This is a genomic window from uncultured Pseudoflavonifractor sp. (assembly GCF_944387805.1).
In the GTDB taxonomy this organism is placed as follows: domain Bacteria; phylum Bacillota; class Clostridia; order Oscillospirales; family Oscillospiraceae; genus Pseudoflavonifractor.
Genome location: NZ_CALXGI010000018.1, coordinates 1 through 44,047, shown reverse-complemented (window position 1 = coordinate 44,047; position 44,047 = coordinate 1). Strand labels below are relative to the sequence as shown.

Here is a 44,047-nt window from a genome sequence, read left to right as displayed (position 1 = left end):
CGGCTGGGCACCAGGTAGTCCCGGGCGCCCTCGGGGGAGGAGGCGGTCAGGATGGGGGTGGTGATCTCCATGAAGCCGTGGGCGGTCATGGCCTGCCGCAGGGCGGCCACCACGTTGCAGCGGAGGACGATGTTGTTCTTCACCTCCGGGTTGCGCAGGTCCAGATAGCGGTACTTGAGACGGGCGGACTCGTCGGCCTCACGGCTGCGGTTGATGGGGAAGGGCAGCTCGTTGTGGCGGCAGCGGCCCAGCACCTCGATCTTCCCGGGCACCACCTCGATGTCGCCGGTGGGCAGCTTGGGGTTCTTGCTGTCCCGCTCCCGCACCACGCCGGTGACCTGGATGGTGGACTCCTTGTTCAGGGCCTTGATGGTCTTGACCATCTCCTCGGTCTCGGCCACCACCTGGGTGGTGCCGTAGAAGTCCCGCAGCACTGCGAAGCCCAGGCTGGCGCCCACCTCACGGAAGTTCTCCAGGAAGCCCGCCAGGGTGACGGTCTGTCCCACGTGCTCCATGCGGAGCTCCCCGCAGGAGTGGCTGCGGTAGCAGGTACGCGCGTTATCCATGTAAAATCAACTCCAAATTGTAATATACAATGCTATAAATAACAAAAAGTATTCAAATTACCCCATCAGACGCTCCAGAAGGCTGTGGGAGTAGGGCTGGTCAATGGGCAGGGTGACGTTCAGATTGTCCAGCTTGAGGGCGCTGCCGCCGGCGGCGCAGAACCACACATCCAGCCCATCCGGGTTGGCGGGGGAGAAGGCGCACTGGATGGTGCGCTGCACGCTGTCCAGCAGGGTGAAGGCCAGCTGGTCGGCGCCGTACATATGGAAGGCCTCAACCTGGGGATCGGGGGGCCCCACAAACAGGGCACAGGTGTCCGCCCAGGCCACGGTCACGCCCCCCTTGCCCACGGTGATGTCGGCGGCGTCCAGGTTCCAGCCGGTGAGGGCGCTCATCTCAGAGAGCAGATGGCGCACCACCCCGGCGCTGTCGGCGGCCGGGTCCAGAGCGGTGGGGGCGGCGGCGTAGGAGGTGAAGGTGCCGTCGGCAGTGCCCACGTAGAGGGTGTAGTCCTGCGCCTGGGAGGCGGTCCCGCCCAGGTCCAGATAGCGGCTGTAAAACACCTGAATGTCCAGGTCCTTGTACTGCTCGGTGGCCATGTCCTTGGTGACGCCGAAGTAGGCCATGGCGCTGTTGGTCACATAGTCCTTGTAGGTCTCGCCGCTGCTCAGAGTGTTGGACCAGTTGAAGGCAACGCCGCCCTCGGCGCTGGCGTCCTCCAGCCCGGAAATCAGGCTCAGGGCGTGGGTCAGGTACATCCGGGCGGTGACGGTCCTGCCGCTGCCCTGGAAGTACACCGTGTCGGGCACGTCCAGGGAGGCCCACACCACGGCGTCAAAGGTGGGGGTGAAGGCGGTGCGCAGCTCCTCCCGGGCCACACGGGCCACCATGGCGGCGGCCTCGCTGCGGGTCAGGGTGTTGGCCCCGGCGAACATGCCGTACTCGTTGACGCCGGTGAGGATGCCCGCGTTGTAGAAGCGGAGCACGTCGGCGTCGCCGGTGTCGGGCAGGGCGGTGATGCTGTTGACGGCGGGGAGCTGCTCCGCGGGCAGGGCGGCGGCAAGCAGCTTGAGGAAGCCCAGGCGGGTGACGGTCTTATCGGGCTGGGACAGCAGGGAGAGCACCATGGCGTTATCCTTGGCCAGCGCCTTCAGGTAGTCCACCGCGCCGGTGTACCAGGGGGAACCGGCGGGATTGTCGAACAGGCCGTCGCCGCCGTCCAGGATTTCGGCCATGCGGGCGGCGATGGCCGCCGCCTCGGACACGGCCATGGTGCGGTAGGGCTCAAAGCCCTTGTCCGAGCCGGTGATGAGGCCGGTCTCGTAGCAGATTTGGGCGCTGGACGCAAACCAGCTGCCGGCGGGCACATCGGCGTAGCCGGGGTAGGTGTTGAGGGAGGGAAAGGCGCCGTCCGCGGACGCGGCCAGGGCGGGGGCGCCGGTGAGGGTGAGGGCCAGGGACAGGCCAAGGGCAATCAGCTTACGGTTCATATTGAAATCCTCCAGCAGATAGTCGTAGTGTCGCGGAAATCCGCGCTCTTTTCAGACGGAAACCGGGGGGTGAAAGTTCCCTTTTCGGGCGGGTTCCGGCCGCTGTCAGGCCTGAGTCAGCCCCAGTCCGCCCTTGTCCAGGATGGGCCGGTCATCCTTGGGACCGCTGAGGCAGTTTTTCACATAGGACACCGCGTCGGCCATAGGCAGGGTCACCTGCTTGTAGAAGCCCTGACTCTCCATATTGGCCTTCTCCTCCTCGGTGAAGCCGTCGCCCATGAGCAGGTTCTTCACCGTGACGGCGCCGGCCTTCACCTCGTCCTCGCCCAGGAAGGCGGCGAAGGGGATGGAGAGCTTGTTGGCGTAGCTGAGCTTCTGCTTGAATTTCTTCTGCTCGCAGTGGAGCTGGGCCCGGACGCCCTGAGCCCGCAGGGCGGTGGCAAAGGAGATGGCTGCGGACAGGTCCTCAGTCATGGGCAGGATGAGCACGTCGGCAGGGGCGGAATTGGCGGCGGGGTTGAGCATCTTCTGCTCCTGGAGCACGTAGAACAGCCGGGTCAGGCCGATGGAAATTCCCACTCCGGGGAGTTGTTTTTCGGTGTAATATTCCGCCAGGTTATCATAACGGCCGCCGGAGCAGATGGAACCCACCTCGGGGTGGTCCAGCATGACGGTCTCGTAGACGGTGCCGGTGTAGTAGTCCAGACCCCGGGCGATGGTCAGATCCACCATGAAGTGGTCGGCGGGCACGCCGAAGGCGGCCATGTACTTCACCACGGTGTTCAGCTCCTCCACGCCCAGGTCGAACAGCTCGTTCTTGCCCTTGAAGGGCTCCAGGGCGGCCATGGGGGCGGCGGCGGAGAGCAGGCTGAGCAGGGTGTCGGCGGTGTCGGCGGGTACGGCAAAGTCGTCCACCAGAATGGCCTTCACCTTGTCTGGACCAATTTTTTCCAGCTTATCGATGGTGCGCATTACGTCGCCGGAGTGCTGCTCCAGCCCCAGCAGGGCGAAGAGGCCGCCCAGCACCTTCCGGTTGTTCACCCGGATTTTGAACCGGTTCAGGCCCAGGGCGGTAAAGGCCCGGTAGATGATGGAGGGGATTTCCGCCTCATTGATGATGTCCAGCTTGCCGTCGCCGATGACGTCGATATCGGCCTGGTAGAACTCCCGGAACCGGCCCCGCTGGGCCCGCTCACCCCGGTAGACCTTGCCAATCTGGAAGCGGCGGAAGGGGAAGGACAGCTCATTGTAGTGGAGGGCCACATACTTGGCCAGGGGGACGGTCAGGTCGAAGCGGAGGGAGAGGTCGCTGTCCCCCTTCTGGAAGCGGTAGATCTGCTTCTCGGTCTCGCCGCCGCCTTTGGCCAGCAGGACCTCGCTGGCCTCAATGGCGGGGGTGTCCAGGGGGGTGAAGCCGTAGAGGGAATAGCTCTCCCGGAGGATGGCCACCATGCGGTCAAAGAGGACCTGATCCGCCGGCAGCAGCTCCATAAAGCCGGACAGGGTGCGGGGCTTGATACGATCCATCATAAAAACTCCTTTTGTATAGGGATAGGCCGCTGCTGCCGGGCCGCCGCAAGTGCGGCGACAAGCGTTTTGCGCAGCAAAACCTTGAAATTGACCGGATTCACTCCGGGCAATTTGAGTCAAATCAGGGGTCCCCGGCGAATCAGGGATTCGCTGGGGCATGCAGCTCCATAAAGCCGGACAGGGTGCGGGGCTTGATACGATCCATCATAAAAACGCCTTCTCTTTTATGGTGTGGGCACAGAAAGGACAAAAAAGCGCCTCCGTCCCTTGTTAATGGGACGAAAGCGCCTGCCTCCGTGGTGCCACCCATGTTCGGCGGGACGTCTCGTCCTGCCCTCTGTGCTCCTGTTACGGGGAGCGGGCCGTGGATGTCTCCATCCCCGCTGGTAGAGCCGTCTTTCCCAGGGTCCGGTCCGTGGGGCGCTTTCAGCCGGGGGCGTCCTTCTCTGTCCGGCGGATGGCCTGGTACTCATGCTCCGTCATAGCGGTGCTTTATCGCTGCATACAGCACAATAGTATCCCAAATCGGCCCCAATGTCAACTGTTAGCGGGCCAAAACCGGGAATTTCAGGGGCGGTGGAACCGGTATTCAATGCTGTACTGCAAGGTTGTTCGAGCAGAATCCGAAATACGGAGCAGAGACTTTGTAAAGCATTGCGATCGCCAATGAATTGCAGGGACTTGCAAGTCTGGGCGGGTAACGCCGCTCGTCCTCTCCCCACGAAAGGCGTACCGCCTTCCGCGGGGACCCCGTTTTCGCTGCGCTGGGCTTGTGCGGGGACCCCGAGGCTAAGGGGGCTTTTATCTGGCTGTCCACCGGACAGCCAGATCCCCGGGGGAAAGGCAAAAAAAGAACGCGCCGCCCGATGGTGCGGGGCGGCGCGGCGGAAGCATTACACAGTAAAGGGCTTGCTCTTGGGATTGATAATCTCCCGCCAATCCAGATCGCCCCGCTCCAGGCCGTGAATGAGCATCTCAGCGGTGCCCACGTTGGTGGCGTAGGGGATGTTGTACTGGTCGCACAGCCGGGTGATATAGTTCAGGTCGGCGTCCATATCGCTGGACTGAGGGTCGCAGAAGAAAAGAACCATGTCGATTTCGTTGTAGGCGATGCGGGCGCCAATCTGCTGGCTTCCGCCGTGCTGGCAGGAAAGGAAGAGGTATACCGGCAGCCCGGTGGCCTCAGCGACCAGCTTCCCCGTAGTATTGGTGGCACAGACGGTGTGCTTGGAGAGAATGCCGCAGTAGGCAATGCAGAATTGGACCATCAGTTCCTTCTTGCGGTCGTGGGCCATTAGGGCAATGTTCATCGGAATTCATCCTTTCTCAGATTATGGGGCCCAGCCCGGATATGATATGCCAGCCGCCGCCGTCATATTCCAAGGCTGCGTCCGGGAGCAGGGCGGTGGTCTGGGTTCCGTCGGCCCAGGTGAGCCGGACCAGGGCCGACCCCTGGCAGGCGGTGCCCGCAGGGTTGGTGTAGGACACAGTGGCGGTGATAAGCCGGGCGGACTGGAGGCGCCGGCCAACGTCCGTATCCTGGGGCAGCTGGAGGGCGGAGAGCAGGGCGGACTGCCCCTGGGCCGCGGTCATGGACTTCATGCCCGTCAGCTGGCTCAGGGTCAGGTCCATGGCCTGAGCGGCCCGCAGCCCGTCGCCGTCGGCCAGGCTCTCCACCAGCAGGGCCAGAGACCCCTCCGGGGTACTGGTCCTGGGCGCCGCGGCCCAGAGGAACACCCCCAGGGCGGCGGCCAGCGTGACTGCGGTCAGGGCCGCCGAGGCCGCTGCCGCCCTCCACCTGCCCTTGACCCGTGTTCCGGTCCGGGGCGGGGGAGGGGACCCGGCCTGAGCCGCCGGATTTTCCACCTTTGCGCCGCAGGATGTGCAAAACTTTAGACCGTCCTTCAGCGGCGCGCCGCATTTGGTACAGAACATAGCGCCTCCCGGGGCCGCATGGCCCATGATTCCGGGCCTGAGCTCGGAGGAGTTTCCACCCGCGGGACCTGCCCTGTGGGAAAACCGGGGCCGGTCAGCGGATGCGCATGAGGGGAACCCGCTCACCCAGCAGGCGGCGGGCGATGTTGAGATAGGCCACGGCGGCGCCCTTCCGGCTGGCCAGGATGATGGGCTTGCCCTGGTTGGCGGAGAGCATGACCTGTTCATCCTCGGGCACCACCCCCAGCAGGGGCAGGCCGGCGGCGTCCATGGCGTCGTCAATGGTGGTGTGGAGCCGGCGGAGCAGCTTGGGCTGCACCCGGTTGACCACCAGATGGATGGCGGGCAGCTGGCGGGAGAGGAGAGAGACCACACGCTGGGCGTCCCGGAGGGCGGAGGCGTCGGTGGTGGAGACCACAATGCCCCGGTCCGCCCCGCACACCGCCAGCCGGAAACCCTCGCCCATGCCGGCGGGGGAGTCCATGAGAATGTAGTCGTACTGCTCCCTGGCCCTGCGGATGAAGGCCTTCATCCGCTCCTCGCTGATGCCGGGGGGCAGGGTGAGAGGGGCGGTGAGGAGGTAGAGATTTTTGATGACCGGGTGGGGCACCGCCGCCCGCTTCAGGGAGCAGCGGCCCTCCAGCACGTCGGTGAAGTCCATGAGGGCCCGGTCGGTGAGCCCCAGGGAGATGTCCAGATTCCGCAGGCCGATGTCCATGTCGATGCACAGCACACGCTGGCCCAGGGCGGCCAGACAGGAGGAGACGCCCCCGGTCAGGGAGGTCTTTCCCGTCCCACCCTTACCGGACGTGACCACAACGGCGGTACTCATAGCGTCCCTCCAGTTCATACGGTGTTAGTATATCATAACGGGATTCAATTTCCAATGTTTTTTGTGCAAATATAACACAATAGTAACAATTGGCCCCATTTAGAGGGGGGCCTTTTGGAGCTTGGCCCACCGGCGGGGGTAGCCCTTGGGGGTGGAACCGGTTTTACGGATGAGCACCACCCGGTGGGTGACCCCTGCGCCGGGGATTTCATAGTCCCGCAGGGCCTCCACCCTGCCGCCCAGGCGGGCGATGGCGTTGGCCGCGCCGGAGAGCTCCTGGGTGCAGTCCACCGCCTTCATGGACAGGAACAGGCCGCCCGGTTTTACATAGGGCAGGCACAGCTCGGTGAGTATCCTCAGGTCGGCCACTGCCCGGGACACGGCAAAGTCAAACCCGTCCCGCCAGAGCGGCTCCAGGGCCTGCTCCTCCGCCCGGGCGTGGACGCAGGTTACGTCCGTCAGACCCAGCTGGCCGCACACCTCGCGGAGCCAGCTGACCCGCTTGCCCAGGCTGTCCAGCAGGGTGAGAGAGATGGTAGGTTCCAGAATTTTCAAGGGAAGGCCGGGGAAGCCCGCCCCGGTGCCCACGTCGATGACCCGCTTGCCCTTGAAGTCCACTCCCTCCAGAGTGAGCAGGGCGGCGGAGTCCAGGAAGTGGAGATCGGCCACCTTGTCGGGCTCGGTGATGGCGGTCAGGTTCATAACCTGGTTTTTCTCCAGCAGCAGCTGGCCGTATCTGGCCAGCAGGGCGGGGGCGGCAGGGGAGGGGAGGGGGACGCCCATGGCCGCCAGTCCGGCGGCAATTCGCTCTTCCATTCCGTTAACCTCCGAAGTTGGCCAGCAAGGCCGGAATTCCATTGATCAGGTTGACGATAATCAGGGCCAGGCACAGGGCGGTGATGAGAATCATCATGGCCCGGCGGGCGGGGGTGCGGCCCTCCTGGGGTGCGGTGACCCACAGGCACACCGCTGACGCCGCCCCGCCTCCCAGGGCGGGGATGAGCATCAGGGCGGCGATGCCGTGGAGATAGGAGCCGGTGCCGTACATGTAGGTCATGAGAAACACGATGATGACCATGTACACCACGCCCACCCAGGCCCAGATGCGCTTGAGGGGAGAAGCGGGGGTGTAGGGCTCCCGGGGCTGTTCCTCCTGGCCGCTGTTGGGGGTCTTGTTGTGTTCGTCAGACATAATGCGCTCCTTACTTCCCGGCGCTGCTGTCCTGCTGCTCCCGCAGCAGGTCCCGGATTTCGGTGAGCAGCTGCTCCTGGGTGGAGAGGGCCGGCTTGGCAGGGGCCGCGTCGGCGGCCTGCTCCTTCTTGCGCTGGAAGGCGTTGAGCCCCTTCACAATGCAGAAGATGATAAAGGCCATAATGAGAAAGTTGATGACCGCGTTGATAAAGCTGCCCAGCATAAGCTGGCCGCCGCCGGGGAGCTGAATGGTGAGGGAGGCGGCCAGGGCCTCGCTGTCGCCGGTAAAGATGCCCAGGACAGGGTTGATGATGTCGTTGACCAGGGAATTGACGATGGCCTGGAAGGCGCCGCCGATGATGACGCCTACCGCCAGGTCCATCACGTTGCCCCGGGCGATAAACTTGCGGAATTCGCCCAGAAAGCCGCGGGACTTCCGGTTGATGTCTTTGATGTTGTCTTTCATGTTCTTCAAGTGCATAACCTCAGTAAATTGTAATAAGAGAAGGGGAGAACCTTCCCATGTGAGAACTTGCCTCAATCAGAGCAGCAGATAAACCGCAGAGACTATGTGCGGCATTGAGATCGCCAATGAATTGCAGGGACTTACAAGCCTGGGCGGGTAACTCTGCTCGGGCAGAAGGGGAGCGGTACGCGGGGCACCGAACCGGCATAGTAACTGCTATCAAGTTTGGCGGGTCATTGGACACCACCGCCGCCGGACGTACTCTGAAAGGGGTCCGGGGAAACGGGCGCGTTTGGCCCTGAAAGGGCCCTTCCGCGCCTGTGTCCCCGGCGGCTTTTGGGTACTTTTCGCCGGTGAAAAGTACCCCGTCGGAGACCCGTCGCCGCAAGCGTCATATCGTTCGCGGCGTCCTCGCAAAGTCCGCTCTGTCTCGGAACGGCTTGAACGGCCATTCCTTGCACCGCTCCCTTGCTCGTCCTTTCCCCACCGGGCCATGAGCCCGGCGGGGACCCCGTTTTTGCTTCGCTGGGCTTCGGCGGGGCCCCCGAGAGGCCAGCCGCCACGGGTTAAGGAAGGGTTCTTTTTGTCTGGCTGTCCACCGGACAGCCAGACCCCCAGGGAAGGTATTTTTACTTCTTGGGCACCAGCAGCTCCTTGCCGCCCATATAGGGCTGGAGGACCTTGGGAATTTTCACCGTGCCGTCGGCCTGGAGGTTGTTCTCCAGCAGGGCGATGAGCATACGGGGAGGCGCGACGACGGTGTTGTTGAGGGTGTGGGGCAGGTACATCTTGCCGTCGGCGCCCTTGACCCGCATCTTCAGGCGGCGGGCCTGGGCGTCGCCCAGGTTGGAGCAGGAACACACCTCAAAGTACTTCTGCTGGCGGGGGGACCAGGCCTCGATGTCGCAGGACTTGACCTTCAGGTCGGCCAGATCGCCGGAGCAGCACTCCAGCTGGCGGACGGGGATGTCCAGGGAGCGGAACAGCTCCACGGAGTACTTCCACATCTGGTCATACCACTTCATGGAGTCCTCAGGCTTGCAGACCACGATCATCTCCTGCTTCTCAAACTGATGGATGCGGTACACGCCCCGCTCCTCGATGCCGTGGGCGCCCTTCTCCTTGCGGAAGCAGGGGGAATAGGAGGTGAGGGTCTGGGGCAGGGACTCCTCGGGAATGATCTGGTCGATGAATTTGCCGATCATGGAGTGCTCGCTGGTGCCGATGAGGTACAGGTCCTCGCCCTCAATCTTGTACATCATGGACTCCATGTCGGTCTGGCTCATGACGCCCTCCACCACGTTGCCGTGGATCATGAAGGGGGGGATGCAGAAGGTAAAGCCCTTGTTGATCATGAAGTCCCGGGCGTAGGCCAGCACGCCCTCGTGGAGCCGGGCGATATCCCCCAGCAGGTAATAGAAGCCGCTGCCGGACACCCGACCGGCGGAGTCCATGTCGATGCCGTCAAAGGACTCCATGATTTCCGTGTGATAGGGGATGGGGAAGTCGGGCACCACAGGCTCGCCGAACCGCTCTACCTCCACGTTGCAGGAGTCGTCGGGGCCGATGGGCACGGAGGGGTCGATGATATTGGGGATCTGGAGCATGATGTGGTGGATCTCCTCGGCCAGCCTGGTCTCCTGCTCCTCCAGCTGGGCCAGGCGGTCGGCGTTGGCCTTGACCTGGGCCTTGACGGCCTCGGCCTCCTGGAGCTTGGAGGGGTCCTTCTTGGCCTGGCCCATCAGCATGCCGATCTGCTTGGACAGGCTGTTGCGGCTGGCCCGCAGCTCGTTGGCCTCGGTCATGGCCGCCCGGTTGGCGGCATCCAGTTCCAGCACCTTGTCCACCAGGGGCAGCTTGGCGTCCTGGAATTTCTTTTTGATGTTCTCTTTTACGGCTTCCGGGTTTTCACGGATAAAACGAATGTCCAGCATGGATATGACACCTCATTATCATATTGTTATCGTGCGGGAGGGAGGTCCCGCGGAGAAATGTTTCACGTGAAACAGGGGCAGGCTCAGTCCAGCGCGTCTTTAATCTCCTGGTACTGCTGGGCGGGGGAGGGGTCACCCTCCCGGCCGGTGAGGGCCTTCTGGGGCAGGTATTGGGGCAGTCCGGCGGCCTCAAACTCCTCCGCCATGTTGGCCGCGTCGGTGTAGTAGCCGCGGGAGAACTGCCGCTGGATGCGCCAGAACCAGTCCATAGCCTCCAGAGCCTTCTGGGCATCCGCCTGGGCGGTCTGGGCCATGTCGGCGCTGCTCTGGGCGTTGGTGAGCTGATCCTGAGTATCCTCCAGCTCCTCCTGAAGGTTCTCCACCTGTCCCTTCAGGTCCTCCACCTGCTGGGACAGCTCGTCCTTCTCCTCAATCAGGTTATTGATGGAGTCAATGGCGTTGCTGGAGGTGGCCTTCAGTCCGGAGATAGCCTGCTCGTTGGCCCGCTGCTGCATAAAGTAGGACAGGAGGAGCAGCAGAAAGGCGGCGGCAAAGAGAATGGTCAGATACCCCATAACGGAGACTTTTTTGTGGGGCTTGGCGTGCTCCGCCTCGTGCTGGAGGGGCTGAGTCTCCAGCTCCTCCTTGTTGTGGTCCTGCTGATTCAAAGGGAAGTTCCTCCCTTCCCGCCGGAGGTCTGCTCCAGCGCTTCAAGAAGGGCGGTCAGGTCCTCGTCGCCGTAGTATTCCAGCTCTACCTTGCCCTTTTTGGCTCCCTGGACAATGGATACCTTGCGGCCCAGCCGGGCGGACAGGTCTTTGGCGGCGGCGTCCCGGTAGATTTTCATGGGGTCGGGGGCCGGCGCCGGATGTTCCGCCTCTTCGGCAGCCTGGCTAATGCGCTTGGCCATGGCCTCAGTCTGGCGGACGGACAGGTCCTCCTCCACCACCTTCTGGGCCAGCCGTTTTTGCAGCTCCCCGCCGGGGACGGACAGGATGGCCCGGGCGTGTCCGGCGGACAGCCTGCCCTCCTCCAGCAGCATGCGCACTGCGTCGGGCAGGGAGAGCAGCCGCATGGCGTTGGCCACGGCGGAGCGGGACTTGCCCACCTGCCGGGCCACCTCCTCCTGGGTGAGACCGTAGTCCTCCACCAGGACCTTGTAGCCGCCCGCCTCTTCAATGGGGTTCAAATCCTCCCGCTGGAGGTTTTCAATGAGACCCAGCTCCATAACCTTCCGGTCGTCGGCCTCAATGATGACGGCGGGCACCTCGGTAAGGCCCGCCTGCTTGGAGGCCCGCCAGCGGCGCTCTCCGGCGATGATCTGGTAGTAGCCGGAGGAGAGGCGGCGGACGGTGAGAGGCTGGATAAGCCCGTGGGTGCGGATGGACTCGGCCAGGTCGCTGAGGGACGCCTCGTCAAACCGCTTCCTGGGCTGCTTGAGGCCCGGCTCTACCTGGGAGATGGGCAGCATGACCGAGCCGCCCTCCTGGGTTTTCAGGGCGGCGTCGCCCAGCAGGGCGCCCAGGCCCTTGCCCAGGCCCCGGTCCTTGTTCACTGGCAAATCTATCATTCCTTTCTTTGAGGCGCAGCAGATTTACTTTTTGTTCTTCTCCATAACCTCCCGGGCCAGCTCCTGATAGGCTTCGGCGCCCCGGGACAGGCTGTCATAGGCGGTGACGGGCTTGCCGTAGCTGGGGGCCTCGGCCAGCCGCACATTCCGGGGAATGACAGTGGCGTACACCTGGCCGGGGAAGTGGCGCTTAACTTCCTCCGCCACCTGCATGGACAGGTTGGTCCGCCCGTCGTACATGGTGAGCACTACTCCCTCCAGCTCAATGGCCGGATTGAGGGAGCGCTTTACAATGCGGATGGTGGACAGCAGGTCGCTGAGGCCCTCCAGGGCGTAGTACTCGCACTGGACGGGCACCAGCACCGTGTCGGCGGCGCAGAGGGAGTCCAGGGTGAGCAGCTCCAGGGAGGGGGGACAGTCGATGAGAATATAGTCATATCGGTCGGACAGCTGGTCCAGGGCGTTTTTCAGAAGATACTCCCGCTTGTCAATGGCGATCATCTCCACGGTGGCGCCGGCCAGGGCTTTATTGGCGGGGATAACGTCGCCGTAGGGGGTCTCTACCACGGCCCGCTTCACGTCCGCGCCGTTGATGAGCACGTCGTAGATATTGGGGGAGGCGGTGGTCTTGTCCACGCCGAAACCGGAGGTGGCGTTGGCCTGGGGGTCAAAATCGCACACCAGTACCCGGGCGCCCTCCTCTTTTAAGGCGGCGGCCAGATTGACACATGTGGTGGTCTTGCCCACGCCGCCCTTTTGATTGACGATTGCAATGGTTTTAGCCATAGGGGCACCTGCCTTTTCACAGCGTTTGTGGGGCTGAAAAGCACCCTCCGGGCCGGAGCGGGCAGTGGTCTGCGTTCAGACATGCGGCAGGGCGGTTTGTTCAGCAGACATTATTATAATATTGATGTCCGCTTATTTCAACTGATTTTGCCCATGTTTCACGTGAAACATGCAGAATTGGGGCCTGAAGCAGAAAAAGCCCGGCGTGTTTCACGTGAAACACGCCGGGCGGGCACAGGAGCGCTGGAAGGAAGTGGGGGAGAGTGGAGAAGGTGACTTTGGGCCGTTTCAAAAGGGGAGTGCGGTGGAAGAGTGTGGGGACAAGTGGAAAACTCTCTGTGTTTCACGTGAAACACAGGTCACGCCGTCCGCTTGGGAATGCGGATGGTGAGCAGAATGGAGTCCTCAGTCTCCTGCCGCTGGCAGTCCGCGTCTACCCCGGCGGTTTTCATCATGGTCAGACCCTTGGTCACCGTATTGAGAAAAAACCGCACATCTTTAATTAAATAGGTAGGTCTCCGCCGCTTGGGCGGGGCAGGGGAGAGCAGGGACTCCACATAGGCCTCGGTCTTGGCCACGGTGAGATGCTCCCGGGCCACATACTGGGCGGCCTGCAGCTGGAGCTCCGGGTTCTCCAGCTTGAGCAGGGCCCGGGCGTGGCGCTCGGTGCATCCGGCCTCCAGCAGCAGCTTGAGCACCTGGGGGGGAAGCCGCAGCAGCCGCAGCTTGTTGGCAACCGCCGACTGGGACTTGCCAATCCGCCGGGCGGCCTCCTCCTGGGACAGGTTGTAGGTGCAGATAAGCCGGGACAGGGCGGCGGCCTCCTCCACAAAGTCCAGGTCCCGGCGCTGGAGGTTTTCCACCAGGGCCAGCAGGGAGGAGTTCTCCTGGTCCACCCGCAGGATGATGCAGGGCACCTCCTTCAGTCCCGCCATCCGGGAGGCCCGCAGCCGCCGCTCCCCGGATACCAGCTCATAGCCCCCGGCGGTCCTGCGTACCGACAGGGGCTGAAGCACCCCGTGCTCCCGGATGCTCTCGGCCAGCTCCTCCAGCCCCTCCTGGGAGAAATATTTCCTGGGCTGGTCCGGATTGGGCGCAATCAGGCTCTCCGGGAGAAAGCACACACGGTTGGTCTCATACAGTCCTTTTCTGCGCAGCAGCGCCATGGGCGGAACCTCCTTTGTAGAATGGGTGATACTGTTATCCATATTTTACCACAACAGAAGGAGAAACAAGGCGCAGCGGGTCGAACGGGAAATATTTTCCATTTTCTGCCGGAGAAGAAGCGGGATCAGGTATTTGCTCTTTTCTCCTGCCCGTGATTATGCTATGATGGTGACGAACGCAGGCCGCCCGGTTTGGAGCGGCCGGTGAGAGAATCCACCTGAGAGGGAGGTATTTCGACTATGAAGCATCGCGTTTCTGCCGCCCTGCTGGCGGTGTGCCTGCTGCTGTCCCTGCTGGCTGTCCCAGCCGCCGCCGCCGGGGGCTATTCTGACGTGCCACAGGGGGACTGGGCTGAAGAGGTCATCCGGAAGGCCACGGACTACGGCCTGATTAAGGGCAAGGGGGACGGCACCTTCGGCTATGGGGAGTACATGAACCGGGCCTCCTTTGTGATGGTGCTGTGCCGTATGTTCGGCTGGGAGATGGTAAGCCCGGACAAGCCCTCCTTCTCCGACTGCGCCCCGGGAGAGTGGTACTACGCCGCCGTAGAGACCGCCCTGGCCAACGGGGCCATTGACTCGGGGCTCTACTTCCGGCCCGGCGACGACATCAGCCGCCAGGATATGGCCGTCATGCTGGTGCGGGCCCTGGGGTATGAGAACCTGGCCCTGGCCCAGGCCTCGGCGGAGCTGCCCTTCTCCGATGTGACGGAGAACAAGGGGTATATCTCCCTGGCCTATGCCTTCGGCATTATCAACGGCGTGCCCCAGGCCGACGGCAGCCTGCGCTTCCTGCCCGGCCACTCCTCCACCCGCCAGGAGGCTGCGGCCATGCTGGTGCGGGTATACGAGAAGTACCACGCCGGCATCGACTTCCTCCACGGCTTCTACGCCATGAGCTCTTACAGCCAGATTGACAAGGCCGGGGAGATGGACGCGGTGAGCCTGGGATGGGCCCGCATGACCCTGGACGAGAGCGGCAGGCCCTGGCTGAATCAGACCTCCTCCGGCGGCAACGAGTGGGCGGTGCCCCAGGGGTCCGAGCTGGCCACCGGCGCGCTGAGTAAGGCCGGGGTGGACTATAACCTGAGCGTCTACGCCGCCGGCAGCGACCTGACCGCCATTCTCAGCGCCGGCAACCGCCAAAGCGTGGTGGAGCAGCTGGTGAAGGCCGCCGGGGACTACAACGGCCTGACCATCGACTTTGAGGGCCTGGGCGCCTCGCTGCGCACCTCCTTTACCCAGTTCATGACCGCCCTCCGGGCCGCACTTCCGGAGGGGAAGAACCTGTGGGTGTGCGTCCAGCCCGACGAGTGGTACGGCGGCTACGACTACAAGGCCCTGGGCGAGACCTGCGGCAAAGTGATTCTCATGGCCCACGACTACCAGGACACCAACCTGCCCCAGGGCTGGGTGGGCACCAGCCAGACCCGCAACGCCCCCGCCCCCCTGAACAAGGTATATGAGGCCCTGGTGTCCATCACCGACCCGGACACCGGCGTGGCGGACAAGAGTAAGATTGTGCTGGCTGTGTCCATCACCAGCGTGGGCCTGAAGGTGGACGGCAACGGCCTGCTGGCCTCCACCGACATCTACACCCCCGCCCCCGACACCCTGGCCGCCCGCATGGGGCAGTCCGACGCCGTCCGCACCTGGGACGCCGCCGCGGCCACCCCCTATCTCACCTATTCGGTGGACGGGGAGCACTACAAGGTGTGGTATGAGGACGCCCAGAGCATTCTGGCCAAGGTGAACCTGGCCCACATGTTCGGCGTGGACGGCCTGTCCATCTGGCGGCTGGGCATTATCCCGGACTACGCCGGCGTCCAGAGCTACGATGTGTGGGGAGCCGTCCAGGCCGCCCGGGCGGGGGAGTAGGCCCATGGAGTTTGCAGAGGTAGACGAGACAAACATCGCTCAGGCGGGGTATATCCACGCCGAGAGCTGGAAGGAATCCCACCGGGAGTTCTGCCCGGCGGAATTTGTGCGGCGGCACACCCCGGAGGCCCAGGCGGAGTATCTGCGCCGGGAGCTGGCCGCCGGAAAGCAGGTCTGGATGCTGCTGGCCCCCCGCCCGGTGGGGATTGTGTCGGTGAAGGACAGCCTGATTGAAAATCTGTACGTCCTGCCCCGGGAGCAGAACAGGGGATACGGCACGGCGCTGCTGGAATATGCCGTCCGCCATTGCGAGGGCACGCCCACCCTCTGGCTGCTGAACATCAACCAGGGCGCATACCGGCTCTACACCCGGAAGGGCTTTCAGGAGACGGGAAACCGAAGGCGGCTCAGTGCGCAGCTCAGCGAAATAGAGCTTGCCCGGTATGGGAAGAAATAAGGAAGAAATGCAGGCGGCGTTTGAGAAGACGGGCCGCTTGGCCGGTTCCGCCTCGAAAACAACAGGAGTGAACAAAATGAATCACAATACTGCCCGGGAAGAGGGCAAAGGGGCCAGAATGGCCAGAGAATTTATCATGATGACCCTGGGCACCTCCCTGGTATCCGTGGGCGTGTACTTTTTCAAGTTCCCCAACAACTTCTCCATGGGCGGCGTGTCCGGCCTGTCGGTGCTGCTGGGGGGGCTGTTTCAGTCCACCTGGCTCACCCCCTCCACCTTCAATACCATCATCAACACCCTGTTCCTGGTGCTGGGCTTTATTTTTCTCAACAAGGGCTTTGGCCTGAGGACTGTGTACTGCTCCCTGCTCTACGCCGGGCTCATCCAGCTCTTTGAGGCGGTGGTGCCCCTGTCGGGCACCCTGACCACCAACAAGATGCTGGAGGCCTTCTTTGCCATCATTCTGCCCGCCCTGGGCTCGGGCATCCTGTTTAACCTGAACTCCTCCACCGGCGGCACCGATATTGCCGCCATGATTCTGAAAAAATACACCGGCATGGACGTGGGCCGGGCCCTGCTCATGTCGGATATCATCATCGCCGGCGCGGCCCTGTTTATCTTTGACATTGAGACCGGCCTGTTCTCCCTGCTGGGTCTGGTGCTCAAGTCGGTGCTGGTGGACAGCGTTATCGAATCCCTCAACCGGCGCAAGAGCTTTACCATCATCACCTCCAACCCTGAGCTGGTGTGCGAGTACGTCACCAAGACCCTGGGCCGGGGCGCCACCGTGTGGGAGGGCCAGGGGGCCTACACCCACCAGACCCACTACGTGGTGCTCACCGTTCTGTCCCGGGGCCAGGCGGTGGTGCTCCGCCGCTACCTGAAAGAGCACGACCCCTCCGCCTTCCTGCTGGTGGCCAATTCCAGCGAAATTTTCGGCAAGGGCTTCCTCCGGGCGTGAGGGCGGCAAATCCCTGAAATTCTGATTACGATAAGGAATAAACTGCATGAATGATGTCGAACTGTATTTGAAAAAGCGGCGTACCGCCCGGGAGGCGGTGGACTGCATCCGGTCCGGGGACTGGATTGACTACGGCTTCTGCGGACAGATGCCCCGGGACCTGGACCGGGCCCTGGCGGAGCGTCTGGCGGAGGAGCCGGAGCTGACCGGCCTGAATTTCCGGGGCGGCCTGGCCCTGCGGCAGCCGGCGGTGACCGCCCTGCCCGACGCGGCGGAGCGCATCACCTGGAACTCCTGGCACTGCTCGGCCATTGAGCGGCGGCTGATGGAGCAGGGGATCTGCTACTACGCCCCCATCCGCTTCTCCGAGATGGCCCGGTATTACCGGGAGAACGTGGAGCGGGTGGACGTGGCCATGATCCAGGTCTCCCCCATGGACAACCACGGCTTTTTCAGCTTCAGCCTGAACACCACCTATCTGGCCGCCATGCTGGAGCGGGCCCGCACCATCATTGTGGAGGTCAACCCCAGGATGCCGGTGGCCTTCGGCGGCCTGGGCACCGCCATCCACATCTCCCGGGTGGACATGGTGGTGGAGGGGGAGGGCCACGAGCTGGACCAGCTCCCCACCACCCAGCCCACCCGGGAGGACCAGGCGGTGGCCCGGCAGATTGTCTCCCTCATCCCCGACGGGGCATGCCTCCAGCTGGGCATCGGCGGCATGCCCAACGCAGTGGGGGCTCTGCTGGCCCAGTCCGATTTGAAGGATCTGGGCGTCCACACCGAGATGCTCACCGACTGCGTGGTGGACCTGGCCGAGGCGGGCAAGCTCACCGGCCGGAACAAGAACCTGGACCGGGGCAGCGCGGTGTTCACCTTTGCCGCCGGCACCCGGCGGCTGTACGATTTTATCGACCGCAACCCCACCTTTATGGTGGCCCCGGTGGACTACGTCAACGACATCGACGTCATCTCCGCCCACGGCAACATGATCTCCATCAACAACACCATGGAGGTGGACCTGTTCGGCCAGGTGTCCGCCGAGACCATGGGCACCCGGCACATCAGCGGCTCCGGCGGGCAGCAGGACTTTGTCCTGGGGGCTTACCGGTCCAAAGGGGGCAAGAGCTTCATCTGCTGCTCGTCAGTCTATACGGACCGGCAGGGCAGGGCCCACAGCCGCCTGGTGCCCACCATCGCCCCGGGCAGCGTGGTCACCACCACCCGCACCAATATTCACTACCTGGTCACCGAGTACGGCATGGTGAACCTGAAGGGCCTGTCGGCCTGGCAGCGGGCCGAGGGGATTATCTCCATTGCCCACCCGGACTTCCGGGAGGAGCTCATCGCCGCGGCGGAGAAGATGCACATCTGGCGGCGGTCCAACCGCCGCTGAGCTTCCACAAAAGCGGCATAATATGTGGATAACCCCCAGCCCCGGAGCACGGCAAGCCGTGCCCCAGAGCTGGGGGTTTGTTTTTTCTGAGCGAAAGGCTCGCTCAGGCACAGATTAAATAAGGCGCAGAGATTCTGTGCGGCATTGAGAAAAGTAATTGAATTGAAACTACTTACAAGTTTAGGTGGGTAACTCTGCACGGGCAGGAGGGAAGCGGCACGCAAGGCACCGAACCGGCAAGCAACTGCTTTCAAATACGGTGGCCGATGAATAGCACCGCCGCAGGACGCGTCCCTGAAAGGGGGTACCAGGGGGAAACGGGCGCGTTTGGCCCTGAAAGGGCCCCTCCGCACGTCGTCGCCGCAAGCTTCATATCGTTCGCTTCCCCGCAGAGCGGGAAAGCTCATTCATTTCGCTGCGGCTCCTCTCCCCACCAAACCCGCTTTGCTGGGCTTTGGCGGGGGCCCCTTTTTCCGGCGGCTTTTGGGTACTTTTCGCCGGTGAAAAGTACCCCGTCGGAGGCCGTTTCCCCACCGGCTTTTAGTCCACCGTCTTGAGGGACTCCACCATGTCGATTTTCTTCAGCTTTTTCCGGGAGATGATGTTGACCAGAAGGGAGAACACTGCGGTGAGGGCGGCGGCATACACATAGCTCATAACCCCTGCGTCCCGGCCGAACATAACCATGTCAATCTCCACCGTAATGATAAGCCACTGGTGGAGGAACTTGCCCAGCACCAGGCCCAGCAGGATGCCGAAGATGGTGAGGAAGATGTTCTCCCGGTAGATGTAGGCGTTGAGCTCGTTGGTGTAGAAGCCCAGCACCTTCAGGGTGGCCAGCTCCCGCATGCGCTCGGTAATGTTGATGTTGGTCAGGTTGAAGAGGACCACAAAGGCCAGGGCGGCGGCGGACACGGTGATGACCACCACCGCGTAGTCCACGCCCTTCATGCCCTTGATAAAGGTGTTTTTGGTGCTCTCAATGCGGCTGACCGACGACACGCCGGACAGGGGAATGAGCTGCTCGGCCACGGCGTCGGAGCTTTCCTCCGTGTCCTCGGTGTAGGTGACCATCAGGCTGTTGATTTCAGAGGCCTGGCCGAAGAGGGATTCGTAGCACGCCTCAGTGATGTAAACGTAGTGAAACACATAGTTTTCCGTCAGGTCGGTGATGATGACCTCCGCCCGGCGGTTGTCCCCGTCCACCAGGGTGATGGTGTCGCCCACCTTTACGTCCAGCAGGGAGGCCAGCTTTTCCGTAATGACCGCCCCCTCCTCCGGCAGGGTCACCGGGTCGTTGTCCAGCCGGTGGCGCAGGTGGATGAAGTCATTGAACCGATCCTGGTCGGACACGGTGAACAGGTATACGTTGCTGTCCAGGCTGCGGCTGCCGCTCTCGGCGGTGATGGGCTGGTTGGATACAGGCATCCACTCGGACACCAGATCGCTGCCGTCCAGCACGGCGGAGATTTCGGTCAGCTCGTCGCCGGTGATATTGTCCATCAGGCTGACCTGGGCGCTGTACGGGGTAATCTCGTCGTACTGCTTGTCAAACACGTCGTACAGGGAGTTGCGTACGCCAAAGCCGGTGATGATCAGGGCGGTGCACCCGCCGATGCCGATGACGGTCATCCAGAACCGCTTCTTGTACCGGAACAGGTTGCGCATGGTCACCTTCCAGGTGAAGGACATCCGCCTCCACACCGGGCGAATCCGCTCCAGCAGCACCCGGCGGCCGGGCTTGGGACTCCTGGGCCGCATAAGCTGGGCGGGCACTGCGGTGAGGGCGGCAAAGCAGGTGGCAAGGGCCGTGCCGGTGACGCACAGCACCGCCGCGCCAACCGACAGCACCGCCACGTCGGGCAGCAGGAAGAGCTCCATGTCGCCCACGGTGTAGAGCACCTTCCAGGCGTTGAAGATGATAGTGGGGATAAGGGTGACGCCCAGGGCCAGGCCCAGCAGCCCGCCGAAGAAGGAGGACAGGAACCCGTACCCCACGTATTTCATCGCAATGGCGCTGCGGCTGTACCCCAGGGCCTTCAGGCCGCCAATCTCCACCCGCTGGTCCTCCACCATGCGGGTCATGGTGGTCAGGCACACCAGGGCCGCCACCAGGAAGAAAATCAAGGGGAACACGCTGGCCAGGTTGCCCATGCGCTCGGCGTCCTGCTGGTAGGACACATAGCCCACGTTGGTGTTCCGGCCCAGGATGTACCACTTGCAGTCCTCAATCTCGGCCACCTCGCGGCGGGCGTCGTTGAGCTCCTGCCTGGCTTCGGACAGCTTCTCGTCCGCCTCTGCCTTGCCGTCGGCGTACTCCTGCTCGCCGTCCAGCAGCTCCTGGTAGCCGTCGTCCAGCTCTTTCTTGGCGTCCTTGAGCTCCTGCTCCGCGTCGGCCAGCTCGCCGGGCAGGGCGGCCTTGGCCTCGGCCAGTTCGGCCGCGCCGTCGTAGTACTGCTGCCAGCCGTCGTCCAGTTCGGCGCGGGCGTCCACAAGCTCCTGTTCACCGTCCAGAATCTCCTGCTTGGCGTCCTCCAGCTCGGCCCAGCCGTCAGAGAGCTCCTTCTGGCCCTCGGCGGCCTCCTTCCAGCCGTCGTCCAGCTCCCTGCGGCCGTCGGCGAGCTGCTTCCAGCCGTCCTCCAGCTGCACCCGGGACTCAAACAGGGTCTGTTCCGCCTCCTGGGACTGCTTCACACCTGCTTCAAACTCTGCCCGGGCCTCGTCCACCGCCTTCTTGCCCTCGTTGTACTGCGTCCAGCCGGCGGAGAGCTGGGCGGAGGCGTCAGCGAGCTGGGCCTCGCCGGCGGCGATTTCCGCCTCGCCGGCGGCAAAGAGCCCGGGGATGCTCTGGCTGAAAAAGGCCTTCAAGGGCTCCGGATTGGGTTCCACCGGGTTGCCCTCGCCGTCCACGCCCCCGGCAGCCGCCGCCAGGGCGGCGGTCAGCTGGGCAATCAGGCCGTCGGCCTGCTCCTGAGTCATGAGCCCCTGGTCCACCATGTCCTGGAACTGGCCGGTGAGGGCGCCGCTGCCCCCCGCCATGTTCAGCAGGGTAACAATGGCCTGGCCGTCGGCCGCGGTCCAGGGGGTAGCCGGGTCCAGAATGGCCTCCGCGCTGGTGAGGGCGGTGCCCGGGCTGAATATGGGCAGCACCTGGGCCAGGGTGCCCAGCTGGGCGTTCAAATCCTCTTTTGCCTTGGACAGGGCGGCCCTGCCCGCCTCCAGCTGGGCCTGGCCGGCGGAGAGCTGGGCCCCGCCGTCCTGAAGCTGGGCCAGCGCGCCGGCCAGCTCCGCCTCGGCGGCCATCAGCTGTCCGCCTCCGTCCTCCAGGGCCGCCAGGCCGTCCTGATATGCCTGCCAGCCCTCGTCGTACTCCTGCTGGGCGTCGGAGAGGGTCTTGTAGTTCTCGCTGTACACGGCCTCGCCGTCCAGCAGGTCCTGATACCCCTGGTCGTACTCGGCCTTGCCGTCCTGCCACTCCTTTACGCCGTCCCAGTATGCGGCCTTGCCGTCGGCCATCTTCTGCACGCCGTCGGCGTACTCTTTCTCGCCGTCCTCCAGCTCCTTCAGAGCGTCGGGCAGCTCAGCCTCCCCGTCGGCAATCTGCTGCCACGCGTCCGCCGACTCCTGCTCATAGGTCGCCAGCCCGTCCTCATACTCGGCCAGTCCGTCGTAGTACTCCTCCCAGCCGTCGTCCAGCTCCTGCCGGGCGTCGGCAAGCTCCTGGCTGGCCTGGGCCTCCGCGTCGTCAAACTCCTTCTGGGCGTCGTCCAGTTCCTTGTTGGCCTCGTCAATGACCTCGTCGTACCGCAGGTCGGCCCGCTCATCCCCCAGCGGCTCCAGGGCATCCAGCAGGGCGTCCATCCGGTCGCCGTACGCGTCGTCGTAGCAGTACAGGTCTTTTGCCCAGGACACGGTCAGGTAGGCGTCGGTGTAGGTCTCCATATCAAAGGCGCCCTTGGGCAGCAGCACGAATCCGTTGACCCGGCCGGTGCCCAGGGAGGAGGTGCCCCGGTCGGTGGACAGGTAGAGGGGGGAGTTGGCGGTACCCACGATGGTAAATTCCTCCACCGCCAGGGCGTTCTCATAGTCGCCGGTGCCGGTGTCAAAGGAGAGTTTGTCCCCGATGGACAACCCGGACTGCTCCAGCAGCAGGGGCTCCACCAGGCACTCGTCGTCCGCCCCGGGCATGCGGCCCTCCACCAGTTCGGGGGTATTGATGCCCTGCTCCGACAATGACACCAGCTTGACCACCAGATCGTTGCTCTCCAGGTGGAGAATGCCGTCGGCGGTGTAGCACCCCTCGGCGGCGGAGATGTCCTCCAGGGAGGAGAGGTAAGCGATATCGTCGTCAGTCAGGCCCAGAGTGGACAGCACGTGGAGGTCCATCAGGTTGTGATGGTCGTAATATCCGTCGGCGGTGTGCTCCATCACCGGGGCGGTGGTGCGCAGGCCGGACAGAAAAGCCACCGCCAGGGCGGACAGCAGCAGCAGGGAGAGAAAGCGGCTCCTGGTCTTTCCGATCTCCCGCAGCGCGTCGGTAATCAGGCGGTTGTGCTTGGGTCTCATGGGAGAAATCCCCTCCTTTCGCGGTGTTCAGAGGATTACCACTCGATTTCCTCCACCGGGGTGGGGTGGTCGGTGCGCTCAACGGCGGCCACGGTGCCGTTCTTGATGTGGATGACCCGGTCGGCCATGGGGGTAAGGGCGGTATTGTGGGTGATGACCACCACCGTCATGCCCTGCCTGCGGCAGGTGTCCTGGAGCAGCTTGAGAATCTGCTTGCCGGTGACATAGTCCAGGGCGCCGGTGGGCTCGTCGCACAGCAGCAGCTTGGGGTTCTTGGCCAGGGCCCGGGCAATGGCCACCCGCTGCTGCTCGCCGCCCGAGAGCTGGCCGGGGAAGTTGTCCATCCGCTCGGCCAGGCCCACGTGCTTCAGCACATCCGCCGCGTCCAGCGGGTTGCGGCAGATTTGGGCCGCCAGCTCCACGTTCTCCAGGGCGGTCAGGTTCTGCACCAGGTTGTAGAACTGGAACACAAAGCCGATATCGTACCGGCGGTAGGTGGTCAGCTCCTTCTGGCTGTAATCGGACACCCTCTGCCCGTCCACCAGGATGGTGCCCTCGTCGCATTCGTCCATGCCGCCCAGAATGTTGAGCACCGTGGTCTTTCCGGCGCCCGAGGGCCCCACGATGATGCAGAATTCTCCCTTTTCAATCTCAAAGGAGATATCCCGCACGGCGGTGATGACCACCTCGCCCATCTGGTACCGCTTGACCACGTGCTCCAGGGAGATAAAGGACATGAAACCCCTCCTTGCCCAATAAGTGTAGGATAACAAACAAGTGTTGATTTCTTGATGTGATTTTATTATAGTTATATGAAACAGGGGTTTCAATGGTCAAAGGGGGGAGACCCCGTCTAAAACAAGACAAAAGTCTGATGGAGTGTTGAAAAACTCTGTAAACAATTTTTGAACGCCGGGAGGGCCGGGTATGGAGGCAAAACAGGGGAGTGGAAGGGATGACCGGAGGGTGCGCAGGACCAAGCAGATGCTGCGCAGCGCCCTTCTGGAGCTGCTGCGGGAGAAGAGCGTGGACCAGATCACGGTCACAGAGCTGACCCAGAAGGCCGACGTAAACCGGGGCACCTTTTACGGCCATTACAAGGACATTTATGACATGGTGGAGCAGATGGAAAACGAGATGTTCCAGGAGTTCAGCGACCTGCTCCACGCCTATCCCGCCGACGCGCTCCGGCACGGCCTGCGGCCCATCCTGCAGGATGTGTTTGCGTTTCTCCAGCGGTACGGGGACGTGGCGGCCGCCCTGCTGGAGCGGGACCGGGACACCCGGTTCCTGGAGAAGCTGAAGGGCATGGTGGCGGAGCGGGTCAGCCTGGAGTGGGGGCGGCTCTACCAGTTCAGCACCCCAAAAGAGCAGGCCTTCTGCCTGTCCTTCCTGGTGGGGGGCGCGGTGGGGCTCATCCAGAGCTGGCTGGAAGGGGGACGGAAGGAGTCTCCCGAGGAGCTGGCCGCCCTGTCCGAGGCCATGATTCTCAGGGGGATTGAGGGGCTTAACCAGCCCCGGTGAGGGGTACGGTCTCCGACGGGGTACTTTTCACCGGCGAAAAGCACCCAAAAGCCGCCAGGGGGCAACAGGCGCGGAGGGCCCTGTTAGGGCCAAACGCGCCCGTTTCCCCCTGGTACCCCCTTTCGGGGACGCGGCTTGCGGCGGAAAAATTCAATGAGCCACCGTATTTGAAAGTAGTTGCTTGCCGATTCGGTGCCCTGCGTGCCGTTCCTGCATCGCCCGAGCAGCGTTACCCGCCCAGACTTGCCACTCTCTGCAATTCATTGGCGATCTCAATGCCGCACGAAGTCTCTGCCACTTATCTTTAGCCTTTGCCCGAGCGGGTCTGACGCACAAAAGAACAAAAGAGCGGGTCCGGACAATGTCCGGACCCGCTCTTTTTTAAAATTGATGTTTCAGCGCTCTTCTCTGAAGTAGGCCAGGCCCAGGCTCTGGGGCGGCTGATTTTCGCGCTTGCGGCGCATACTGACGGCCACCAGCACGATGACGGTGGCGATATAGGGGAAGATGTCGTAAATCTGGGCGGGGATGCCCAGGGCCACATAGAGCCGCATGACGGACAGGGCGCCGAACACCAGGGAGCCCAGCAGGGCGCGGGCGGGGCTCCAGGTGGCGAAGATGACCAGGGCCACGGCAATCCAGCCCTTGCCGTTGACGCAGTTGTGGACCCACACTCCGCCCACGCCGTTGGCGGAGTTCATGACGATGTACAGCCCTCCCAGGCCGCAGATGCCGCCGCCCACGCAGGTGGCCAGGTACTTGTAGAGGGTGACGTTGATGCCGGCGGCGTCAGCGGTGGCGGGGGACTCGCCCACGGACCGCAGGTTCAGGCCCGCCCGGCTCCGGCCCAGGAACCAGGCCAGCACAATGGCCAGAAGGATGCCCAGGTAGACCATGAAGTTGTAGGAAAAGAGGAGCTTGCCCACCACGGGCAGGTCCTGGAGCACCGGGATGCCCGAGTTGAAGGCGTCCTTGGTCACGTTGCCCACGGCCATGTACCGGCTGGGGGCGGTGTTGCCGATGGCCTCGCCCAGGAAGTTGGCAAAGCCGGTGCCGAAGATGGTGAGGGCCAGACCGGTCACGTTCTGGTTGGCCCGGAGGGTGATGGTGAGCACGCTGTAAATGAGGGCGCCGAAGGCGGCGCACAGGATGGCGCACACCATGGCGATGAGCACGGACACCACCGGGTTGGGGTTGGACACGGCCTGCTCATAGTAGTAGGACCCGGCCAGGCCGGCCACGCCGCCCATGAACATCATGCCCTCCACACCCAGGTTCAGGTTGCCCGACTTCTCGGTGAGGATTTCACCCAGGGTGCCGAACAGGAGAGGCGTGCCCGCCAGCACGGCGGCCACCACAAAGCTGAGGACTTTATCCATTGCTGTGCTCCCCCTTTCCGCGGAAAATCAGCCGGTAACGGATGAAGAACTCGCACCCCAGCATGGCGAAGAGGATGATGCCGGTGAGCACGTCGGCCACCGAGGCGGGGATGCTGAAATTGGTCTGGATGGTGCCCGAGCCCTTGGTGAGGATGGCCAGGAAGGCGGCGATGAACACCATGATGATGGGGTTGAGGCCTGCCAGCCAGGCCACGGTGATGGCGGTGAAGCCCACGCCGCCGGCGGTGTTGGCGTTGAGGGTGTAGTCCGCGCCGGACACCACCGTGAAGCCCACGATACCGGCGATGGCGCCCGAGATGCACATGGTGCGCATGACGATTTTGGGCACGCTCATGCCGGAGTAGCGGGCGGTGGCCTCGCTCTCGCCCACCACGGCGATCTCATAGCCCTGCTTGGTGTACCGCAGGTAGAGGAACATGAGCACCACGAAAATCAGCACGATGATCCAGCCCGCGTGGACGCCCAGCACCTTGGGCAGCCGGGCATTGGAGGCGAACTGGGCGATGATGGGGAAGCCGGTGCCCTTGGTGTCCTTCCAGGGGCCGTTCTGGAGGTACTGCTCAATGCCCAGGGCGATGTAGTTGAGCATCAGGGTGAACAACGTCTCGTTGGTGCCCCACTTGGCCTTGAAGAAGGCGGGAATCAGGCCCCACAGAGCGCCGGCGATGGCGGCGGCCAGGAACATGACGATGAGCAGGGGCACACGGGGCAGGGTATCGGCCCAGAAGAGGGCGAAGTAGGTGGCGGCGATGCCGCCGGCCAGGATCTGGCCCTCCGCGCCGATGTTCCAGAACTTCATCATAAAGGCGGGGGCTATGGCCACGGCGGCGCCCAGCAGGGGCACCGCGATTTTCACCGTCTCCCGGCGGCCGATCTGGGTGCCCAGGGAGCCCCGGACCATGTCGGCGTACACCAGGAAGGGGTTGTGGCCCAGCAGGAGCATAATCAGGGCGCCCAGCAGCAGGGCCAGCACAATGGCTGCGGCCCGGATGGCCCAGGACTTGCCCCGGGAAATATCGGTCCGCTTGGCGATGCGCACCAGGGGCTCCCGGTGCTCCGCCGCTTTCACTTGAGCTGCCATCAGGCCTCAGCCTCCTTTCCAGCCGACTGGGTCATGAGCAGACCCACCTGGTCCTTGGTGGCGGTGCGGGCGTCCACCACGCCGGTGACCCGTCCGCCGCACAGCACCACAATCCGGTCGCACAGCTCCAGCAGCACGTCCAGGTCCTCGCCCACCAGCAGCACCGCCACGCCCTTCATCTTCTGCTCGTTGAGCAGGCGGTAGATGGTGTAGGAGGAGTTGATATCCAGACCCCGGACCGGGTAGGCGGTCATGAGCACGGTGGGGGAGGAGGCGATCTCCCGGCCCACCAGCACCTTCTGCACGTTGCCGCCCGACAGCTTGCGCACCGGGGTGGACACGCCGGGGGTGACAATCTCCAGCTCCTCAATCAGCTTCTCGGCCAGGGCTCTGGGGGTTTTGCGGTCCACCAGGGGGCCCTTGCTCTCCTTGTAGGTCTTGAGCATCATGTTGTCCACCATGTCCATGGAGGCAACCAGGCCCATGCCCAGCCGGTCCTCGGGCACAAAGGCCAGGGACACGCCGATTTTCTGAATCTGGGTGGGGTTCTTGCCCACCAGCTCCTCACCGGCCTTGTCCACGGGGACATGGTTTCCGGCGATGTCGCTCTTGGGGTGGGGAGGATAGTAGAAGATGTGGCCCGACTCCACCTTCTGAAGGCCTGCGATGGCCTCCAGCAGCTCCTTCTGGCCGGAGCCGGCCACGCCGGCGATGCCCAGAATTTCGCCGCCCATGGCGGTGAAGCTCACGTCGGTGAGGGCCTTGACGCCGTCGCTGCCCCGGCAGTTGAGGCCCTTGACCTCCAGACGCAGGTCGTGGTACTTGGCCATGGGCCGGTCGATGTCCAGGGTGACGGCGTGGCCCACCATCATGTCGGTGAGGGCCTGGGGGTTGGTTTCGGCGGTGTTGACGGTGCCGATGTACTTGCCCTTGCGGAGCACGGCCACCTTGTCCGAGATGGCCATGACCTCGTTGAGCTTGTGGGTGATGATAATGATGGACTTGCCGTCGGCCTTCATGTTGCGCAGCACGGCAAAGAGCTTCTCGGTCTCCTGGGGGGTGAGGACGGCGGTGGGCTCATCCAGGATGAGGATGTTGGCGCCCCGGTAGAGCACCTTGACAATCTCCACCGTCTGTTTCTGGGAGACCGACATGTTGTAGATCTTCTGGTCGGGGTCGATGTCGAAGCCGTACTTCTCGCTGATGGCCCGCACCTCACGGGCCACCTTCTTCCGGTCCAGGCGGCCCTTCTGGTCCAGGCCCAGGACGATGTTCTCGGCGGCGGTGAGCACGTCCACCAGCTTGAAGTGCTGGTGGATCATGCCGATGCCCAGCTCAAAGGCGTCCCTGGGGGAGCGGATGGTGACCTCCCTGCCGTCCACCCAAATCTGGCCGGCGTCAGGGAAGTAGATGCCCGAGAGCATGTTCATCAGGGTGGTTTTGCCGCTGCCGTTCTCGCCCAGCAGGGCCAGAATCTCGCCCCGGTCCACCTCCAGGCTGATTTTGTCGTTGGCCACCACCGGGCCGAAGGTTTTGGTGATGTCTTTCAGGCGGATGGCTGTGTTGGCGTCCAAATCCTTCACCTCGCTTGCGCGTCATATGGCGGGGGACCTGGTCCGCCGCCTGTAGTTTTGTTCCTCCCGCAGAGGAAGGAGCGGGTGGAGCTGCGGGAAAGCAGCGTCCACCCGCTCCGTTGAGACTGTGCCGGACTCCGGGGAGCCGGTTACTGGATGATGCTGGTGATGCCGTCGATGATGTAGCAGAAGCTGGGGGCGGAGGCGGTGCCGCTCTCATCGTAGAACTCGCCCTCGGGCAGGGTCCAGTCCTCAGTCTTTTCGCCGGTGTTGGCGTCAAAGGCGTAGCCGTGGAGGGGGCCGGAGAACACGTGGAAGTCCTCGTTGACGAATTTCTCCTCGGCGGCCTCGATAGCCTCGGCGGTGCCCTCAGCCACAATGTCCTCGTTCAGGGGGGAGAGGTACACGGCGCCGTCGGCGTAGCCCTGGCACCAGTCGTCGGGGATGGTCTCGCCGTTGATCATGCAGTTGAGGGCGAAGGTGTAGTACACGCCCCAGTCCACACGGGCGGACACCAGGGAGGCCTTGGGGGCGGCGGAGATCATGTCGGCGTTGTAGCCCACCTGGAAGGCGCCGTTGGCCTCGGCGGTGGTGGCGGGGGCGGTGGTGTCGGAGTGCTGGGAGATGACGCCGCAGCCGTCGTCAATCAGGGCCTGGGCCACCTGGGCCTCCAGAGTGGGGCTGGACCAGGAGTTGGTGTACATGACCTCCATGGTGGCCTCGGGGTACACGCTCTTGGCGCCCAGATAGAAGGCGGTGAAGCCGGAGACCACCTCGGCAAAGGGATAGGCGCCCACATAGCCCAGCTTGGGGTTGCCGATCTCCTTGGCCTTCATGCCGGCGGCGATGCCGGCCAGGTAGCGGGCCTCAAAGATTTTGGTGAAATAGTTGTGGTCGTTGGTGTTCTCGGTGGTGGCGGCCTGATAGCCGGTGGCGTGGCAGAACTGAATCTCAGGATACTCCTGAGCCAGGGGGATCATAAACTGCTCGTGGCCGAAGCTGTTGCAGAAGATGATCTGGCAGCCGGCCTCGATGCACTCCTGAATGGCGGTGGTGCAGGAGGCGTCCTCGCCCACGTTGCGCTTGACCACCAGCTGGGTGTCCTCATCCAGGCCGCAGGCCGCAAAGGCCTCCTCCATACCCACCATGTGGTTGTAGTTGTAGCCGTTGTCGTTCTCCTCGCCGATCATGACCAGGCCCACCTTCAGGTCGGCGGCGGGGATGGCGGCGGTCTGGCCGGAAGCGCCGTCGGTGGGGGCGGGAGAGCTGTCGTTGTTTCCGGCGTCATCGCCGCAGGCGCCCAGGGCCAGCACCATGGACGCGGCCAGGAGCATGGCAAGCAGTTTCTTTTTCATAGCGTTTTTCCTCCTTAAAAATGCGGGTTTCCTTCCATTCCTACGTACAAAAAGACAGTTCTATGAATCACGGCGGAGACAAAGGGACCGCCAGGGCCCGGCCGCACTCCGCCGGTAATTCCTGCGAAGCGCGGCCGGCAGAATACCCTGACGGTCTCGCGCAGACATCCGCTCATCACGGCCCCGCGGGGCCGCCTGCGGCAGCAGGGGTGCTGTGCACAAAAGGGACAGGCTCCGGCGCACCAAACCGGAGCCATCGCGTTATTTATGGCTGGCAAGCGGGGAGAGGCACAGGGCGGTTCTCTGTTTCAGCAGAACTCCACGCCGTCCTCTTCGCTCATGCTCTTGATTCTTGCCAAAGACTCCACACGCACGCCCATGGAGCGGATGAGGTCGCCGCCGGGCTGGAAGGCCTTCTCCACGCAGATGCCCGCCCCCACCACGGTGGCGCCGGCGTCCTTCACCAGGTTGATCAGGCCCTGGAGGGCGCTGCCGTTGGCCAGGAAGTCGTCGATGATGAGCACCCGGTCCTCCGGCAGGAGGAACTCCTTGGATACGATGATGTCGTACACCTTGCCGTGGGTAAAGGACTCCACCTTGGAGGTGTACACGTCCCCGGCGATGTTCTTGGTCTTGTTCTTCTTGGCGAAGATGACGGGGACATCAAAAAACTGCGCGGTTACGCAGGCGATTCCAATTCCCGACGCCTCAATGGTCAGGATCTTGGTGACCCCGCAGTCACCGAACAGCCGGTAGAATTCCTTGCCGATTTCGCCGTACAGCTTTACGTCAATCTGGTGATTGAGAAAGCTGTCCACCTTGAGTACGCCGCCGCTGCGGATCTTGCCATCCCGGCGGATGCGGTCTTCCAAAAGCTTCATAAGTACGTTCTCCCTGCCGATAAAATAGGTAGATACATTGTAGCGAAAAAGAGACGCCAGTTCAATCACCTATATTCTATCAAAAAAACGGACATTTGTCAGCTTTTTTTTAGAAATTTTCACAGCGGCAGAAAATTGCAAGGAAAAATGGGGAAAACAGAGGAAAAAAGCAAAAAGAAACGGCAAAGGCCGGGCGTCCGCTCCTTGACGCCCGGCCCCTGCCGAAGGAAAGAGGATACAATGAAATGAAAAGAAACTGTCTCTTGCAGGTATTATAGTACCCGAGACTTGTTAACAGAGAAAGAGGAAAATGTTACAAGAGAATTAAATCTTCTGGATTTTATGTAAAGTCCACGTAATGGAGGGAAAGGCCTGAAAGAAAAGGGGGAAAAAGGGGGCCGGGCCGCGGAATTCCGCGGCCCGGCATGAAAAAGGATAGGAGGATAGAATGAAAAGAAGTTGCTGTCTCTTGCAGGTATTATGTTACCAGCAGGATATTAAGAATATAAGGTGGAATTGTTACAAAAGAATCAAATCTTTCCGGGGAGAAAATTGTCCGCCGGTCAGAGAAGAACGTCGGACGCCTCGGGGTGCTTGTCCCGCCAGCTCACCGCGTAGGAGCAGGCCGCATTGGCCCGGCGGCCGCTCTGCCGCAGAGCGGCCACCGCCGCCTCCATCAGCTTCCCGGCCACACCCTGGCCCCGCAGGCTGCTGTCCACAAAGGTGTGGTCGATGACGGGCACGCCGTCCGCCCCGGCGGGGAAGGTGATTTCCGCCAGCACGCCGCCCTTGCCGTCGGGCAGGAAAATCCGGTTGTCCTCATACTGAAATTCCATTGTAAAATCTCCTTTCGTCTCTCCGCAGCAGGGGACGGCAGGCTTTTTCCGCTTCTCCCTCAGCCGCTGGAAAAATTGCTGCATCAGCGCCGCGCTCTCTTGGGCCAGAATGCCGCCTGTGACCTGAGGACGGTGGTTCAGCGGGGCGGAAAACACGTCCAGCGCAGAGCCGCAGGCGCCGAACCGGCTGTCCTCCGCGCCGTACCACACCCGGGGAATCCGGGCGTTCACAATGCCGCCGGCGCACATGGCGCAGGGCTCCAGCGTCACATACAGGTCGGCCCTGTGGAGCCGCCAGCCCCCCAGGGTCTCATTGGCCTGACGGATAGCCAGCAGCTCGGCGTGGGCCAGGGCGTCCTTATTTTCCTCCCGCCGGTTGCGGCCCCGGCCCACCACCCGGCCCTCCCATACTACCACGCAGCCCACCGGCACCTCGCCGGCCTCCATGGCCTCCCGGGCCAGGTCCAGGGCCTGGCGCATGTAGTCCTCGTGGTCCATGTGCTCCGCCTCCTCTCAGGGTGTCTGTCAGAGATCTATTTTATCTATTTTCTCTATATTGCGCAAGGGATAGCTGTGGTAAATTCGGCGGAGTTGTGCTATGCTGAGTAGGACACAGCATACCCGGCGGGCGCGCCCTCCGGGCCGGAAGGAGAAATAAAGAGATGAGACTTTGGGATAAGCTGGGGCTGGACATGGACCGCCACCGGGTCATCGCCCTGGTGGGGGGCGGCGGTAAGACCACCACCATGTACGCCCTGGCCCGGGAGGCCAGGGAGGCGGGAAAGACGGTGATTGTCACCACCACCACCCACATTCTGCCCCATCCCGCCCTGTTTATGACCGCTGAAAGCGATCCGGCGGCCCTGAAGGAGCTGCTGGACAAATACGGTATTATCACCGTGGGCAAGCTGGACCGGAAGGACAAGATGACCGGCGGCGCCGTGACCGCCTGCGCGGCCGCGGCGGATATCGTGCTGGCCGAGGCCGACGGGGCCCGGGTGCGGCCCCTGAAGGCGCCCGCCGGCCACGAGCCGGTGATCCCCGCCCAGGCCGCCGCGGTGCTAGCCCTGGCGGGCATGGACTGTCTGGGCGGGACGGTGGAGGACATCTGCCACCGGCCCGAGCAGGTGTGCGCCCTGCTGGGGTGCGGTATGGACCATGTGATTACCCCCGCCGACGTGGCGGCCATCCTGTCCAGCCCCCAGGGCAGCCGGAAGGGAGTGGGGGAGAATATGGCCTTCCGCTGCGTGCTCAACAAGGCCGACACCGAGGCGCGGCGCAGGGGGGCGGAGGAGATTGCCGCCCTGCTGGCTGAGCGGGGCATTCCCGCCGTCATCACTGCTTACTCCCGGGAGGAGCAGGGCGGCCTGAGCTGGTTTAAGTAAGTTGGGGAAATAGACTGCGCCCCGGCGTTTTGGGGTAAAAAGGAGTGGAAAGACAGTGAAACGGATTTTGATTAAGGGCGCCGGCGACCTGGCCACCGGCACGGCGGTGCGGCTGTACCGGGCGGGCTTCCCCCTGGTGATGACCGACATCGAGCAGCCCACTGCGGTGCGGCGCACGGTGGCCTTCTGCCAGTGCATGTACGACGGCACCCAGACCGTGGAGGGCATCACCGCCCGGCGGGTGTACAGCGGGGTGGAGGCCCTGGCCGCCCTGGAGAAGGGGGAGATCCCCGTCCTCAACGACCCGGAGGCCAAAATTCTCAGGGAGCTGGACTTCTTCGCCGTGGTGGACGCCATCCTGGCCAAGAAGAACCTGGGCACCACCATCCATGACGCGCCTGTGGTGCTGGCCCTGGGCCCCGGCTTCACCGCCGGGGTGGACTGCCACGGCGTCATTGAGACCCAGCGGGGCCACGACCTGGGCCGCCTCATCACCGACGGCTCCGCCGTGCCCAACACCGGCGTTCCGGGCAACATCGGCGGCTACACCACCGAGCGCATCATCCGGGCCTGTGCCGACGGCGTCTTTGCGCCTGTGGCCGCCATTGGCGACCAGGTGCAGAAGGGAGACCTGGTGGCCAGGGTGGACGGAGAGCCGGTGTACGCCCTTATCACCGGCGTGGTGCGGGGCATGCTGCCCGCCGGGCTGAAGGTGTGCAGGGGCATGAAGTCGGGGGACATCGACCCCCGCTGCGAGGTGCGCCACTGCTTCACCGTGTCCGACAAGGCCCGGGCCATCGGCGGCGGCGTGCTGGAGGGACTGCTTTACTTCGGAAAGGAGAAGGGACTGTGGAACGACTGATTATCTGCGGCGGGGGACATGTGTCCCTGGCTCTGGCCCATGTGGCCTCCATTCTGGACTTCGATATCACCGTCATCGACGACCGGCCCGAATTTGCCAGCAAAGAGCGGTTCCCCATGGCGGGCCAGGTGCTGTGCATGGGCTTTGAACAGGCCCTGGACCAGCTGGGCAGCCGGGCCGACGACTACTATGTCATCGTCACCCGGGGCCACGCCTTTGACCGGGACTGCCTGGCCCATGTGCTCCGGGGCAGGTACGCCTACGTGGGCATGATTGGCAGCAGGGGCAAGGTGGCGGCCGTGATGAAGAGCCTTCTGGCCGAGGGCTTCCCCCAGACGCAGCTGGACGGGGTTCACGCCCCCATCGGCATCAGGCTGGGGGGCCAGAGCCCGGCGGAGGTGGCGGTGTCCATCGCCGCCGAGCTGGTGGCCGAGCGGGCGCGCATCGGCTCCATGCCCCCGCCGCCGCCTGAGCAGGAGCCCGGCGTGCTGGTGACCATTGTCAGCAAGCGCGGCTCCGCCCCCAGAGGGGAGGGCGCCTGGATGCTGGTGCGGCCCGACGGGTCCATTCTGGGCACCGTGGGCGGCGGCGCCGCCGAGCACAGAGCCCGGCAGGACGCCATGAAGCTGTGGAACGGGGAAGACGTACCCACCCGGCAGGTCTACGACCTGTCCCCCAACGCCGCCGACCTGGGCATGGTGTGCGGCGGCGTTATTGAGGTGGAGTTCGCCCTCCGCCGCTAAATTTAAGAAAGACAGGAGAATCTCAGCCATGAAACAGGGAAGAATTGCAAAGAAGATTGTGGCCGGGGCCCTGGCCCTGAGCCTGACGGCCGGCCTGACGGCCGGCCTGGCGGGCGCTGCGCCTGCCGGCGCATTGGACAGCTGGTTCTCCCAGCCCTCCGGCTGGGCGGCCGCCGATGTGGAGCGGGCGGAGGACGAGGGCCTGCTCAAGCCCTACTATATCATGTCCGACCTGAAGGGGGACATCACCCGGCAGGAGTTTGCCGTGCTGGCCGTCACCCTGGCCCAGAAGATGGGCCTGCTGGTGGAGCTGTACGGCTCCGACCTGGCGGAGGCCCCCTTTACCGACATTGACTACATCTCCGCCAAGCCCTATGTGACGGCGGCCTGGAACCTGGGGCTGATGAACGGCGTGTCCGCCACTGAGTTCGCCCCCAGCCGCACCATCACCCGCATGGAGATCTGCACCCTGCTCAGCCGGGTAATGGAGAAGTGCGGCGTTGACCTGCCCCAGACCGTCGCCGGTGTGGAGGCCCGGCTGGACTCGGGGGCTGAGGGCGTGGTGCCCGACTGGGCCAGACAGGGCATTGTGGACATTGTGGGCGCCGGCCTGATGCAGGGCGGAGACAACGGCAGCCTGGCCCTCACCGCCCAGACCTCCCGGGAGCAGGCCATGATCCTGGCCCTGCGGAGCCTGGACCTGGGCGGCGGCATCCTGGAGGAGCAGAACTTCACCGCCGCCGAGCGGGAGAAGATCGCCCAGCTCAGAGCGCTGCGGGCCACCTTCGGCAACCCGGGCGAGCCCTACGCCCAGGCGCCCTCTGTCTCCGCGCCATACAGCCCCGGCGTGCTCAACGACGCCTTCCTCCAGGACGGCCTCAACTCCATCAACTATATCCGGGCCGTGGCCGGTCTGGATGCGGTGACCATGAGCGGGGAGAAAAACCAGAACGCCCAGGTGGGCGCCATTCTGCTGGCGGCCAGCGGGTTCAGCCACTACCCCGGCCAGCCCGCCGACATGCCCGACGACCTGTACAAGCAGGGCTATGCCGCCACCTCCACCAGCAACATCGGCTCGGGGTATGCCAATCTGTCCTCCTTCAACCTGAGCTGCGCGGACGACTCCGACGCCTCCAACATCACCAGGCTGGGCCACCGCCGCTGGCTGCTGGACCCCACCCTGACCACCGTGGGCATGGGCTACGCGGAGCGGCGGGTCCTCACCCAGGTGACGGACGGCCTATACACCAGATGGACCGGCCCGGACTATGTGACGTGGCCCTCTGAGGGCGTGTTTCCCTCGGAGCTGTTCAACGAGAACCTGGCCTGGAGCTGCTCTCTGAGCCCCGACGTGTACGGGTCCAACCGGGACGGCCTGACCGTCACCGTCACGGACGGCAGCGGCCACACCTGGACCGGGCAGGCCTCCAGCCAGGTGGACACCACCGCCGACTTCGTCCTCCTGGAGGGCACCGGCTACGGCGGCGCTCCGGCGGTTATCTTCCGTCCCGCCGGCCTGGAGTACCGCACCGGCCGGCCCCTCACCGTAACCATCTCCGGCCTCCAGCTCAAGAGTGGCGGCACCGGAACCATCACCTATACCGTCAAACTGTTCTAAGCTTCCAAAATTCAGACCTCAGAGGAGGAAACCAAGCAAATGTGGGCATATGAGCGGACCTTTTATCAGATCTACCCCCTGGGCATGTGCGGCGCGCCCGGGGAGAACGACGGCGTCACCGTTCCCCGCATCCGGCGTGTGCTGGACTGGGGGGACCACCTGGAAAAGCTGGGGGTGGGGGCCGTGGTGTTCAACCCGGTGTTCCAGTCCGACCGGCACGGGTACGACACCCGGGATTTCCTCACCGTGGACTGCCGCCTGGGCACTAACCAGGACTTCAAGGACGTGTGCGACGACCTGCACCGCCGTGGAATGAAGGTGGTGCTGGACGGCGTGTTCCACCACGTGGGACGTGGGTTCTGGGCCTTCCAGGACGTGCTGCGGAACCGGGAGGGCAGCCCCTACAAGGACTGGTTCCACATCAACTTCGGGGGCAACAGCAACTACAACGACGGCCTGTGGTACGAGGGCTGGGAGGGGCACTATGAGCTGGTGAAGCTGAACCTGTCCAACCCCCAGGTGGTGGATTACCTGTTCTCCTGCATCCGCCAGTGGGTGGAGGAGTTCGGCGTGGACGGCCTGCGGCTGGACGTGGCCTACCTGCTGTCCCAGGACTTCCTGCGGTCCATCCGCTCCTTCTGCGACAGCCTCAAGCCCGATTTCTTCCTCTACGGCGAGATTCTGGGCGGCGACTACCGCCGCATCATGGGCGACGGCCTGCTCCACTCCTGCACCAACTACGAGTGCTTCAAGGGCCTGTGGTCCAGCTTCAACGACAAGAACCTGTTTGAAATCAACCACTCCCTCAACCGCCTGTTCTCCGACGGGCAGTACACCCTCTACCGGGGCTGCCACCTGTTCTCCTTTGCGGACAACCACGATGTGAACCGGCTGGCCAGCAATCTGCGCCGGGCCGACGACCTGCCCCTGTGCTACGCCGTCCTCTTTGCCATGCCCGGAATCCCCTGCCTGTACTACGGCAGCGAGTGGGGCATCCAGGGGGCCAAGGGCAGGGGGGACGACAGCGCCCTCCGTCCCGCCCTGGAGAAGCCGGAGTGGAACGGCCTCACCGACCGCATCGCCGGGCTTATCAGGGCCCGGGCGGGCAGCAGGGCCCTCAACAACGGCGGCTACCAGACCGTGGTCATCACCAACCGGCAGCTGGTGTTCCTGCGGCAGTACGAAGGCGAGCGGGTGCTCTGCGCCGTCAACCTGGACGACGCAGACTATACCGCCCGGCTGGGGGGCTGCTCCGGCCCGGCCACCGACCTGGAGACCGGCGAGAAGCTCACCCTAAGCGAAAACCAGCTGCTCCCCGCCCGTACCGCCTTCCTCTGGAGGCTGGACAACGGAACACAGACATAAAAACGGCCCCGGAGCCATTGCTCCGGGGCCGTTTTCCACATAAAGAGAGAAAAATGTTGAAGGTTTCAGCGCTGTTCCAGGTCGGCGGGGGTGTCCACGTCCAGCAGCTCGGCGGGGGAGTGAGCCTCCACCAGCCGCAGCCGGTCCCGATGGGCTTTAATCACCGCGCCGCCGCCGGTGTCCCCGGTGAGGGCGGACAGCTCGGGGAACAACTCCCGGGGAAAGAGACAGGGATTGCCCTTCTTTCCCTGCCAGCTCAGGGCCGGGATGGTGTCCGGGTGGGAAGCAAAGGCGGCTATTACCCGCTCCACACTTGCCCGGGTGAGCCAGGGCTGGTCGGCAACGGCGAACAGGGCCCCGTCGGCCCCCGCTGTCTGGGCCGCGGCAGTGCCCAGCCGGACGGTGGCCGAAATGCCCTCATCCGCGCCGCTGTTGAAGATGGGGGTGTACCCCAGCTCCTCCGCCAGGGAGAGGATTTCCGGGTAGCGGCTCACCACCAGGGGCGGGGTGAACAGCTCAGGCGGACAGGCGGCCATCACCCGGCGCACCAGGGGCAGGCCGTCCACGGTCCGGAGCAGCTTGTTGGCCCCGAAACGCCGCCCGGCCCCTGAGGCCATGAGCACAAGGGCGACCTTTATCTCCACAGCTGAGAGCTCCCTCTGTGGACAAACTGTCCCGCCTTCTCCAGCACCACCTTGCCGTTCTCCGCCGCCACCTGGCCGGAGAGGAACACAGTCTCGGGACGGCCCACGGCCTCAAAGCCCTCGTAGGGGGTGTAGTCCACCTTCTGGTTCTGCTCGGCGGCGGTGATGGTCCACCGGGCCTCCGGGTTCCAGATGACCAGGTCGGCGTCGCTGCCCACCGCCAGCACGCCCTTCCGGGGGTACATGCCGAAGAGCTTGGCGGGCTGCTCGGCGAGCATCCGGGCCATGTGGGCGGCGGTGATGCGGCCGGTGGCCACGCCGGCAGTGTACATGAGGGCGGGACGGTGCTCCACACCGGGCATGCCGTTGGGAATCCTGGAGAAGTCCTCCCGGCCCAGGGTTTTCACGCCGTTGAAGTTGAAAGAGCAGTGGTCGGTGCCCATGGTGTCAATCTCACCGGCGGAGAGCGCCTGCCACAGAGCGGCGCAGTCCTCCTCCTTGCGAAGGGGCGGAGACAGCACAAACTTGGCACTTTCGAATCCGGGCAGTAGATATTTATCCTCATTCAACAGGAAGTATTGGGGGCAGCTCTCCACATAGCACTTCTGACCCCGCGCACGGGCGGCCCGGATGACCTCCAGACCCCGCAGGGTGGACAGGTGCACCACGTTCACCGGGTAGCCCGCCATCTCGGACAGGGCCAGCCACCGGTTCACTGCCTCGGCTTCCACCACCGGCGGACGGGACATGGGATGAGCCGCCGGGGTCAGGTGCCCGGCCGCCCGCTGGGCACGGATGCCCTCGGTGACCATGTCGCCGTTTTCGCAGTGACAGCCCACGATGCCGCCCTCTCGGGCCACCGCCTCCACCACCTCCAGAGCCTGGCCGTCGGTGATGCGCAGGTTGTCGTAGGCCAGGTAGATCTTGTAAGAGGTGACGCCCTCGGCGGTCATGTCGGCCAGCTCGGCCTTGATGCGGGGGTCCCAGTCCTTGATGGTCATGTGGAAGCCGTAGTGGCAGGAGGCCCGGCCGTCGGCACGTCCGTGCCAGGTCTCCAGGGCGGAGGCCAGGGAGCAGCCCCGCTGGGACTCGGCAAAGTCCAGCACGCAGGTGGTGCCGCCCGCCAGAGCCGCTCTGGTGCCGGACACCCAGTCGTCCGCCGTCTCGTTGGGCAGGCCCTTGTTCATCTCAAAGTGGGTGTGGGTGTCGATAAAACCGGGGAACACCAGCTTGCCCGCCGCCTCGATGACCTTGCAGCCCTCAGAGGGCAGGTTGGGGCCGATGGCGGTGATTTTGTCCCCGTCAATCCGCAGGTCGGCGGCCACGGGACCCTGGGGCAGGATGAGGGTGCCCCCACGGATGAGGGTAGATGTACGCTCAGACATAATAAAACCTCCGTTCCGCCGCATGGCGGCGTATCTCTTAGGTTCAGGGATGGATATTCCGCGCCTCAAAGGCGGACAGCAGGTCGGCCATGTCCGGCTTCACCACCATGGGCTCACCGGCGGCCTTGATACCGTTGGCCGCGTCCTTCAGGCCGTTGCCGGTGACCACGCTGATCACCGTGGACGCCGGGTCGATGAGCCCCAGCTCCACCGCCTTTTTCACGCCCGCCGTGCCGGTGACCCCGGCGGGCTCGCCAAACACGCCGCAGGTGCGGCCGATGAGCCGCATGGCGGCCAGAATCTCCTCGTCGGACACGTTGACCGCCACGCCGCCGCTCTCTCTTACGGCGGCCAGAGCTTTGTCCGCGTTGCGGGGTACGCCCACGGCAATGGAGTCGGCCAGGGTGTTCTCCTCCATGGGCTGCCAGGGCTCCCCGGTCTGGAGGGAGCGGTTCAGGGGGCAGCAGCCCTCGGCCTGAACCGAGATGAGCTTGGGCAGACGGTCGATGAATCCGGCGGCATACAGGTCCTTCAAGCCCTTCCACGCGCCGGCGATGGTGCAGCCGTCCCCCACGGACAATGCCACATAGTCGGGCACCTGCCAGTGGAGCTGCTCCATAATTTCCAAAGTCACCGTCTTTTTGCCCTCGGACAGGTAGGGGTTGATGGCGGCGTTGCGGTTATACCAGCCCCAGCGCTCAATGGCGGCCTTGGACAGGGCAAAGGTGTCCTCATAGCTGCCGTCCACACTGATAACGGTGGCCCCAAAGATTTGCAGCTGGGCCACCTTGCCTCTGGGGGCACGGGAGGGGACAAAGATGTAGCTGACCAGGCCAGCCGCCGCCGCGTTCCCCGCCAGGGAGGAGGCGGCGTTGCCGGTGGAGGAGCAGGCGATGGTGTCCGCCCCCGCCTCACGGGCCTTGACAACCGCCATGGCCGAGGCCCGGTCCTTCAGAGAGGCGGTGGGGTTGAGACCGTCGTCTTTGAGGAAAAGCCTGTAAAGGCCAATTGCTTGCGCCAACCGGTCCGCCCGGTACAGGGGGGACCAGCCCACCCGCAGGGGCGGCGGGGGAGAGTCGGGCTCCACGGGCAGAAACGGACGGTACCGCCACATGGACCAATCGGTGCAGTCAGCCAGGGAATTTGGGGAGAAAACCGAGCGAATATAGTCGTAATTGTACTCAATATCCAGAATTCCGCCGCACGCGCAGGTGGTCAGGCCGGGCACGGCCTCGTACTCCCTGCCGCAGCGGACGCATTTGGCGCAGCGGACGTTTTTCATCATAAAAATTACTCCTTTCGGCTGCAAAAGAGTTGAAACTATGAAAAAAGAGCGAAAAGAGTGTTCGGGCAGAGACGAGAACAAAACGCAGAGACTGTGTGCGGCATTGAGAAAGGTAATTGAATTGAAACTACTTACAAGTTTGGGTGGGTAACGCTGCTCGGGCAGAGGTGGAACGGTACACAGGGCACTGAATCGGCAAGCAACTGCTTTCAGGTTCGGTGGCTACTTGAACCCCACCGCCGCAGGACGCGTCTCCGAAAGGGGGTACCAGGGGGAAACGGGCGCGTTTGGCCCTAACAGGGCCCTCCGCGCCTGTTGCCCCATGGCGAGCTTTGCCTACTTTCCCTCGCTGGAAAGTAGGCCGTCGGAGACCCTCGTCCTCGCAAGCTGCGTATCGCTCAGCCCGCCGCAAGCGGCAGGCCTCGCTCACTTCGCTGCTCGTCCTCTCCCCACGAAAGGCGTACCGCCTTCCGTGGGGGCCCTGGGAGACCAGCCATTTTCCCCGGGGGGAGGGCCAATTTATCTCACAGCTGATTAAGTACGCCGGAGGCGGTGTTGAACTGGTCAATGAGGGCGTCCAGCTCGCCCACCTGGGCGTGGACCTTCTCCCACTCGTCGCCGTACCACAGCTCGTCCAGCTCCGCCGCCGTGCGGCCCTGCTGCTCCACCCAGGTGTAGTACTTCAGGTTGTGAACCCGCCTGCGGTCGCAGTAGTTCAGCTCGGCCATGGCGTCGGTCCTGAGGCCCAGCAGGTGGAGGCGGTGGTCGATGGCGGCGGCACGGCGGTCGTAGGGGCCGTACTGCTCGGCCAGCTCGGCCACCCGGGAGCCGTACATGGATGCCGAGTCTGTGAGCACCGTCACCACCACGTCCCGGGCGGTGAACTCGTAGTACCTGGCCATCTTCACGCAGCAGAGCACGTTGGCAATGCCGCTGATGCCCAGCCAGGACAGCTTCTCCAGGGTCTCGGCGTCCACACCGGCCTCCTCGGCCAGATACCGCAGGCCCTCCTCCTCGGCAAAGAGCCGCAGCAGCCGCAGGGCGTCCTCGTCGTCAATGTCGATGACCATGTCGGTGTTCTTCACGTTGTGAATCCAGGGGATGTGCTTGTCGCCGATGCCCTCAATGCGGTGGTCGCCAAAGCCGTTGTTCAGGATGGTGGGGCACTGGAGGGCCTCGCCCACCGCCAGCTTCATGCCGGGGTAGACCTCCTTGAGATAGTCCCCGCAGCCGATGGTGCCCGCGCTGCCGCTGGTGAAGCAGGCGCCGGCAAGCCGGTCGCCGGGCCGCTTGATGCCCTCAAACAGGGCGGACAGGGCCTCGCCGGTGACCTGATAGTGCCACAGGTGGTTGCCCATCTCCTCAAACTGGTTGAAGATCATGCAGCCCGGGTCCTGCCGCAGCTCGTTGGTCTTGTCAAAAATCTCCTTCACGTTGCTCTCGCAGCCGGGGGTGGCGATGACCTCCGCGCCGATGGACTCCAGCCAGTCAAACCGCTCCCGGCTCATGCCGGCGGGCAGGATGGCCACGCCACGGGCGCCCAGCAGCTTGGAGTTGAAGGCGCCGCCCCGGCAGTAGTTGCCGGTGGAGGGCCAGACCGCCCGGTGGCGGGTCACGTCGAACTGGCCGGTGACCAGCCGGGGGGCCAGACAGCCGAAGGAGGCGCCCACCTTGTGGCAGCCGGTGGGGAACCACTTGCCCGCCATGGCCACAATGCGGCAGGGTACGCCGGTGAGGGAAGGGGGCAGCTCCACGTAGTTGGGCACATGCTGGAACAGGCCGCCGTACTCCTTGGCCTCGTTCTTCCAGGTGATGCGGAACAGGTTCAGGGGGTTCACGTCCCACAGTCCCACGGACTTGAGCCCCTCCTTTACCTTGTCCGGCATGGAGTCGGGGTGCTTCATCTGCCGGAAGGTGGGGATGAGGATGTTGTTTTCCCGGGCGTTGCGCAGGTTGCGCTCCAGCGCTTCAGGGCGGATGGTCAGGTCAATCATGGCGGTGCCTCCTTTTTTATGTCTGTTTCTGGGGGACGGCGGGACGGACTCAGCCGTTCTTGTCGTCCAGGTAGCTGTACAGGGTGTACTTGGAGATGCCGAAGAAGGTGGCGATCTTGTCGCCCGACTTGGTGATGAGCAGGGCGCCCGCGTCGTTGAGGAAGCGGATGGCCCGGATTTTGTCCTCCCGGTCCATGAGGGCCACCGGCTTGCCCACCAGCTCCACCGACTCCCGCAGCAGGTCGTCCAGCAGGTCGGACACGCTGCGGGTAATGCGCTCCGGCTCCCTGGTGGGGGCCTCCCTGGGGGAGACCAGGGGGCGCAGGGCCTGCTCCACGGTGAGGAGGGCGGAGATGTCGTAGTTGATGGAGAAGATGGCCTCCGGCCTGCCGGAGGAATCCCGGATGAACAACGTGGAGGATTTGAGCACCTTGCCGTCGGGGGTGCGGGTCAGGTAGGCCAGGTGGTCCTCCTGCTGCCCGCCCTTGAGGGACTCCAGCACCACGTGGGACGGACCGTCCCCCAGGGCCCGGCCGGACACGTGGCCGTTTTCAATGTGGACCACCGTGTGCTCCGGGCCGTCGGTCAGGTCGTGGATGAGCACCTCGCAGCAGGGCCCGAACTGGACGGCCAGGCCGTGGGCAATCTGCCGCAGGAGAGAGAGGCGTTCTTCACTGAGCATGGGGAAAGAGGCTCCTTTCTGAAGATGTACGCCGGGAAAGTGGGAAAAATCCCGCCCGGCGGAGCAGTTTCTTTCATCATATCACAGCGGGGGGAGAAATCAAGGCGAAAACAAAAAAACTGACAGCCTCCCTGAAAAAAAGAAAAGGACGGGAAACTCCATGCGCCGCAGGCGCGCCGTGAAACCAGGCGGAGGCCTGCGGCGCGCAAAACTTATGCGCATATGGGCCCCACCGGGCAAAGCGCCTTTTGCTATGGTTTTGCACAGCAAATTGTTTACAAAAAACCGGTTGATTCCGGCCGGGGAGATGCTATGCTTATGTCAGAAAAATTCGTGCCGAGGAGGATATAAAGCATGAGCGCACAGTTTGACGAAATCATCCGGGAGCTGAGCCAGCTAGACCTGAAGAATATGTACGGGAAGGACTTCTTCCTCACTTGGGACAAGACCGGCCAGGAGCTGGCAGGGGTGTTCGCGGTGGCGGACGCCCTGCGGGACCTGCGGGAGCGGAACATCTCCACCCGCCTCTTTGACTCCGGCCTGGGCATCTCATTGTTCCGGGACAACTCCACCCGCACCCGCTTCTCCTTCGCCTCTGCCTGCAACCTGCTGGGCCTGGAGGTCCAGGACCTGGACGAGGGCAAGAGCCAGATCGCCCACGGCGAGACCGTCCGGGAGACCGCCAACATGATCTCCTTCATGGCCGA

At 63.8% G+C, this 44,047-nt stretch carries 37 protein-coding genes and 1 pseudogene; 11 read left to right on the top strand and 27 right to left on the bottom strand.

The features are described from left to right. The 14 genes from Q0K06_RS06780 to Q0K06_RS06715 form a co-directional block, all read right to left on the bottom strand. On the bottom strand, positions 1 to 566 hold a 566-nt coding region (locus tag Q0K06_RS06780; protein WP_294550308.1), incomplete at its 3' end, for an amino acid--tRNA ligase-related protein. Positions 567 to 623: 57 nt separating this feature from the next. Then, positions 624 to 2,057, bottom strand: coding sequence for a hypothetical protein (locus Q0K06_RS06775; RefSeq protein ID WP_294550304.1), 1,434 nt, complete (start codon positions 2,055 to 2,057; stop codon positions 624 to 626). 105 nt (positions 2,058 to 2,162) lie between these two features. Beyond that, complete coding sequence (gene hisS, locus Q0K06_RS06770) at positions 2,163 to 3,584, bottom strand: histidine--tRNA ligase (protein ID WP_294550302.1); 1,422 nt, start codon at positions 3,582 to 3,584, stop codon at positions 2,163 to 2,165. Between the two features lie 896 nt (positions 3,585 to 4,480). Continuing rightward, complete coding sequence (locus Q0K06_RS06765; protein WP_294550300.1) at positions 4,481 to 4,897, bottom strand: methylglyoxal synthase; 417 nt, start codon at positions 4,895 to 4,897, stop codon at positions 4,481 to 4,483. 16 nt (positions 4,898 to 4,913) lie between these two features. Beyond that, entirely contained in the window at positions 4,914 to 5,522 is a 609-nt protein-coding gene (locus tag Q0K06_RS06760) for a zinc ribbon domain-containing protein (RefSeq protein WP_294550296.1), read from the bottom strand. A 94-nt stretch (positions 5,523 to 5,616) separates the two neighbouring features. Beyond that, a complete protein-coding gene (minD, locus tag Q0K06_RS06755) occupies positions 5,617 to 6,354 on the bottom strand; it encodes a septum site-determining protein MinD (RefSeq protein WP_294550293.1) in 738 nt (245 codons plus the stop codon). Positions 6,355 to 6,453: 99 nt separating this feature from the next. Beyond that, the gene (gene rsmG, locus Q0K06_RS06750; RefSeq protein WP_294550288.1) at positions 6,454 to 7,170 is read right to left on the bottom strand and encodes a 16S rRNA (guanine(527)-N(7))-methyltransferase RsmG; all 717 of its coding nucleotides are present in this window, start codon (positions 7,168 to 7,170) and stop codon (positions 6,454 to 6,456) included. Between the two features lie 4 nt (positions 7,171 to 7,174). Continuing rightward, on the bottom strand, positions 7,175 to 7,546 hold the full coding sequence (locus Q0K06_RS06745; RefSeq protein WP_294550285.1) for a hypothetical protein: 372 nt from the start codon (positions 7,544 to 7,546) through the stop codon (positions 7,175 to 7,177). 10 nt (positions 7,547 to 7,556) lie between these two features. Beyond that, positions 7,557 to 8,027: a large conductance mechanosensitive channel protein MscL gene (gene mscL, locus Q0K06_RS06740; RefSeq protein ID WP_294550281.1), complete on the bottom strand. Its 471-nt coding sequence runs from the start codon at positions 8,025 to 8,027 to the stop codon at positions 7,557 to 7,559. 614 nt (positions 8,028 to 8,641) lie between these two features. Next, a complete protein-coding gene (gene serS / locus Q0K06_RS06735; protein ID WP_294550278.1) occupies positions 8,642 to 9,946 on the bottom strand; it encodes a serine--tRNA ligase in 1,305 nt (434 codons plus the stop codon). Positions 9,947 to 10,029: 83 nt separating this feature from the next. Continuing rightward, the gene (locus tag Q0K06_RS06730) at positions 10,030 to 10,614 is read right to left on the bottom strand and encodes a hypothetical protein (RefSeq protein WP_294550275.1); all 585 of its coding nucleotides are present in this window, start codon (positions 10,612 to 10,614) and stop codon (positions 10,030 to 10,032) included. After that, on the bottom strand, positions 10,611 to 11,501 hold the full coding sequence (locus tag Q0K06_RS06725) for a ParB/RepB/Spo0J family partition protein (protein WP_294550318.1): 891 nt from the start codon (positions 11,499 to 11,501) through the stop codon (positions 10,611 to 10,613). The genes Q0K06_RS06730 and Q0K06_RS06725 overlap by 4 nt, the downstream gene beginning before the upstream one ends. Before the next feature lie 39 nt (positions 11,502 to 11,540). Next, positions 11,541 to 12,302: a ParA family protein gene (locus Q0K06_RS06720; RefSeq protein ID WP_294550272.1), complete on the bottom strand. Its 762-nt coding sequence runs from the start codon at positions 12,300 to 12,302 to the stop codon at positions 11,541 to 11,543. A gap of 359 nt (positions 12,303 to 12,661) precedes the next feature. Next, a complete protein-coding gene (locus Q0K06_RS06715) occupies positions 12,662 to 13,468 on the bottom strand; it encodes a ParB/RepB/Spo0J family partition protein (RefSeq protein ID WP_294550269.1) in 807 nt (268 codons plus the stop codon). Positions 13,469 to 13,708: 240 nt separating this feature from the next. Here Q0K06_RS06715 and Q0K06_RS06710 point away from each other — a divergent pair, with 240 nt between their 5' ends. From Q0K06_RS06710 to Q0K06_RS06695, 4 genes are all read left to right on the top strand, one after another. Beyond that, positions 13,709 to 15,346 carry an S-layer homology domain-containing protein gene (locus tag Q0K06_RS06710; protein ID WP_294550266.1) on the top strand — a complete coding sequence of 546 codons (1,638 nt, stop codon included), beginning with the start codon at positions 13,709 to 13,711 and terminating at the stop codon, positions 15,344 to 15,346. A gap of 4 nt (positions 15,347 to 15,350) precedes the next feature. Further along, positions 15,351 to 15,803 carry a GNAT family N-acetyltransferase gene (locus Q0K06_RS06705; RefSeq protein ID WP_294550263.1) on the top strand — a complete coding sequence of 151 codons (453 nt, stop codon included), beginning with the start codon at positions 15,351 to 15,353 and terminating at the stop codon, positions 15,801 to 15,803. 76 nt (positions 15,804 to 15,879) lie between these two features. After that, on the top strand, positions 15,880 to 16,764 hold the full coding sequence (locus Q0K06_RS06700) for a YitT family protein (RefSeq protein ID WP_294550261.1): 885 nt from the start codon (positions 15,880 to 15,882) through the stop codon (positions 16,762 to 16,764). A gap of 46 nt (positions 16,765 to 16,810) precedes the next feature. Continuing rightward, the gene (locus Q0K06_RS06695; protein ID WP_294550259.1) at positions 16,811 to 18,160 is read left to right on the top strand and encodes an acetyl-CoA hydrolase/transferase C-terminal domain-containing protein; all 1,350 of its coding nucleotides are present in this window, start codon (positions 16,811 to 16,813) and stop codon (positions 18,158 to 18,160) included. Between the two features lie 540 nt (positions 18,161 to 18,700). On the opposite strand, the gene Q0K06_RS06690 is transcribed toward Q0K06_RS06695, so the two are convergent. Together Q0K06_RS06690 and Q0K06_RS06685 are read right to left on the bottom strand one after the other, a co-directional pair. After that, positions 18,701 to 22,726 carry an FtsX-like permease family protein gene (locus Q0K06_RS06690; RefSeq protein WP_294550256.1) on the bottom strand — a complete coding sequence of 1,342 codons (4,026 nt, stop codon included), beginning with the start codon at positions 22,724 to 22,726 and terminating at the stop codon, positions 18,701 to 18,703. 35 nt (positions 22,727 to 22,761) lie between these two features. Continuing rightward, positions 22,762 to 23,463 (bottom strand): ABC transporter ATP-binding protein, encoded by a 702-nt coding sequence (locus Q0K06_RS06685; protein WP_294550252.1) that lies wholly within the window; start codon positions 23,461 to 23,463, stop codon positions 22,762 to 22,764. 190 nt (positions 23,464 to 23,653) lie between these two features. Between Q0K06_RS06685 and Q0K06_RS06680 the strand changes: the two genes are divergently transcribed. After that, positions 23,654 to 24,250 (top strand): TetR-like C-terminal domain-containing protein, encoded by a 597-nt coding sequence (locus tag Q0K06_RS06680; protein WP_294550249.1) that lies wholly within the window; start codon positions 23,654 to 23,656, stop codon positions 24,248 to 24,250. 395 nt (positions 24,251 to 24,645) lie between these two features. On the opposite strand, the gene Q0K06_RS06675 is transcribed toward Q0K06_RS06680, so the two are convergent. The 6 genes from Q0K06_RS06675 to tadA form a co-directional block, all read right to left on the bottom strand. Further along, positions 24,646 to 25,629 (bottom strand): ABC transporter permease, encoded by a 984-nt coding sequence (locus Q0K06_RS06675; protein ID WP_294550246.1) that lies wholly within the window; start codon positions 25,627 to 25,629, stop codon positions 24,646 to 24,648. Beyond that, entirely contained in the window at positions 25,622 to 26,731 is a 1,110-nt protein-coding gene (locus Q0K06_RS06670; RefSeq protein WP_294550244.1) for an ABC transporter permease, read from the bottom strand. The genes Q0K06_RS06675 and Q0K06_RS06670 overlap by 8 nt, the downstream gene beginning before the upstream one ends. Beyond that, entirely contained in the window at positions 26,731 to 28,305 is a 1,575-nt protein-coding gene (locus Q0K06_RS06665) for an ABC transporter ATP-binding protein (RefSeq protein ID WP_294550241.1), read from the bottom strand. Before Q0K06_RS06665 ends, Q0K06_RS06670 begins: the two co-directional genes overlap by 1 nt. A 149-nt stretch (positions 28,306 to 28,454) precedes the next feature. Continuing rightward, a complete protein-coding gene (locus tag Q0K06_RS06660) occupies positions 28,455 to 29,660 on the bottom strand; it encodes a BMP family ABC transporter substrate-binding protein (RefSeq protein WP_294550238.1) in 1,206 nt (401 codons plus the stop codon). A gap of 308 nt (positions 29,661 to 29,968) precedes the next feature. Beyond that, positions 29,969 to 30,541, bottom strand: coding sequence for a xanthine phosphoribosyltransferase (locus Q0K06_RS06655; RefSeq protein WP_294550233.1), 573 nt, complete (start codon positions 30,539 to 30,541; stop codon positions 29,969 to 29,971). Between the two features lie 563 nt (positions 30,542 to 31,104). Beyond that, entirely contained in the window at positions 31,105 to 31,875 is a 771-nt protein-coding gene (gene tadA / locus Q0K06_RS13915) for a tRNA adenosine(34) deaminase TadA (protein ID WP_365924940.1), read from the bottom strand. Positions 31,876 to 32,039: 164 nt separating this feature from the next. Between tadA and yqeC the strand changes: the two genes are divergently transcribed. Genes yqeC through Q0K06_RS06620 form a run of 5 tightly spaced genes read left to right on the top strand, consistent with a single transcriptional unit; the run spans position 32,040 to position 37,350 of the window. After that, positions 32,040 to 32,762 carry a selenium cofactor biosynthesis protein YqeC gene (yqeC, locus tag Q0K06_RS06640; protein WP_294550230.1) on the top strand — a complete coding sequence of 241 codons (723 nt, stop codon included), beginning with the start codon at positions 32,040 to 32,042 and terminating at the stop codon, positions 32,760 to 32,762. A 55-nt stretch (positions 32,763 to 32,817) separates the two neighbouring features. Then, positions 32,818 to 33,624 (top strand): selenium-dependent molybdenum cofactor biosynthesis protein YqeB, encoded by an 807-nt coding sequence (gene yqeB / locus Q0K06_RS06635; RefSeq protein WP_294550227.1) that lies wholly within the window; start codon positions 32,818 to 32,820, stop codon positions 33,622 to 33,624. Beyond that, on the top strand, positions 33,612 to 34,367 hold the full coding sequence (locus Q0K06_RS06630) for an XdhC/CoxI family protein (RefSeq protein ID WP_294550224.1): 756 nt from the start codon (positions 33,612 to 33,614) through the stop codon (positions 34,365 to 34,367). The genes yqeB and Q0K06_RS06630 overlap by 13 nt, the downstream gene beginning before the upstream one ends. Before the next feature lie 28 nt (positions 34,368 to 34,395). Further along, positions 34,396 to 35,985, top strand: coding sequence for an S-layer homology domain-containing protein (locus Q0K06_RS06625; protein WP_294550222.1), 1,590 nt, complete (start codon positions 34,396 to 34,398; stop codon positions 35,983 to 35,985). A gap of 39 nt (positions 35,986 to 36,024) precedes the next feature. Then, positions 36,025 to 37,350, top strand: a complete 1,326-nt coding sequence (locus Q0K06_RS06620; protein ID WP_294550219.1) for an alpha-amylase family glycosyl hydrolase — start codon at positions 36,025 to 36,027, stop codon at positions 37,348 to 37,350. Between the two features lie 65 nt (positions 37,351 to 37,415). Here the strand turns inward: Q0K06_RS06620 and Q0K06_RS06615 are convergent, their stop codons facing one another. The 5 genes from Q0K06_RS06615 to Q0K06_RS06595 form a co-directional block, all read right to left on the bottom strand. Then, complete coding sequence (locus Q0K06_RS06615; RefSeq protein ID WP_294550216.1) at positions 37,416 to 37,994, bottom strand: nucleotidyltransferase family protein; 579 nt, start codon at positions 37,992 to 37,994, stop codon at positions 37,416 to 37,418. Then, on the bottom strand, positions 37,985 to 39,379 hold the full coding sequence (gene hydA / locus Q0K06_RS06610) for a dihydropyrimidinase (protein WP_294550213.1): 1,395 nt from the start codon (positions 39,377 to 39,379) through the stop codon (positions 37,985 to 37,987). The genes Q0K06_RS06615 and hydA overlap by 10 nt, the downstream gene beginning before the upstream one ends. Before the next feature lie 43 nt (positions 39,380 to 39,422). Beyond that, positions 39,423 to 40,661, bottom strand: a complete 1,239-nt coding sequence (thrC, locus tag Q0K06_RS06605) for a threonine synthase (RefSeq protein ID WP_294550311.1) — start codon at positions 40,659 to 40,661, stop codon at positions 39,423 to 39,425. Positions 40,662 to 41,188: 527 nt separating this feature from the next. After that, entirely contained in the window at positions 41,189 to 42,658 is a 1,470-nt protein-coding gene (locus Q0K06_RS06600) for a pyridoxal-phosphate dependent enzyme (protein ID WP_294550211.1), read from the bottom strand. Between the two features lie 49 nt (positions 42,659 to 42,707). Next, positions 42,708 to 43,340 (bottom strand): helix-turn-helix transcriptional regulator, encoded by a 633-nt coding sequence (locus Q0K06_RS06595; RefSeq protein ID WP_294550210.1) that lies wholly within the window; start codon positions 43,338 to 43,340, stop codon positions 42,708 to 42,710. A gap of 354 nt (positions 43,341 to 43,694) precedes the next feature. Here Q0K06_RS06595 and Q0K06_RS06590 point away from each other — a divergent pair. Next, positions 43,695 to 44,047: pseudogene (locus Q0K06_RS06590) on the top strand (knotted carbamoyltransferase YgeW); the annotation flags it as partial.

What these genes read in the sequence shown, in the direction of transcription:
- Q0K06_RS06660 (WP_294550238.1), bottom strand. Translation starts at nt 29,660, where the DNA reads ATGAAAAAGAAACTGCTTGCCATGCTCCTGGCCGCGTCCATGGTGCTG.
- Q0K06_RS06775 (WP_294550304.1), bottom strand. Translation starts at nt 2,057, where the DNA reads ATGAACCGTAAGCTGATTGCCCTTGGCCTGTCCCTGGCCCTCACCCTC.
- Q0K06_RS06675 (WP_294550246.1), bottom strand. Translation starts at nt 25,629, where the DNA reads ATGGATAAAGTCCTCAGCTTTGTGGTGGCCGCCGTGCTGGCGGGCACG.
- rsmG (WP_294550288.1), bottom strand. Translation starts at nt 7,170, where the DNA reads ATGGAAGAGCGAATTGCCGCCGGACTGGCGGCCATGGGCGTCCCCCTC.
- Q0K06_RS06690 (WP_294550256.1), bottom strand. Translation starts at nt 22,726, where the DNA reads ATGAGACCCAAGCACAACCGCCTGATTACCGACGCGCTGCGGGAGATC.
- Q0K06_RS06700 (WP_294550261.1), top strand. Translation starts at nt 15,880, where the DNA reads ATGAATCACAATACTGCCCGGGAAGAGGGCAAAGGGGCCAGAATGGCC.
- hisS (WP_294550302.1), bottom strand. Translation starts at nt 3,584, where the DNA reads ATGGATCGTATCAAGCCCCGCACCCTGTCCGGCTTTATGGAGCTGCTG.
- Q0K06_RS06655 (WP_294550233.1), bottom strand. Translation starts at nt 30,541, where the DNA reads ATGAAGCTTTTGGAAGACCGCATCCGCCGGGATGGCAAGATCCGCAGC.
- Q0K06_RS06760 (WP_294550296.1), bottom strand. Translation starts at nt 5,522, where the DNA reads ATGTTCTGTACCAAATGCGGCGCGCCGCTGAAGGACGGTCTAAAGTTT.
- Q0K06_RS06745 (WP_294550285.1), bottom strand. Translation starts at nt 7,546, where the DNA reads ATGTCTGACGAACACAACAAGACCCCCAACAGCGGCCAGGAGGAACAG.
- hydA (WP_294550213.1), bottom strand. Translation starts at nt 39,379, where the DNA reads ATGTCTGAGCGTACATCTACCCTCATCCGTGGGGGCACCCTCATCCTG.
- serS (WP_294550278.1), bottom strand. Translation starts at nt 9,946, where the DNA reads ATGCTGGACATTCGTTTTATCCGTGAAAACCCGGAAGCCGTAAAAGAG.
- Q0K06_RS06710 (WP_294550266.1), top strand. Translation starts at nt 13,709, where the DNA reads ATGAAGCATCGCGTTTCTGCCGCCCTGCTGGCGGTGTGCCTGCTGCTG.
- Q0K06_RS06680 (WP_294550249.1), top strand. Translation starts at nt 23,654, where the DNA reads ATGGAGGCAAAACAGGGGAGTGGAAGGGATGACCGGAGGGTGCGCAGG.
- tadA (WP_365924940.1), bottom strand. Translation starts at nt 31,875, where the DNA reads ATGGACCACGAGGACTACATGCGCCAGGCCCTGGACCTGGCCCGGGAG.
- Q0K06_RS06765 (WP_294550300.1), bottom strand. Translation starts at nt 4,897, where the DNA reads ATGAACATTGCCCTAATGGCCCACGACCGCAAGAAGGAACTGATGGTC.
- Q0K06_RS06685 (WP_294550252.1), bottom strand. Translation starts at nt 23,463, where the DNA reads ATGTCCTTTATCTCCCTGGAGCACGTGGTCAAGCGGTACCAGATGGGC.
- Q0K06_RS06670 (WP_294550244.1), bottom strand. Translation starts at nt 26,731, where the DNA reads ATGGCAGCTCAAGTGAAAGCGGCGGAGCACCGGGAGCCCCTGGTGCGC.
- Q0K06_RS06695 (WP_294550259.1), top strand. Translation starts at nt 16,811, where the DNA reads ATGAATGATGTCGAACTGTATTTGAAAAAGCGGCGTACCGCCCGGGAG.
- Q0K06_RS06720 (WP_294550272.1), bottom strand. Translation starts at nt 12,302, where the DNA reads ATGGCTAAAACCATTGCAATCGTCAATCAAAAGGGCGGCGTGGGCAAG.
- minD (WP_294550293.1), bottom strand. Translation starts at nt 6,354, where the DNA reads ATGAGTACCGCCGTTGTGGTCACGTCCGGTAAGGGTGGGACGGGAAAG.
- yqeC (WP_294550230.1), top strand. Translation starts at nt 32,040, where the DNA reads ATGAGACTTTGGGATAAGCTGGGGCTGGACATGGACCGCCACCGGGTC.
- thrC (WP_294550311.1), bottom strand. Translation starts at nt 40,661, where the DNA reads ATGAAAAACGTCCGCTGCGCCAAATGCGTCCGCTGCGGCAGGGAGTAC.
- Q0K06_RS06705 (WP_294550263.1), top strand. Translation starts at nt 15,351, where the DNA reads ATGGAGTTTGCAGAGGTAGACGAGACAAACATCGCTCAGGCGGGGTAT.
- Q0K06_RS06600 (WP_294550211.1), bottom strand. Translation starts at nt 42,658, where the DNA reads ATGATTGACCTGACCATCCGCCCTGAAGCGCTGGAGCGCAACCTGCGC.
- Q0K06_RS06620 (WP_294550219.1), top strand. Translation starts at nt 36,025, where the DNA reads ATGTGGGCATATGAGCGGACCTTTTATCAGATCTACCCCCTGGGCATG.
- Q0K06_RS06625 (WP_294550222.1), top strand. Translation starts at nt 34,396, where the DNA reads ATGAAACAGGGAAGAATTGCAAAGAAGATTGTGGCCGGGGCCCTGGCC.
- mscL (WP_294550281.1), bottom strand. Translation starts at nt 8,027, where the DNA reads ATGCACTTGAAGAACATGAAAGACAACATCAAAGACATCAACCGGAAG.
- Q0K06_RS06715 (WP_294550269.1), bottom strand. Translation starts at nt 13,468, where the DNA reads ATGGCGCTGCTGCGCAGAAAAGGACTGTATGAGACCAACCGTGTGTGC.
- Q0K06_RS06595 (WP_294550210.1), bottom strand. Translation starts at nt 43,340, where the DNA reads ATGCTCAGTGAAGAACGCCTCTCTCTCCTGCGGCAGATTGCCCACGGC.